Below are 41,419 nucleotides of genomic sequence, written 5' to 3'. Positions count from 1 at the left end.
CCGCGATTCTCATCCTGATTGACGCTGGACTCTCACCTTGATTGTCGCGCGGCACGCAGCGCTGGTTCTCCCCGCCTGCAACACCTATGCGATGAATCTGCTCCTCGTCGAAATCAGCAAAGCTGTCGCGCCAGGCGCTCACGCCGCTCTCGTCATCGACCGCGCCGGCTGGCACATGACCGACAAGCTGGTCGTGCCGTCCAACATCACGCTTGTTCCGTTGCCGGCGAAATGTCCGGAGCTGAATCCGGCCGAAAACGTCTGGCAATTTCTGCGCGAGAACTGGCTGTCCAACCGCGTTTTCAAATCCTATGACGATATCGTCGATCATTGTTGCGCCGCCTGGAACAGGCTCATCGAGCAGCCTTGGCGCATCATGTCCATCGGGCTACGCGGCTGGGCGCATGGGTTTTGATCAGTGAGGATTGGTATAAGTGCTTGGGATTACCTGCGACGCGTGGACGGTGAGCGCGCTCGCTCGCTAATCGGATGCGCTCGCTTACTGCTAGATCCCACCTTTCAGTGACCTGATGTCGTGGATGGGCCGCATCCCGCCGGCCGAGGCCGAACAACGTTGGTGGGACCAACAGGAGCAGACGGCGATCACCGCCTGACTCAAAGCGCCGAGCCTCCGACGAACCCGGCTCGGTTCAGTTTGGCGCGCGGCACTCCGCAGACTTGTCTTTGGGCGTTAGCTATTCCCAATTCATTTACAAAACGCTGGCTGTCAATCCGGCGTTGCCCGTACGAAGCATGAGAAGGTTTCGGCGCGCGCGATGGAATAGCAGTGGAAAAGCGTTCAAGTCATGTGGTCCCCACATCGAGGCGCCTCAGACGCAGCTATCATCTCGAACGCGCGCGATGTCCGTGCGGATCGCAAATTTCAATCTCACATTCACGAAAAGTCCTTGCCGGAGAAAATGCATGTCCCCCGACCAATCTTCCACCTTCCGGCGTTTTGTTTCTCTTGTCCTCGCAATCTGCTTGGCCGGCGCCGGCCTGTCGGGCTGCTACGTGCCGGAAGCCGTGCCCCTCCTGGGACACCAAAGCAAAAAGCGAATCTTATATGACGTGACCCGCGGCGTGCAGTGCGAAATCACCAGGGCTGTCAGAGACCAGATCGAACGCGATAAAGCGGGCGAATGGGGAATGCGTAAGCTAGAATGGCTAGAGACATGGAATGCTCTCATCGACCTTAGGCTGGAAATCCATGACACGGTTTCCTTCAACCCAGGCGTGACATTCGTGACCCCAAATTGGCTCGACGCGCATGTCTGGCTGGCGGACGGCACGAGACGCACTGTTCCGCAATCCTATAATTTCGGGGTTGGCGGCGGTGTGAGCTATAGCCCGTCCCGAGAGGACTTGGTTCAATTCGCCTATCCCTTCGACATGTTCCTAAACGAGCGGCGAGAGATCGTGGAAACGCCAAGCGGCGAACCTTGCTATTCGATCGGCGGCATCACGATCCAGGGTGATCTCAAACTATCGGATTGGCTGGACGACGTGCTCGAACCGGTAAAAAAGTGCGCGTTTTTGGGGACGCCTGTCGACGCGCAGCAGAATAGCCTTCTGTCGACATTCAGCGGACCGGAAGAACAGAGCGAGCGATGTCGCCGGACGGATTTCAGGAAAGTCCTTTTGGGAAATCCGATCTCGACCATCACGCATCAAGTGCAATTCACCATTACATTTGACGCCAACGCCACTCCCGCGTGGAGCCTCGTGCGCGTAGCCGCCATCAAGAGCCCAAAAGCGCAGTCTTTGTTTGATGTCGCGAGGACGGATACGAGTCAGCTGTTGATGACGATCGGACCGCCGTCCGAAGGCAAAGGACATGTCACGAAGGTTGCGTGGCCGAAAGGAAGCAACGCCGTGAACAAGCTGTCGCCGGTGTCGACCACCACTTTCCCAAGCCTTTCGGCGCAGATGATCCTCACGCATCAAGCGTTGGAGATCAGAGCTTTTGGCGGAACTGCGCCGTAGATTCCTATAAGAGCTGCGTGTTCCGTCGAAGTGGGTCATGCATTCCGATATGACGAGACGGAGGTGGATCGCGCACGCAGATTGCGCTTGAAAAAGGTCATAAGAAACTTGCACGCCGAATAACAGTTATTTTTGGCCTCGTCGGCGGTAAGGTGGCGCAATCGGCTTTTGGGGCATCTTTGGAAGCGGATGCGTCTTTGGCGCAGTCGCATCGCGTTTAGGCGCAGTAATGTGAGGCGGCTGAACTTTCTTCATCAGATCTTGCGCCTTCTTTTGCAGATTGTCGCGAACGCTCTCCAGCCCAGAGCCCGGATTCCTGATCATGAATGCCTCCAGGCCAGCCGCGCCCTTTTTATACATTTCACGAGCTTCTTGCATGTCGTCTTTAGACTTCTGTGATTCACCGCGAGCCTTTAATGCGTCTCCCACCTGTTCATAAGCGCTCGCAACATCGCGCTGACAATCTCGGTTATCAGAGAACGTTTGTGCGAGCTCAATCCGGATATTCAAGGCGGGATTGAGCTCCTTGAGCGCCTCGTCGAACCGACGTTCCGTCGCAAGCACATTTCCGAGCTCCTCGCGAACACCGGCAAGCGTCGTTTGCCGTTCGGTGTTGCCGGGATCCTTGTGGGCTAGGCGATCGTCGATCTCTATTGCCTTCTCGTATTGCTGTCGCGCATCCTCATATTTGCCCTCGCCCTCATATGCGTTGCCCATGCGACCGTACAAGGTTGAGAGGTTGCTCTGGTAAACGTCGTCATCGGGGGATTGTTCGGCCAGGCGTTTCCGGATTGAGAGCGCGATTTGATATTGCTCGTGGGCGTCTTTCCAACGTTCTTGATCAGCAAAAAGCTCGCCTAAACGCGTTCGGGCGTCACCGACCGTCTTCTCGTTTTTCGGATCCGCCGGGTCCTTGGCCACGAGCTGTTTCCCAACTCCAAGCGCCGCCTCATAGTGGTCCTGCGCTTCCCGCCAGTTTGGGGGGGTGAGCAGCTTAAAAATGTCTCCAATTTTATTCTTGATGAATGCAATATTTCGCTGCCATTCGCTCGTCCGATCATTTGGCGCCAATTGCTTTGCCAACTGAAGCGCGAGACGATACTCCTCCAGGGCTCTATCCCGGTCGTGCTCTACTTTTTCTATGGAGTCTCCTAGTCGAAACGCGCTCTCGTACAGATTTTTTTGCCAGGCGTCATTGCCGCGGTTTTCATTGAGGTTCTGCTCGGATATCTCCTTGGCTTGCTTGGCCATTTCAAGCGCTTTTGGATAGTTTCCCGCGTCAAAATAAACGTCCACCAAATTGATCAGGGCCAGTACTCTAGCCGCGGCGAGCCCGGGGCGTTGCTCAACGGAGGCGAAGATTTCCTTAGATGGCTTAAGGAGGCCTTTCGCGGCAGTTGTCGTAATGGCGCCGTGTAAGCGCTGATCGTGAATGCTCTTAAGCATTTGAGAAAGTGTATCAAGTGATGCTTTGGCCTCGGCATCGGCAATTTTATGCTGCTCTTCGGCTTTGTTCCACCGCCAAACGACGACCAGCAGCAACAGCAACAAAGCAGCTAGCAAACACTTCAAGTTCCGAGAATTGCGTCGCCGATCCTCGGCTTCCCTGCTCGCGGCAATAAGTTCCGCCAATTCCGGCGCGGCTTCTCGATAAGCCTCTGCTTCTTTGAGCGCATCGCCGGAAAGAAGGTATCCCTTTTCGTAGGCCGATTTCTGCCAGAGCCGCGCCGTCTCGACGAGCCTGTGTTCCGTCTCGGAGTGTTCCCGCCATTTTTGCAGCCAGTCAGCCAACCGCGGCCAGTAATTGATCAGCGCTTCATGTGGCACATCGAAGTAGTCATCATCCCAATTGGCGCCCGGCCTGCGTCGGATCAATCCGGCTTCCACGTATTTCTCCAGAACGGGCGCCATGGCGCCCGTCGAGTCTAGCTGTGACAGAGCGTCCCGCCGCGCATTGCGGCGAATGAAATAACCTGCGACTGTCGGATCCACGAGCCGCAGGAACAATTTCCTGGCGGCGTCCTGCTCTTCGGGAGACAGGTTCTCGAAAACGGCTTCGGCGGTCCGCTGCAGAGCTTCGCGCGGCGTGCCGACCTTGTGGTAGGCCTCCCAGGTGATGCGATTGCGCTCGCGTTCGTTCCAAAGTTTGCCCAGGGTGAACTGCAGCGCGGGCAGCGCGCCGGCTTGGCCCTCCACATCTTTGGCGAGGTCTTCGACAATTCCTTCGTCGAACTTGAGCCCGACGGTCACTGCCGGGCTCTCGATGATGCTGAGCGCTTCGGCATAGGTGAGAGGAGGAACCATGAAACGCGCCGCTAGGTTCTTGTCGAGCGGCTTGAGCGCGGCAAGGTTGAGCGCCTGCTTTTGGTAGCTCTCACCGATGATCAGAATCGCACGGTTTGGCGTCTGAGCGCTGGGACAAACGCTGTTCAGCGCCTCGGCGAACTTCTCTCTTATCTGTGGGTCGGAGCAAAGGGTAAAGACTTCCTCGAAGCGGTCGATGACGATGAACACCGGCCGGCCGGGAAAGGTGTTATTGAGTAAGGTCCGAAGATATTGCGGAGAGCGCTCAAGTTTCTTTTTTTGCTCGGAAATCCAGGCGCCGCGTTCAGGCAATCCAGAGCCTGCGGTAGCCTCATGGAGATGCCGGAGCAGCGCGTCGAAGGGGTCGGTTCCGGGAAGAAGAACTATAAATACCGGGTTCTCGTCTTTGCCCGTCATGCGCAATTTGAGGGTGGGAATGACTCCCGCTGTAACGAGCGATGTCTTGCCGCTGCCCATTGGGCCGATGACAAGCACGACCGGCTGTTCGCGCAGCCTGTCGAGAAGCGTCTTGACCGCATCCCCGCGCCCGAAAAAGCCTCCGGCATCCTCTTCACCGAAGGCGCTTAGCGCCTTATAGGGGCACGCTGCCTTGTCCAGATCGGGAGCGTTCGCCGGATCGAAGGGATCGAGAACCGGGAGAGCTGCCGAGAGAGCCTCGCGGTCGCCGGCGGTGAACAGATAGGAAGCCCAGTACGTAATGATGTTTTGCGCGGCATCGCGATCCGCTGACGAATCGAGCCGCGTCCCTATCGCTTTTGCTCGATCGATGAATTGGCGAATTCGGTCGACCACATCCTCATCGCAACCATTACGATGAATCGTTCGCGTCATTTCCAGATGCTGGGCTCGTAACTCGAGTAGCGACTCAAATGGCCCAGATTCTTCGGCGGCGGTTCGCTGTTCAGTCGGCATAGGGCACACCTTTTAACAGAGCTCCCAATGGATCGCGGAGTTTGAGAATTTGTTGGAACAGATTTTTGAGGTCTCGGTTAACCTGAAAGAAATGGTACAGCGCCGTCTCGCGGAAAGCCTCGAAATATTGGCCTACGTCTTCGACATTTTGTGACTCTGCCATTGGCGAATCAAGCCGCCCAGCCAAAGCCCTCTCGATCAAGGCGGCTTGCACCTCGGTAGCCTTTACCCACTTTGCATTCGGGTCCACGCGCGCAAGCGACAGGACGCGTGACTTGATATTGGGCCACCACAATCCAGTGAATTCTTCGATGGATTCGGGGGACTTCCGCTCGAGGCAATCTTTGGCCGCCCAGAAGTCGGGCTCTATTTCTTGCCACTCCTTGTGCTCGGCTACGCGCCCCTTTAGTCGAGGGCCGATAGCCTGCAACGAATTTAGAGCATCACTAGTAATGACTTTCTTGAGCTCCTTGAGCGGAAGCTTATTGGCGATATCGGTAAGATACCCGTTGATGCGAGCCGGTTCATCACGGATCACACGCTCGAATAACCGAACTGCATGAACCGCATGGTATTTATCCAAATCATTGGCGGCTTTTTCCAATTCGGTGGTGGCAGATTCTAGCCTCGCAACCCACCGTGTCTCTTGCGCTTGCAGCGCTGCCATTTCAGGTAACGATTCCGCTGCCTTGCGGGCGTCACTGCACACATCTGTAACCTCGAGGATGATCTCTCCTGCAAGCTCCGCCGCTGCGAGAGGGTCACTACGGAACTGTTTCACCTTTTCGGCGATAATCGGATAATGTCTCAGCTGAATCTTATGCAGACAGTCGTGCAGCACTTTATAATTGAAGAGATCATCAATATCGCTTTTAAGTTTATCAAGCTTTTCGCGAGAGGCGATGACCACGCTGCGAGCGGCGGGGTCTGGTCGAGCTGCCGTCTTCTCGATGCTAGCCGCTACGACCCGAACATCGTCTGCGGATGACGGCGTTTCTTCGAGCGCTTGTGGCCAGTATTTGCGAATCGTGTCGCAAACGGGAGCCCCCGACCTCTTCTCCAGTATGGAGCGCAAGAGCTTAGTTGTGAGGCCGCGACTTTCAACGAACTCGAGCAGCTGGTAGATCTGGTAATCCAACTTCTCCCTGTCATTGGTTACCTCCTTGTAAAGCTTTATGCCCATGGCAATTTTGACATGCATTTCGAGATCGTGCGGCATGCCGAAGGCTTGGCCAATAGCGTCTCGCAATTTGCCGAAAGCTTCACCGCTGAGTTTTTGGGCGCTGATGATATCCGCAGTTGGCATAGCGGTGACCCATCCTTGTCGGCGCAGACGAGATAGAAGTCGTTACGGCGCCTGGAATTCAACTTTATTTGCAAGACGCTTGCGAATGAGGCCAATCGGAATGCCTTGATTGTATTTCGGCTCTCCCCAAGCCGGATCGCCCACGTGATGCAGAGCAACCAACACCCAATCCATATTGAAGCAAGGGGATCCAGAAGAGCCATGATCGGTGTTCGTTGCATAGCGAACCCGGGTACCGTTCTCGTTAACCCCGATAATACCTCGAGTGTCGAGCGCTAGTTTCAGCGGAGTGCCTTCCGGATGCTGGGCAATCAGCAGCGGCATGTCCTTCTCGAGCGGCGGCTGGGTTTCTGGAAGTTCAATCCAGCCCCGCCGCGGCGCTCCTGAGCCGGCACTTTTATCGATTGGCTCGCTGCCAACCGGCCGAGCGAGGCGCGCAAGCGCGTAATCGAGTTCGTCAGCCGAGGGCGGTTTCAAATCTGGCTGGTCGCGGCCGTCGGCTTGGCTGTACCGGCTCGAGTCGACACACCAATCGGAGTCGAGCAAATGCGCCTCCACGCCTTTTGACTGGGTACCGTCGGCGAGGATCTTGTAGTCGAAGCGGCAGACGATTTGCGTTGCGGATCGTTTTCCCTCGATTGTCTCCTCCAACACATGATAGTTCGTCAAAATGAGATCCGGCCCGACAAGGAAGCCGGTCCCCCTCGCATTTCCGTCGAATTCGATGCGGCACACTTGCCCTTCGACCCGGGCCAGTCTGTCCCGCCACACGCCCATGTCCACAGCCCTCAGACGGGGAGACACGATCGCTTCGAGCCCGCTTGCGGTTGCGTGCCTGGGAGCCCCCGCGACGGACGCGCCAGCTTCCTGAACCAAAACCGCCGGCGCCATCCCGAATTTCTCGTAGATGCGCTGGATATCGGGACTCCGCGGCCGTTCGAGATACGCAGCCCGGGCGAGGTCAACCACGACGGGCGCGCCTCTTTCGTCGGCCCATTGGAGAAGCTGAAATATGACCCAGTTAGTCGGCCCAGGGCCAACGATCGCGTGCAAATTTTCATTCAAACGAACCTTGACCATCATTTCCAGTTCATATTCTTTAAATGCACCGGCAAGGGCCTGCTGAAACTCGCCAAAATCTATGCCCGGCATCATCACACCAACTCCTCCACCGTTGCGTAGGCACGGCCGAAACCTAGCCTCTCGTTGATCCAACGATCGTCCCTCTGGCGACGTCAAGGACCTCGTGCGTCTCGAGAACACGGCGATGCGTTCGCTTGTTCGTTCCGTGTGTGGCGTCGGCTGTCGCCGACGCCCCTCGCCAACTGATGGCCGGGTCGCCCATATGATGGAGCGCGACCAAGGTCCAATCCATGTCGAAGCAGGGAGACCCCGACGAACCGTGTTCCGTATTGGTGGCGTATCGGACACGCGTTCCATTCGCATTCACGCCGATGATCGCGCGCGTGTCGAGGGCGAGCTTCAGCGGGCCGCCGTCGGGATGCTGGACGATCATCAACGGCATGTCCTTTTCGAGTGGAGACGGCGTCTCCGACACTGTGATCCACCCGCGCTGCGGAGCTCCTGAGCCTGCGCTTCGATCGACGGGTTCGTCGCCGATAGGTCGAGAAAGCCGCGCCAGAGCGAAATCGAGCTCGTCCGCAGTCGGTAACCGAATATCTGGTCGGTCGTCGGCTTCGGCCTGGCTGTAGCGGCTCGCATCCACGCACCAGGCGTCGTCGTGCAAGCGAACGACAACGCCCTCGGATCTGGAGCCGTCGGCGAGCGTCTTGTAATCGAAGCGGTAAGCGAATCGCGCCGCTGGCGAATGTCCCGTGATCGCGGCCTCCAATACGTGATAATTCGTCAATACGAGAGCCGGTCCGACCAGGAAGCCGGTGTCGACCGGATTGCCGTCGAGCTCGACACGGCACACCTGGGCCTCGATCTTCGCGATTTTCTCCCGCCATATGTCGATGTCGACGGAGCGCAGACGCGGGGACATGATTGCCTCTAGCCCGTTCGCGGTGACATGCCGCGGTCCGTCCGGAATTGCGATGCCCGATTCCTGCAGCGTCATCGGCGGCGCCATTCCGAACTTTTCGTAGATGCGGCGGATTTTTTCGTTGAGCGGGCGTTCGAGATAGGCGGCGCGCGCGAGATCGGCGGCGATGATCTCGCCTCTGCAGTCGGCCCATTCCAACAATTGGAAGACGATGTATCGGAGCGGACCGGGCTTGACGATCGCGTCCAAGCGCTGGTTCAGGCGGACTCTCAGCATCATCGCCAGATCGGCCTCGTCGAAGGCATCGACGAGCGCGTTCTGAAATTCGCCGAATTGAACGCCGGGCATCATGCGGTGAACTCCCGAATGCTTTGAGCGCAGCGGTCAAGACCACGGCTCGATCGTCCTTGGCGCCCGGCCGGGCCCATTCGTTCCAGCGTCGGTTTCGTTGCCCACTCGGAAGCGGAACGAAGCGAGCTCATTGCAAAATGCCAGCGCCTATAATCGTCGTCACCGCGGGATGCGTGAACGCGTCGCCGTCCTATCTGTGTCGTGAAATTCGAAACGCCAGCCTTTGGAGCGTCTGCCAGGGGCGGCCGAGGCGATCGGGTGATTATAGCAGTGCCGCCGCAACGCTTGGCGCGCCGAACGGCGCCGGTCTCGGGAGAATGGTCGCATGAGCGCTTACGTTCGCGCCGCGAGGCGAAGCGAGGCGTCGCGGGTCACGAAGCGACGGGAGAATCGGACGGCAGGCGCCGCTGTGCTGAAGCGATCTGGCTTCGATCTCGATACGGCTGTGTTTCTCGCCGAGGCGTCGGCCGCGGCCTATTCGGAGGCGGGGGCGCGAGCTTTTGCGAAAGAAAATGGTTTTTCGCAAATCGAGCTGTTCGATCGCGGGAATGTGCAAGGCTATTGGTGTGGCGCGAACGACTCCGCGCTGCTGGTTTTTCGTGGAACCAACAACATCGGTCAATGGTTGCGTGATTTTCAGGCCTTGCCGGCGCCGCATGAATGGGGATGGGTTCATCTCGGCTTTTCCAGGGGCGTGGACGCCGTGGCGCGCGACCTGCGCCCCTTTGACGAGAGCGCCGGGAAAGCCGGAAGACATATATGGATAGCCGGCCACAGTCTCGGTGGAGCTCTCGCTGTTCTCGCCGCGGCTCGTCTGCGAGTGAAGAATATTTGCGCGCCGTTGGTTCTTACTTATGGTCAGCCCGCCGTCGGCCTCGCCGATTTCGCCTCCCGGTTTGACGCTGAATTGTCGAGAAGTTTATGGCATGTCGTCAATCAGAACGACGTCGTTCCGCGCGTTCCGCCGCTCTACAGCCACTGCGGCGTCGTCAAGCGCATAATCCGTCCGGGAGCGTTGGAGGCTGTGGCGGAAGACGATGGAGCGGCGCAACTCGAACGACCTGTGGTCCCTCCGAGTACATTCGGCAGGAGCGAGACGTTGCAGGAAATCATCGGCGTGACCATGCCGGCGACGCTCGAAACCGCGACTCCCGAGCGCGTCGAAATTTCGGACGTCGGACCTTCGTCGCTGAGCAATTTCGAATTTGCGCGGCTTCAAGTCGCCCTCGGCGCCGGCGAGTCGGCGGGAATGGAAGGGGTCTTCCTTGAAGGCGCGATGCCTTTCTTCAAAGATCACCACATCGGCGCGTACATTCAGCTGCTGAAGGATATTCGGGACTCTCGAGCATGAGGCCGCAGCTTCAGTCATGAACCGGCGACGGGAGGAAAGATTATGAGCTATGAGCAAAGCGCGGCTCGTCTCGAGGCGATTCGGTCGCGTTCCCCCAAAATGGTCGAAGCGGCGATCGAGGCGATTTCGCGAGGGCGCGTGGATGTCGCAAAGTTCGGGATAAACCGCGAGGGGGCGGTCGAGCGTCTTTCCGGCAGGCGAAAGGGGCTCGAAAGCGCCAGTGCGACGCTCGGTTCGATGATGGGGCTGGAAGCGATCGTGCGGCGCGTCGGGCGTCCTCCATTGCTCGTCCTGCACAATGAGGTGAGACAGGAGCCGCTCGACGACTTTCCGCCGGATATCGGCGAGAAAATCGCTGCCACGCAAGTATTTACAGCAGCGGTGGGGCGCGTCGAATTCGTCAATGCGACGCAAGCCTGGGGCGGCACGGGCTGGGTAGTGGACGAAAGGCCGGACGGCCATCTCGTCCTCACCAATCGTCATGTGGCGCAGATCGTCGCGCGCCGGCTCGCGGACGGCCGGTCGGTGTTTATGCGTTCGCCCATCACCGGGGTGCGCTATGGCGTGCGTGTCGACTTCAATCGCGAGAGCGGAGCGTCGCCACAGGAGGCGCGGCCGGCCCTGGCGACGGACATCGCATATCTCGCCGAGGACGCCGCCGCGGATATGGCGCTGCTGAAAGTCAAAAAAGCAGGAGCGGGGGAGTGGTCGATGCCGGAGCCAGTGCCGCTCGCCGGCCGCGAAGCGAGCGGCGGGGAGATTGTGGCGCTGATCGGCTTCCCGGCCTTTGATTCGCGCAACGATCGCACAGCCATGGACGAATATTTCCATGATCTCTACGAAGTGAAGCGCTTTGCGCCCGGAAAGGTCGAGGAGCGGGTGGAGGGAGCGATTCTTTCGCACGATTGCACATCGCTCGGCGGCAATTCCGGTTCGCCGTTGATCAGCCTCGATCAGAATGCCGCTGTCGGCTTGCATTTTGCCGGCGTCTACGGGATCGAAAACAGCGCGGTGAGCGTGGCCACCATCAAGGCTCTGTTGAAGGGAACATTGATGTGCGTCTCGTCCGGTCTGCGCGAAGCGAAGTTGGAAGCGCCGGACGGGCGCCATCGGCCGGAGGATTTACAGAGCCGGCCTGGATTCGATCCCAACTTCCTCGGCTCCGGCTTCGAAACGCCGTGGCCGAAATTGCCGCAGGAGCTGGCGGCGGGGCTCGCGAGCCCCTCGGACGCGACGCAGGAGCGTCCACACGAATTGCGCTACATGCATTTCGGCGTGTTATTCTCGAAAAAGCTGCGACTCCCGGTGATGACTGCCACGAATATAGATGGCGAGCGCGCCGTTCGCATCAAGTGCGGCGGCAATCGATGGTTTTTCGACGGACGCATCGATATCGACGCGCAGTACGGCCAAAGCGCTTATCAGGACGACAGTATCGATCGCGGGCATATGGTGCGGCGCGAAGATCCGAATTGGGGGGATCTGGCGCGCGTCGCCGATGGCGACACTTTCCATTATACGAATGCGGCGCCGCAACACTCGGCTCTCAATCAGGGAAAAGCGCTCTGGCAGGGGCTCGAAAACTATATTCTCGACAATGCCCGCACGCACGGCTTCAAGGCGAATGTGTTCACCGCGCCGGTCCATCGTGATGACGACCCTCTTCTCGAAAAAGAGAACGCCCGCATTCCAATGGAGTTCTTCAAGGTCGTCGTCATGGTCGACGCCGATCGGGACGAACTGCACGCTACGGCCTATCTATTGAGCCAGGGCCAGCTCATCGGCGATCTTCTGGTGAAGCGCAATCGTTCGGAATCGCTCGAGGGCTTTACTCTCGGCGCTTATCGCACGTTCCAGATTGCCATCAGGGATCTCGAGGCCGCGACGGGGTTCGATTTCGGCAGTCTGCGCAACTACGACCCGCTTCGCAAACATATGTCCAGCCGGGAGGCTGTCGGCAACGACCTTCCTGTGGCGCTGCCGCTCGATAGCCTCGCCGACATCGTGGTCGGATGATCGCAGGCGGCGAGTGCGGTTCCGTTGACGGTATTCTGTTCGATTTTGGACATCGCTGTTTTCTTGGGTCACGCATGAAGTTCGAGGCCCGCCGAGGGCGCGGAGCTATCACTCCGGCCTTGTATATATTACGCTGCAAGTTTGGGGATCGCGCCTTCAACTAATCGCAAGAATCGGGTGTTGCGGGTCCCCGCAACCACTTCATTCATAAATCAATCACCGCCCCGATCTGATCCTCGGGGCGGTGATTGCGTTGTAGCGGAGCACGCTTCACAGTTGAGCAGCGCATTTCAGTATCCCTACGCCGTGGGCCGCCTTTTCAAAATCGATGGAATAGAGCGAAGCTGCGCAGCTAAGTCGGCTTTATGAGCGAGGCAAGCTGCACAGCGTGGGTCGGATGACATTGATCACGGGCGGCGAACGGCGGCGCCGATGGAGAAACGAAGACCGGACGCGGATATTGGCGGCGATCGCCGAGCCGGGCGCGGTGGTCGCCGATGTGGCGCGGCGCGAGGATGTTTGCACGAGCCTCGTCTACAAATGGCGGCGCGCGGCGCAGCGGGAGGCGAGCGCCGCTGTGTGCGGATTTTCGCCGGTGATCATCGAGCCCGCTCCGCGAGTGGCGACGTCACAGGAACAGCCGCTGCAAGAATCCGCGGCCGGCGTCGTCGAAGTCGAGCTGAACGACGTGCGTGTGAAGATCAGCGCCACGGCGCCGTCTTCCGTGATCGCTGCGACCTTGAAGGCGCTGCGCTCATGATTCCCTTGCCTGCGGGTTGCCGGGTCTGGATCGCCACCGGCCATACGGATATGCGACGCGGCATGCAGGGCCTGGCGCTTCAGGTTCAAGAGCAGTTGCAACGCGATCCTCACGCCGGTGACCTCTACATTTTCCGCGGGCGCCGCGGCGATCTCGCAAAAATCCTCTGGCACGACGGGCTCGGCCTGTCGCTATACGCCAAGCGGCTCGACCGTGGAAAGTTCATCTGGCCCTCGGCGAGCGCGGGCGCGGTGTCGATTTCGGCCGCCCAGATGGCCTATATGCTCGAGGGAATTGATTGGCGAAATCCGCAATCGACATGGCGTCCAGCAAGCGCGGGATGAGCGAAAAAGCTGGGGTCGGACGCATTTTGGGGCGCCACAAATCGAAAGATTTGTGATTCACTCGCTATATGGACGCCGTCGGCAAAGCCCTGTTGGACGAAAACGCCGCGCTGAGAGCCGAGCTCGCCGTCGCGCGCGCGAAGGCGTCGGAAGACATGGCGCTGATCGCCGCGCAAAAGCTTCAGATCGCCAAGCTGGAGCGCCAGATATACGGGCAGAAATCGGAGCGGTCGGCGCGTCTTCTCGAGCAATTGGCGCTCATGTTCGAAGAGCTGGAAGCGAGCGCGACGGAAGACGAGATCGCCGCGGAACAGGCAGTCGCGAAGACGACGGCGGTCGCCGGCTTCGCGCGCAAACGGCCGGAGCGCAATACATTCCCGGAACATCTGCCGCGCGAGCGCGTCGTGATCAAGGCGCCGACGAGCTGCGCCTGCTGTGGCGGCCAGCGCCTGCGCAAGCTCGGCGAGGATGTGACGCAGACATTGGAAACGACGCCGCGTCAGTGGAAAGTAATCGAGACCGCCGGACGCTTCAGAAGATCGAACAGGGGATAGCCGGCATCATGACGGCGATCGAGGACGGCTTGTACCAGCCATTCATGAAGGCGCGGATGGAAGACCTCGAACGGCAGAAGGCGGACATCGTCGCGCGCTTGTCGCAGGCTCCGACCGATATTCCAGACGTGCATCCCAACATCGCCAACGTCTATCGGCTTCGCATCGACCGCTTCACGGAAGCGCTCGACGATACGGACGACGGCAGGCAAGCGGCGGAAGCGTTACGCTCGCTCATCGGCGAAATCGTGCTGACGCCCGGAAAGAAGCGCGGCGAGGTTCACGCCGAGCTACGCGGCGAAGGCCATGCGCTTGAATAGTCCAGCGATATCTTCCTGGTCGCGGCTCAGGCGATCCATCGCCTCTGCCAGCACGACGACGAATTTTCCGCGCAGAGCGTCGTGGATCAGTTCCTGGATGCCGGGGCGCAACAAGGAGGCGCCGGAGATGGCGCGATCGGTGTAGCTGTCGACGATCATCCAGCCTTGCTTGTCTGCGTAATGACGGCAAAGCCGCAACTGGTCCTCGATCGAGGCTTCGCGCTGATTGTCGGAGGAGTAGCGGGCGTAGAGCGCGGCTTTCATTCGGCGGCCTCCTTATTCGGGAAGACGGCCTCGTTTTCGATTGTCCTGTTCGGATCGAACGAAATCCCGCGCGGCCGCGCGTGCGAGCAGACGAACCAAATCGACGAGCCGTGGATCGAGTTTCGATTGTGCTTCGATCGGGCGATTGCCATTCGTCGCGACGATGCGAAGCTTTTCGACGGTTGTTCTTCTCGATCGCGGCATGACGGCGTCCACGTTTGTTCGAATGAGGACGATGATGTCAGGCGCGCGCGCAATGACAAGCCGAAACAGCTTTCTGGAACAGCGTCTTTCGTCGATTTGGAGAGCGCCTCGGCGCGCGCCGGCGTAGTCGCATGGTCGAAACCCGCGCCTGTCGCAGGAAGAGCTCGGCCATCGAGCGGAGCTGGACCGCACCTATATCAGCTCGATCGAACGCAGCGTCTATTCGGCGACGGTCGATGTCGTCGGTCGCCTCGCCGACGCTCTCGGAAGTCCGGCGCTCGAGCTTCTGAGGCCTGCGAGCGAAACTGCGGAGGCGAAGTTGTCGTCTACGGCATCGACTGAAGGCGCTCGCTCGAAGGCGCAGGCCGAGAAATGCGCCCCTGCTTGTCGCGCCCATCCACCGAAGCCTGGATGAGAATGTTCCGTTGATGAAAGGGGTCGAGAACGCAGGCCTCGCAGATGGCGATGATGGGCTCAAGCGCCATAGCGAACGCGCAAGTCCTCCCCATCATCGGCAAGCGCTTGCATCGCGCTACCTTGGACGTCGAGCTTCGTCTTCAGCGCCAGCACGTCTTTGAGCGCGGCACGGCGATGTTTGCCGACATAGCGGAAGGGGAGATCGCCGCGATCCATCCGCAGCACGACGAGCGGCCGCGAGATGCCGAGAATGGCCGAAGCCTCGGTGGGGCTGACTTCTTGCTGCTCCGCAATTACCGCCACGCGCTCGCCACTGAGCAGGCGGGTCTACCGCCATCTGCACGACAATTTGGAAGCCCTCGCGGAAAAAACTATCGGCCTTCAAAGCTATCTTTGGTTAGGACTCTCCACAAAGGTCACGACATGCGCGCTCCGTCGCGAAACCCGATACGATATTTCTCATGAGTTGGCGATCTCTCGCCGACGCAAAAAGTAAGCGAGCGCCGCGCCGGGCGTCATCGGCTTCCCCGAAGACGGATTCGATTTTCGGGGCGGCGCGAATTTTTTGGCATGTTTCGCCGATCCCATACGTCTAAGGGTAAGAACGGATTTGAACGCGATTGCGTCGGACGAAGTGAGGTCGCCATCGACTTCACCGTGAGAGGACTTTGCCTGATGTCGCAAGAATCGCTGCATTCCGAGAGAAATTTCATAGACGCGGGCGCGATCGCGGCGCAGAGCAAGATCAATGTCGTGCAGTCGTCGGAGCCGTTGAACGCGAGTGACGTCGGTTCTGGCCCCGAACCGGCGTGGCGTCCATTCTATCCGACTTTCGGGAACGCCTATCTCGATCGTCAGGAGGCGATCGAATCGAATGCGCGGACCTATCCGCGCCGGCTTCCCTTGGCGCTCAAATCTGGTCGCGGCGTGAGGGTTCGAGACGTCGAGGGAAGGGAGTATATCGACTGTCTGGCGGGAGCCGGCGCTCTCGCGCTCGGTCATAATCACGCGGTCGTCGTCGACGCGATTCAGAGCGCATTGAGCGAAGAGATCCCGTTTCAGACGCTCGATCTGCCGACGCCTCTCAAGGATCGCTTCATCGGCGACCTCTTCGAAAGTCTGCCGCCGGAGTTCGCGAAGAACTTCAAGATACAATTTTGCGGACCGTCGGGGGCCGACGCCATCGAGGCGGCGTTGAAGCTCGTCAAGACGGCGACGGGCCGCAGAGGCATCGTCGCGTTCCATGGCGCCTATCATGGCATGACCCATGGCGCTTTGAGCGTCAGCGGCGAAAGCGTTCCAAAGATCGCGCTCAGTGGACTGTCGGCGGAGGTTCAGTTTCTTCCATATCCTTTGGACTACCGCTGCCCTTTTGGTTTGGGCGGGGACGCCGGCGCGGATATGGGAGCGCGATATATCGAGACGATGCTCGACGATCCCAACAGCGGCGTCTTGCTTCCGGCCGGGATGATCGTCGAGGCGGTGCAGGGCGAGGGCGGCGTCAATCCGGCTCCGGACGAGTGGCTGCGTAAAATACGCAGCATGACCAAGCGTCGCGGCATTCCGCTCATCATGGATGAGGTGCAGACGGGTCTCGGACGCACAGGGCGCCTCTATGCATTCGAACATGCGGCCATAACGCCCGACGTGCTGGTATTGTCCAAGGCTATCGGCGGCGGACTTCCCTTGTCCGCCATCGTGTATCATCGCGATCTCGACGATTGGAAGCCCGGCGCGCACGCCGGGACGTTTCGCGGCAACCAGCTCGCCTTTGCCGCCGGCGCGGCGACGATCCGCCATATTCGCGATCGCGCCTTGGATCGCCATGCCGCGGAAATGGGTCGAAATATGCTGGCGGCGCTCCGCTCCGTCGCGACGCAGGCGCGCTGCGTCGGAGACGTCCGCGGGCGTGGCCTCATGATCGGCGTGGAAATCGTCGACAGGGATGCGGTCGGCTCTCTCGGCCACGCGCCGCCGCCGTTTCCGAACCTCGCGCGTCAAATTCAGCATGAATGTCTGCGCCGCGGATTGATCGTGGAATTGGGCGGAAGGCAGGGCGCGGTCGTGCGGTTTCTGCCGCCTCTGATCGCGTCCGAGGCGGACGTCGACGCGATCGTCGATCGCTTTCAGGAAGCCGTCCGAGCCGCGGAGACGGTATGCTAGGGAGGCCTTTCATCATGGCTTGGGAAGAAGACGAAAACGCCATCTACACGGTCGTCGTGAATCACGAAGAACAATATTCGATCTGGCCGGACTACAAGGACATTCCAAAAGGCTGGCGCGCCGTCGGCAAGACGGGACGCAAAGCCGAATGTCTCGCTTACATCAAGGAGGTCTGGACCGACATGCGTCCTCTCAGCCTGCGTAAGCAGATGGCGGAGGCCGAAACCGAAAGAGCCTGAGCGGGGTGCGGACGTGCCGCGGGCTTTGACAGGGTTACTCGCCGCCCGCCTGCGAATGCGACTTCGCCGCAAGCAGAATTCTTTGTCCTCGAACGGCTCATGATCTGGCCGATCGCATAATCGTACCTCGATTACGGGTTGGAAAGATGTCGATCGCATTTTGCGTTGATCGTGTGGACCAGTTGTTTCCCGACGAGTTCGTCGAAAACTACGTTCGTTTGCGACGGCCGGTGGTCGTCTCGGGCGGACTGAAAAACTGCGCCGCGTTCTCGTTCTGGAATCTGGAGTATCTTCGACGACGCGCCGGTGAGCGGAACGTCGTCCTCAAGGAGTGGGGGGCTTCGGGCATCCGGCTCAACCATGCGCTGCTGCGCGATTATGTCGACGCTCTGGAGGCCCACGAGTCGCGAGGGGACACGGCGACGGCACAAAAACCCGCCTATCTGCACGACGTGCCGCTGACGAGCATATTGCCGGACGCGGGCGCTGACCTCGAAGGGTTTCCCGCAAATTTCTTTCCGTCATGGTACGGCGAGGAGTGGCCGACATTCGCCCAGCTCTTTCTCGGACCCTCGGGAAGCGTGACGCCGCTGCATTTCGACTGCCTGCTGACGCATAATCTGTTCTTCCAAGTGATGGGCAGAAAGAAGTTCACGCTGCTTCCTCACGAGCAGATCGAATATTGCTATCCCTATAATTGGCGATGGTGCGAGGTCGACGTCGAAAAGCCAGATTATGATCGGCATCCGTTCTATCGACGGGCGAATCCGACGGAAGTCGTCGTCGAACCCGGCGACGTCCTATACATGCCGCCGGGCGCGCTCCATCACGTGCGCAGCCTCGATTGCGCTCTCTCGTTCAATGTGGACTGGCATACGAAAGACAGCGCTCTGCACGGGGCGCTGTCTTTCCTGCGCGGCATGCCGGCAAAGAACATCTACTACAACATGATCGTCGCATTCGGATTGTGGAGCGGCGTCTCCACGAAGCGACTGCTCCCGTATTATCGATCCTATCTGAATTACGTCTCTTGAACAAAGCTGTTCATAAGCGCTTTGGCGAAAAGGGCATGGAGATGCGAAGATCATGACCTCGATATTCGAGCACGTTCATGCGGACGAGTGGTCGCTGGAAAACGTAACCAATCTGGTTGCGCTGCTGCGTATGCGCGCGGGCTTGCAGCCCGACGACACGGCTTATATTTTTCTCGGCGACGGAGAGAAAGAAAGCGCTCGCCTGAGCTTCTCCGAACTCGATCGCCGCGCGAGGTCCATCGCGGAAAATCTTCAGGACATCGGCGCGCAAGGTCAGCGGGCGCTGCTCCTGTACCCGCCGGGACTGGACTATATCGAGGCGTTCTTCGGATGTCTCTATGCCGGCGTCGCCGCCGTTCCCGCCTATCCGCCGTCGGGACGCCATCTCCAGCGGCTGCAAGCGATATTTGCCGATGCGGCGCCGGCGGCGATCATGACGACCTTAGCGCTACACGAGCGGTTCGGCGCCGAAGCCGAAGAAAAATTGGGAGCCGGCAAATATCGCTGGAGCGTGACCGATCGCATCGAATCGGACGGGGCGGACTGGCGCCCGATCGCGATCGATCCTGATCGTCTCGCATTTCTGCAATATACCTCCGGTTCGACGGGCGATCCGCGCGGCGTGATGGTCAGTCACGGCAATCTGCTCGCCAATCAAGCACTGATCAAGGAGAGCTTTCGGCACAGCGAGCGCTCGACGCTCGTCGGATGGTTGCCGCTCTATCACGATATGGGCTTGATCGGAAACATCCTGCAGCCGCTCTATGTCGGCGCGACGGCGGTCTTGATGTCGCCGATGGCGTTTCTCGAAAAGCCGATACGATGGCTGCGGGCGATTTCCGCCTATCGCGCTCGGACGAGCGGGGGGCCGAATTTCGCTTACGATCTCTGCGCCCGCAAGATCACGGCGGAAGAGAAGCGCGATCTCGATCTGAGCTGCTGGACGATCGCCTTCAGCGGCGCCGAGCCGGTCCGGGCCGCGACGCTCGATCGCTTCGCCTCCGCCTTCGCCGAATGCGGCTTCCAACGCGACAGCTTTTTTCCTTGTTACGGCCTGGCGGAAGCGACGTTGGTGGTGACGGCGCCGACGCGCCGAACGGCCGCTGCTCTACGCCGCGTGGATCGGACAGAGCTCGAGGCGAACCGGATAAAGGACGCGACCGCCGAGAATGCCGTCTCCGTGGTCGGCTGCGGGCGTGTTTGGCCGGGACACGAGGTCATGATCGTCGATCCGCATACGACTAGTCCTTGCGATGATGGGACGGTCGGCGAGATCTGGGTGGCGGGGCCGAGCGTGGCGCAAGGCTATTGGAATCGTCCCTCGGCGACCGAAAGCACATTTCGCGCCCAACTCTCGGGCGAGCAGACGCGACGCTTCATGCGCACCGGCGATCTCGGCTTCCTGGATAAGGGCGAGCTGTTCATCACGGGGCGGCTGAAGGATCTCATCATCGTCGGCGGACGAAACTATTATCCGCAAGATTTCGAGAATGTGATCGACGACGAAGTGGAGGAGGCGCGCCCCGGGTGCAGCGCCGCCTTCTCCGTGACGATGGAGGAGCAAGAAGCGCTCGTCGTCGTCGTCGAGCCGCAGCGCTCGCAATTGCCGGCGCTGCGCGAAAACGGAGCGCAGCCGCTGTTCCGGAAAATTCGCGAATGTCTGGCGATCGGATGCGATATCGCGGCCGCGGAGATCGTTCTGGTTCAGCCGGGTTCGGTCCCGAAGACGTCGAGCGGCAAGATCCGCCGCGCCGAATGCCGGCGCAATTATCTCGATGGCGAGCTGCAGATTTTGGCGCGGACGCGCGAGGGGCAAGCGGTCCAAGGCGCGCGGCGTGAGAATGCCGCCGCGCCTGTCGCGCCAGGAAGCGACGCGTTGTTGCGCGACGCCTTGTCTCTGCTCGCGCCTGCGCAGAGAGTCGCGTTGGTCGCGCGCTTTCTGATCTCCACCGCAGCGAGGCTCTTGCGCGTTCCAGAAAGCGATTTGAGCGCGGATGCGCAGATCATGCGCAGCGGTCTCGACTCCTTGCGAGCCGTCGAGCTCAAACATGCGCTCGACGCTCTGCTAGGCATGGACGCTCCGCTGTCGCTCTTATTGTCGGACATGACCTTCGGGCAGGCGGCCGAAGCGCTCTGCGACTTGCAGTCTCGAAAGGGGGCAGAGTCGCCTCAGACCGGCGACTCCGTCGGCGACGATGGTCTGTCTCATACGCAACGGGCGATGTGGGCGGTCCATCAATTGGAGCCATCCAGCGTCGCCTATAATTTGCACCTCGCTCTACGGATCGAGGGGGCGGTGGATAGCGAGGCGCTGGAAGCGTCCCTTACCGATCTGCTCGAACGGCATCCGGTTCTGCGGAGCGTCTATGCGCTGGAAGGCGATGACGTCGTCCAGTCGACGCTGCCGGTCGAAGCGACCCGAGGCTATTTTTCGGTTGTCGACGCGGCGCGCTGGACGAGCGACGAATTGCAGCAGGACATGGGCCTGCAGGCCGTAAAGCCTTTCGATCTCGGATCGGGTCCGGTTCTGAGGTCGACTTTATATCGCCACGGCGACGATGGCGCGACATTGCTGCTTTGCGCACATCACATCGCGTTGGACCTATGGTCGCTGCTGATCGTTTTGAACGAACTGCAGATCATCTATGCGTCCCGCCGCGCGGGACGACGGCCAGATCTGCCGGCTCTCGCTGCCGGCTACGGGGATTTCGCGTCTTGGCAGCGGCGATATATGCGGAGCGAGGCGAGTGAGTGCGCCTGGGCCTATTGGCGCGATCGGCTGAGAGGTGAGCTTCCCGTATTGGCGTTTCCCGTCGACCATCCCCGATCCTCCGAGCCTCGTCACCTCGGATCGAGTTTCAACATGCGGCTCGACGCGAGATTGGCGTTGGCTCTCGAGGGGCTGGCGCAGGCGAACGGCGTCACATTATTTTCCCTATTGCTCGCGGCCTATAAGGTTCTTCTCTATCGCCATACTCACCAGCCAGACATCATCGTCGGCACGGCAAGCAGCGGACGCAGCCAGGGGCGCTTCAAGGGTGTCGTCGGCAATTTCGTCAATCCGCTCGCCTTGCGAACCCGGCTCGCGCCGCAAAAGCCGTTTTCGGACTATCTGCGCGACGTTCACGCAAATGTGGTCGAAGCCCTGGCGCATCAGGACTTTCCATTCTCGGAGCTGGTCGAGCGCCTGCAGCCCGAGCGTGTCGCTGGGCAGTGGCCGGTCTTTCAGACTTGGTTCGCGTTGCAACAGGCGCAGTCGGATGTCGAGAGCGGCTATGCGCAACTGGCGCTCGGCGAAGAGAGCGATCCGTTGCCGTGGGGCGAACTGACGATCGCGGGCTTGGCGCTCGAGGCGCGCATCGAGCGCTTCGATCTCAAACTGATGGCGGCGAAGACTCGCGACGGCCTAGCCTTGTCATTTCAATATCGGCGCGACCTGTTCGAAGACGCGACGATCGCCAATCTCTCCGGACGCTTCCGGGCGTTGCTCGATGCGATCGTGGCGGCTCCGCGTACGAGAATCGCGGCGCTGCCCTTGCTCACGCCGAGGGACATACGGCGAGAGGGCGAGCAATCTCCCGCGGCCGAACCGGCTGTGTGGCCGGAGGCTTCGTTCCTACATCGGCTCGTCTCGTCATGGGCGGAGAAGACGCCCGACGCCGTCGCGGTCGCCGGTGCGGACACGCGCCTCACCTATGCGGAGTTGGACGCAAGGGCCAATCGACTGGCGCATTTTCTGCGCGGCAAAGGCGTGGATCGCAATGTCGCGGTCGGCCTCTGCGTCACCCGTTCGGCGGAGACGATCGTCGCGCTCCTCGGAATTTTAAAGGCTGGCGGCGCATATATACCGATCGATCCGGATTTGCCGCCGACGCGGATCGCCGCCATGCTCAAGGATGCGGGCGCGGGAGCGCTGCTGTGCCGGCAGGAATGGTTCGAGCGATCGAACATCGATTTCAACGCGCCGGTCTTTCTCGACGGGGCCGAAGCGGAGCTCGCGGCGCAGCCGAGCGTCGCCCCGGCCGTCGTCAGCGATCCGCTGGACCTCGCTTATGTCATCTTCACCTCGGGGTCATCCGGCCTGCCCAAGGGCGTGGCGGTCGCTCATGGGAGCCTGGTCAATTACACACGGGCCATTCTCGAGCGGCTCGGAAACGAGAACGGCCTGCATTTCGCGCTCGTTTCGACGCTCGCGGCCGATCTCGGCCATACGGTCGTCTTTCCGGCTCTCGCGAGCGGCGGCTGTCTGCACGTCCTGAGCTATGACGAGGCGACCGACCCGCGTTCCTTCGCGACCTATCTGGCGAATAACCCGATCGACGTGCTCAAGATCGTGCCGTCGCATTACAGCGCCCTGCTGCCGCCGGTCGGCGGCAAGAGCCCGTTGCCTCGCAAGGCGTTGATCTTCGGCGGCGAGGCGCTGCCGACGCGATTGGCGAAACAGCTCGCCGCCGCCGGGCCGGCCTGCCGTCTGTTCAACCATTATGGACCGACCGAAACGACGGTCGGCGCGCTCATGCTTCCCTTGAGCGAAGAGGAGCATCGTGTCGATCGTGGCGCGATCGTGCCGATCGGCCGGCCGATCGAAAATATGCGGGCCTATATTCTGGGTCCGGATTTGGCGCCGGCTCCGCAAGGAGCGAGTGGCGAGATTTGTCTGAGCGGGGCAGGGCTGGCGCGCGGCTATATCGGACGGCCGGATTTGACGGCGGAGCGCTTCGTCCCCGATCCGTTCGGGGCGAGCGGCGAGCGCCTGTATCGAACCGGCGATCTCGGCCGGCTCGACGACGACGGCGTCGTGACCTTCCTCGGCCGCATCGACCAGCAGATCAAAATCCGCGGTTACCGCGTCGAGCTCGGCGAAATCGAAGCGCGGCTGCGCGAGCACACGGACGTGGAACAAGCCGTCGTCGCGACCCTCGAGGAGGTGCAGGGCTCGGTCCGGCTCGTCGCCTATGTGGTCGGCCGGACAGGCGCCGAACCCTCGGGCGAGGCGATGCGCGCCCATCTCGATCGGTCTTTGCCGGCCTATATGATCCCTGCCGCCTTCGTGTCGCTCGATGCGCTTCCCGTGACCTCGAACGGCAAAGTGGATCGCAAGCGTCTCCCCGCGCCCATGGAGGGGCCGGCATCCGAGCGCGCCTATCGGGCGCCGCGCGGCGACATCGAAGAGCGTCTCGCCGGCATCTATGCCGATCTCCTCGGAGTAGATCGAGTCGGGATCGATGATAATTTCTTCTCGCTGGGCGGCGACTCGATTTTGAGCATTCAGGCCGCGAGCCGCGCCTATGCCGCGGGTCTCGCCGTCAGCCCCAGTCAAATCTTCCGCCATCAGAGCATCGCGGAGCTGGCGCGGGCGATCACCCCGCATGACGGCCGTTCCGACGGCGAGAGGCCTTCCGATTTCGGCGTCGCTGGCAAGCGCTTTCCGCTGTCGACCCTCGGCCGGCGCGAGCTCGACGGACTGGGCGCCGCCCTGTCCGAGATCGAAGACGTCTATCCGCTGACGCCGCTGCAGGAAGGCTTGCTGTTTCATACGCTGTCGCAACCCAATTCTGGCGTCTATGTGATGCAGCACCGGTATTGGATCGAGGGAGACATCGATGTCGATGTCTTTCGGCGCGCATGGCAGGCCGTCGCCGACGTCCATCCGATCTTCCGAACGTCGTTCGTCTGGGAGGATTTGTCGAGCTCCCAACAGATCGTCCATCGGCGGGTCGAACTGCCCTTCGACTATTCGGACTGGCGGGAGCTGAACGACGCCGAGCGGGAAAGCCGCTTGGATGTCCTGTTGGCGGAGGAGAGGTCGACGGGGTTCGATCTCGGCCGCGCTCCGCTCGCACGAATTCGGCTGTTCCGTTTGGAGGATCGTCGCTATCTGCTGATCCGCAGCCACCACCACATCCTCTTCGACGCCTGGTGCACGTCGCTGATCCTCCGGGAGCTTCAATCCAACTATGAGTCGTTGCTGAGGCGGCGCGCGGCGCCGGCGAGCGCCGGTCCCGGATTTCGCGATTATATCGCTTGGCTGCAACGCCAGGACGCCGGCGCCGCGGAGCCGTTCTGGCGCGATTATCTGCGAGGCTTCGACGAACCGACGCCATTTTTCGCGAGTCGCGCCAACAGCGATGGGGGCTCCGGCGCCGGGGCGATCGAGGACATCGTCCTGCATCTGTCAGAAGATGACACGGCGCGACTGAAACAGCTTTCCCAACGCTTTCGAGTCACGCCCAACACTTTCGCGCAGGCGGCCTTGGCGCTGCTGCTGGCGCATTATACGAGTCGCCGGGAGGTCGTGTTCGGCGTGACGGTTTCGGGACGTCCCGCCGATCTTCCTCAGGTCGAATCCATCCTCGGCCTGTTCATCAACGGTTTGCCGTTGCGCGTCGCCATCGACCCGAGTCGATCCTTGGCCTCGTTCCTCGAAATGGTGCTCGAACATAATTATGCGATCCGCGACTATGAATATGTCTCCCTCACGCAGATCCAGGATTGGAGCGAGATTCCACGCGGCGTCGAGCTGTTCCAATATCTTCTGACATTCGAAAATGCGCCGGTCGACCCCGCCCTGCTGGAATCGCGAGGACAGTGGCGTTTCACGGATTGCTGGCATCGCACGCATACGAATTACCCGATCACCTTCGTGGTCATTCCCGGACAACGCCTTCATTTGCAGCTCACCTACGCTCGCGATCGCGTCGACGCCGCCGCGGCGCAACGGCTTCTCTCCCATTATCGGGGACTCCTCGAGGAAATGGTCCGGCGTCCCGAGGCTCGGCTCGGCGAGCTCGCCGTGCTGAGGGACGAGGAGCGCCGTCTGCTTCTCGAGGGCTGGAACGAGACGGCTCACCACTATGCCGAGCCGCGCGACATTATCGGACGATTCGAGGCGCAGGCGCGGCGAAGGCCCGACGCGGTCGCGGTTCGTTGCGACGGAGCGACGCTGACCTATCGTGAACTCGGCCACCGGGCCGACCGCGTCGCTTCCGCCTTGATCGGCGAAGGGGTGAAGCCGGACGACATCGTCGCTCTGCTGGACGAGCGCGGCCTCGATTTTCTCGTGACGATGCTGGGCGTCTTCAAGGCCGGCGCCGGCTATCTTCCGCTCGATCCGGCCTATCCGGACGGCCGCATCGCTCAGGTCCTCGACGAGGCGAGAGTCGGCTGGCTGCTCGCCGGGCGGGCTCATCATGAGCGCGCCGGCGCCGTGCTCGCCGTTCTCGAAGCGACGAGGCCTCGCCTTCTGAGCCTCGCTGCGTTGGAGGCGCGCGGCGGCGAATGTGTTGGTCCGGCGCGCCGTTATGGTCCGAACAATCTCGCTTTCGTGATCTACACCTCCGGCTCCACCGGCAAGCCGAAAGGCGCCGTGGTGGAGCATCGTGGGATGTTCAACAATCTCATCACTAAGGAGAGAGCCCTCGGACTGACGGTCGATGACGTCATCGCGCAGACGGCGTCGCAATGCTTCGACATTTCCGTATGGCAATTCTTGACGGCGTTGGCGCTCGGAGCGCGCGTGGAAATTTTCCGCGACGATATCTCTCGCGACCCGCAGCGGCTGCTGAAGGAGATCGAAGCGGCAGGCGTCACCATTCTCGAAGCGGTGCCGTCAATGATACGCGCATTGCTCGACGCATCCGAAATGGGACGCGAGCTCGCGACATTACGATGGCTCTTGCCCTGCGGCGAGGCCTTTACGCCGGAGCTTTGCCGACGCTTCATGGAACGCTTTCCGCATGTGCGTCTGCTCAACGCCTATGGCCCGGCCGAATGTTCCGATGATGTTTCCTATTATCCGATCGAGACGCCTCCCGAGGGGAACGATCTGAGCGTCCCGATCGGCCGGCCGGTGGACAACACGCGTCTCTATATCCTCGACCGCTGGCTCGAGCCTGCGCCGATCGGCGCGGCCGGGGAAATATGCGTTGCGGGCATCCAGGTCGGGCGGGGCTATCTGAACCGTCCCGACCTCACCGCCGCGGCGTTCCTGCCCGATCCGTTCGGCCCCGCGGGCGGCCGGCTCTATCGCACTGGCGATCTTGGACGTTATCGCGCTGACGGAGTCATCGAATTTCTCGGGCGGGTCGACCATCAGGTGAAAATAAGGGGCAATCGCATCGAGCCCGGCGAGATCGAGGCCCGCCTCTCGACGCATCCCGAGGTCCAAGCCGTCTGCGTCTTGGCTCGGCAGGTCTCGAAAGGAGTCTATCGGTTGATCGCCTATGTCGTGAGCGCGGTCGAGGCGTTCGCGCCGGACGAATTGCGTCGACATCTGCGCGGAGCGCTTCCCGACTACATGATACCCGAGGCTTTCGTTCGTCTCGACGCGCTGCCGCTCTCCCCCAATGGGAAGATCGATCGCAAGGCGTTGCCGGCGCATGAGCTCGACATCGCCTCGATGCATCGCTATGTCGCCCCGAGAAGCCCGACCGAGGAGACGATCGCGCAAATTTGGATGGATATACTGGATGTTCCGCGGGTCGGCGCAGGCGACAATTTCTTCGAGCTCGGCGGCCATTCATTGGTCGCCGCCCGCATCGTCTCGCGCGTCCGTTCGATATTCGCGATCGAATTGCCGCTCCGTCTCCTGCTCGAAACGGCCGACTTGGCCGAGTTTGCGGCTCGCATCGACGAGGCCCGCGGCCGGCCCGGCAGGCAATCGCTGACGCCGTTGATCCCGGCGGCGCGCGACGAGGCCATAGCTCTCTCCAACGCGCAGAAGAGGCTATGGTTCATGCAGCGGATGGATCATTCCAACACGGCCTATCACTCCGCGGTAGCGGCCCGAGTTTTTGGACCGCTGGACGACGACCTGTTCGAGGCGAGCCTGAATGCGATTATTCGGCGCCATGAATCCCTTCGGACGGTGTTCGCGGAACAGAACGGGTTCGTCCGACAACAAATCTTGACCGAGGCGCCCATAGCGCTGCGCCGCGAGTCGCTGGAGATAGATCAGAACAATTCGGCCACGAGCGATCTCCGTCGCAGGATGAAGGAATTCATCGCGACGCCGTTCGATCTCGCTCACGGCCCGCTCGTCAGAGCCGCTTTGTTCGACTTGCCGGCCGGGGACGGGACGGCGTCCCCGACTCGAGCAATTGTCCTCTGCTTCCACCATATCATCTTCGATGGTTGGTCGTTCGGACTGTTCCTGAAAGAGTTTGCCGCGATCTATTCGGCCATCCGCGACGGTCGAGAATTGTCTTTGCCTCGGCTCCCGATTCAGTATGCGGATTACGCCGTCTGGCATGCGGAGCAGATGCGAGACGAGAGATTTTTAGGTCAGCTCGCTTATTGGGCGGAACATTTGAAAGGGGCGCCCGCGCATTTGGAGCTGCTGGCGGATCGGCCGAGGACTCCTGAGATTGGTGGAGTCGCCGGCTCACACGTAATCGATCTAAGCGAATTACGTCAGTCGTTCGATTCATTCAATCGGCAGCGCGCGGTTACGCCATTCATGACCTTTCTGTCGGCTTTCGCAGTGTTGCTACGCTACCTGAGCGGGTCTTCCGATCTCGTCATCGGGACCGACGTTGCGAACCGACCACGAAGCGAATTCGAAACGGTGATCGGATTTTTCGTCAATCTCGTCGCCCTCAGAATTAGATTGGACGGCGATCCGAGCTTCAGCCAAATTGTCGATCGCATACGCGACGTCACGCTTTCAACCTATGACCATCAGACTTTCCCCTTCGATAAGCTGGTCGAAGCGCTTAGACCCGAACGCAGTCCACTTCATTCTCCGATCTTCCAGGTCAAATTGGCGTTTCATAACTTCCCTCTGACGGAACTCGATATCGCCGATCTGCAATTCGAACAGATCGTTCTCGAGTCACAACACGCCGAGTTGGACCTCGTGCTTCATGTGCATGAATGGCGTCGAGCGATTCGAGTCGTATTCGAATACCGGGCGGGACTGTTCGAGGCCGCCACCATCGGCCGGAACGCCGAACTCTTTCGATCGCTGTTGCGTTGTGCTCTCACGGAGCCGGAGATCGGTCTGGGCGCCATGCTGGCGCTCGTAGCCGAGGAAGATCGAGCGATCCGCGATGCCGTTCGCTCGGAACAACTCACGGCTCGACACGGTCGATTGCGGTCCGTCAAGCGAAGAAGCTTGCCGGGTGCGTGACGGCTCATCGAAGTTTCTCATTTCTCGAAAATACTCTCGAAAGAGGCGAATGATGAACCCGTCCCGAAAATCTTCTCAGCTCGGCTCCATACGCCGACGAGCCGTCGCCCTTCAGTCGGAGGATTTGGTGGAATTCGGCTTTTTGCCCGGATATGACAACTGTCCTCTCGTCATCGAAGCTCGTGTCGAAAGGCTCCGGCTGTCGGATTGGACGGCGGGGCGCCGCAAGGAGCTCGAGGAGCTCGTGGCGCGGCACGGCTCTGTATTGTTACGCGGCTTTGCTGTGACGAATTTGGCGGATTTCGAGGACTGCGTCGAGAAAATGTGCGGCGGCGCGCTGGAGTATCGCTTTCGCGCCTCTCCGCGCACGGAGGTCGGACGCCATGTCTATACATCGACCAATTATCCCGCCGACCAGAGCATCTTCCCGCATAACGAACACTCCTATTCGCCGATTTGTCCGACCTATCTCGTCCTCTATTGCGAGACGCCGGCCAGCGAAGGAGGGGAGACGCCGATCGGCGACAATCGAGAAATCACTCGACGCATCGACATAGGCGTGAGGGAGCGGTTTCTGCGTCGAGGCGTGCTCTATGTGCGCAATTACGGGGCCGGATTCGGGCTGCCTTGGCAGACGGTCTTTCAGACCGACGACCGCGCCGAGGTCGAGCGCTATTGCGCCAGTCTCGGGATCGAGTGGCGATGGAAGTCGGACAACAAATTATGCACCCGCCAGGTCGGGCCGGCGATGATCCGCCATCCGCGCACCAGCGAGGAAATATGGTTCAATCATGCGACCTTCTTTCATGTGACGACCCTGCCTGTGACGGTGAGGGACGCGATGCTCGGCGAGTTCGACGAAGACGATCTCCCGACGCAGACCTATTACGGCGACGGAACGCCGATCGAGGCCGAGGTTCTCGAACATCTGCGCAGCGTCTATCGCGAAGCGCTTCGTTCCTTTGCCTGGCGTAGCAGCGATGTCCTCCTCGTCGACAATATTCTGACCGTGCATGGCCGAACACCGTATTCCGGCTTTCGTCGGGTACTTTTGGCGATGGCTCAGGCCTTCAGTCCGCTGGCTTGCGCGATCGGCTCGGGAGTAGAGATATGATGTTGAATCAGCAGACGATCGGATATCGCTTATCTCTGCAGCAGGAGCGGATTTGGCGATCATGGCGGCGGAGCGGCGGCGATTTGCCTTTGCTGCGCGGCCGCGTCCGCTTGGAGGGTCCACTCGACATTTTGCGGCTCCGGGACAGCTTCGATCGCATCTTGCGCCGCCACGAGGCTCTGCGTACTCGAATCGAGCTCTTGCCCGGTACGACGCAACCGATCCAGATCATTGGCGAAGCGGCGGCGCTCCGGGAGCTCCGCGACTTCGGCGATCGCGCGCCGGAGGAACGCGCTCCGACGCTCACCAATATCGAAAGCGAGGCGCAGTTCAAAAATTTGCGCGGCGCGGCGCTCTATGCGGAATTGGCGCGTTTCGGAGCCGGTCTCCATTATCTGCTGATCGCAGTGTCGCCGTTCTGCGGCGATGGCGTCAGCCTGCAAAATATCGTCCGCGAACTGGCCGCCGGCTATGGCGGGAAGGCCGAAGTCTCTTCTATCGACGAGCCGATCCAATATGCGGATTACTCGGCTTGGCAGGAGGATATTCTCTCTGCGGATACGAGCGACGGCTTGCGCTATTGGCGCCTGCACGAACCATCGGTCGCGTCTTCGGCGCCTTTGGCCCTGGAGAGTTCGTTAGGGGAAGAAGCGCAGTTCGATCCTGCTGTGATAAAGCAATCCTTGCCGCAGGAGCAGGTCCGCGCCGTTCTCTGCCTCGCGAGAGAATGCGGCGTCGCGCTCGAGACCGTCCTGTCGGCTTCGTGGGCGGCTCTGCTGCATCGGCATTCGGTCTCATCGGACATCGATCTGCGTGTTCTCGGCGATGGCCGGAGCGATCCCGTCGCCACGGCCGTCGGCGCTTATTCTCTTTCCTTACCGTTCCATTGCAGCTTCGAGCCTGGCGAAACTTTCGCCACATTCGCGAAAAGGCTTCAGGTCGCGCTCGACGAGCATAGGGATTGGCAGGATTATGCTCCGGCGGATACGGGAAACGTGGCCGGCGCGCCGGATCGTTGGTTGGGCTTCGGCTATAAGGCCATGCTCGCGCCTCTGCTCGCGGGCGCCGTCGCGATGACGCTCGAATCGACCACGTCGCTTCCGGGGCAGTTTCGGCTGCACTTGCAATGTTTGGAAGGCGCCGATCAAATCGTGGCCGAATTTCATCATGACCGCGCATTGTATTCGTCGGCCGCTATCGACTGCCTCGTCGAGCAATGGACGACGCTGCTGGCCGGCGCATCGCGGGCGCCGGACACCTCGATCGAGCGCCTCGCTCTGCTCGGCGACATCGAGCGGCGGCGCCTATCGGCCGAGTGGAGCGCTCCGCCGACCGAGCATTTCGATGACGGCTGCCTTCATGAGCTTTTCCAAGCACAGCTTGCGCGAACGCCGGATGCGACGGCTGTCGTGTTCGACAGCGGGCGCCTCACATACGCCGAATTGAGCGCCAGAGCCAACCAGCTCGCGCATCGTCTCTGCGAATTCGGCGTCGGACCCGAGACTATCGTCGGCGTCTATATGGAGCGGTCCTTGGAGATGGTGATCGCGCTCCTCGGCATTCTCGAAGCGGGAGGGGCCTATCTTCCGCTCGATCCGGACTATCCGAGCGAGCGGCTCGCTTACATGATCGACGACGCGCATCCGCTATTGGTGTTGACCCGGGAAGGCTTGCGCGACCGCGTGCCGAACGCTGTCCCTACGAGAACTCTCGACGCCGATTGGACGTGGAGCGAGGGCGGGCGCCGGGATCGGCCGCTCCTTCGCGTCGGCCCGCAAAATCTCGCTTATGTCATCTATACGTCGGGATCGACCGGAAGGCCGAAGGGCGTTGCCGTCAGTCACGGTGCGGCGTGGCGCTCGACGTCGGCGCGTCACCGCTACTACGCAGAGCCGGTGCGCGGCTTCCTGTTGTTGTCCTCGTTCAGCTTCGACAGCTCGGTCGCGGGACTGTTCTGGACCCTCAGTCAGGGGGGGCGCCTCTGTCTTCCGACAGACGAAGACCTCCAAGACGTCGGCCGCCTGGCGCAGTTGGTCGAACGACACGAGCTCTCCCATCTGCTCTGTCTGCCTTCTCTCTACGCGATGCTGCTCGAGCAGCATCGCGCAAGTCTGCATAGCCTGCGCGCGGCGATCGTCGCCGGAGAAAGCTGTCCATCGAGCGTGCCGATCCTGCATTGGGCGCGTCTCGCCGAGACGCGTCTCTACAACGAATATGGTCCGACCGAAGCGACGGTGTGGAGCACGGCGGCGGAACTCGCGGCGCAGTCGGCGCTTCGGCCGGCCTCTATCGGCCGGCCGATCGAAGGCGCGCGCGTCATTCTCCTCGACGAACGGCGAGAGCCGGTTCCGCTCGGGGTCGCGGGCGAGCTCTACATCGGCGGCGTCGGCCTGGCGCGGGGCTATCTCGGGCGTGCGGATTTGACGGCGGAGCGGTTCGTTCCCAACCCGTTCAGCAAGGATGGGGAGCGTCTGTATCGAACCGGCGATCTGGCGCGCTATCGCGAAGATGGCGAGATCGAGTTTCTCGGGCGGATCGATCACCAGGTGAAAATCCGCGGCTTCCGCATCGAGCTCGGCGAGATCGAGGCGGCGCTCACGCGGATTCCGGGCGTGCGGGCGGCCGTGGCGGTCGCGCGGGAGGATGTCGAAGGCGACAAGCGGCTCGTCGCTTATGTGGTCGGGCAGGAGGGAGCAAAGCCCGTGATCGCCGATCTTCGCGCGGCGCTCGCGCGGGCGCTGCCGGACTATATGGCTCCAGCCGCCTTCGTGTCGCTCGACGCCTTGCCGTTGACATCGAACGGCAAGGTCGACCGAAACAAGCTGCCGGCGCCGGATATCGAGGCGCAGGCGAAAGGCCGATATGTCGCGCCGAGGACGCCGACCGAAGAGACGCTGTGCCGGATTTGGGCGGAGGCGCTCGGGATCGAGCGCGTCGGCGTGGAGGACAATTTCTTCGAACTCGGCGGTCATTCGCTGCTGGCGATGACGCTGGTCGAGCGCATGCGACAGCAAGGACTCAAAACCGACGCGCGCCAATTGTTCGCCGATCCGACGCCTGCGAAGCTGGCGGCTGCGGTGGGAAGCAACGCAGAGGTCGCCGTTCCGCCCAATCTCATTCCAGCCGGCTGCGACGCCATCGTTCCCGAAATGCTGACTTTGACGAAATTGAATCAGGCCGACATCGACCGCATCGTCGGCGCAGTCCCGGGCGGGGCGTCCAATGTGCAAGACATCTATCCGCTGGCGCCGTTGCAGGAAGGAATATTGTTTCATCATCTCATGGCGACGAAAGGCGACCCTTATCTCGCAAACGCGCTCTTGGCTTTCGACACGCGCTCCCAACTCGAAGACTTCGTCGCCGCCTTGCGGGCCGTCGTCGCACGGCATGATATTCTGCGCACGGCGGTTGCGTGGGAGGGATTGGCCGAACCGATGCAAGTCGTGTGGCGCGAAGCCTCGATGGCGGTGGAAGAGGTCTCTCTAGACCCGGCGAAGGGCGACGTCGCCGAGCAATTGCGGATGCGTTTCGATCCGCGACAATATCGGCTCGACCTTTGCCGAGCTCCGCTGACGCGCGGCTTCATCGCTCGCGACGCCGGCCAGGATCGCTGGCTGTTGCTGATGTTGGCGCATCATCTCATATTGGATCACACGACGCTGGAAACATGTGTGCGGGAGGCGCGGGCGCATTTTCTCGGCCACGCCGATCGCCTTCCCGCGCCATTGCCGTTCCGCAATTTCGTGGCGCAAGCGCGGTTGGGAGTCGATCGTTCGGAACATGAAGCCTTTTTCAAGGCGATGCTCGGGGATGTGACCGAACCGACAACTCCGTTCGGCCTTTTGGATATCCAGGGCGACGGCTCCGACATCAGGGAAGCGCAGGTCGATCTCGATATGGCGTTGGTGCGACGCTTGCGGGATCAGGCGCGGGCGTTCGGGGTGAGCGCGGCGAGCCTTTGCCATCAGGCTTGGGCCTTGACGTTGGCGCACGCGTCGGGCCGCGACGACGTAGTGTTCGGCACGGTGCTGTTCGGGCGCATGCATGGCGGCGAGGGAGCCGAGCGGGCGCTGGGACTGTTCATCAATACCTTGCCGCTGCGTGTCCGGCTCGGCGCCGAAAGCGTGGCGGACGGGCTGCGGCGCGTCCATGGACTGCTGACGGACTTGCTGAGGCACGAACATGCTTCCTTGGCCTTGGCGCAGCGGTGCAGCGGCGTAGAGGCGCCGGCGCCGTTGTTCTCGGCGCTATTGAACTTCCGCCACGGCGCCGGCGTGAGCGCCTCCGGCGGTTTGATGTCGCCTTGGGAGGGCGTGACGACGCTCTACGCCGAAGAGCGCACGAATTATCCACTCACACTGTCGGTGGACGAGTTCGACGAGGGCTTTCGATTGACGGCGCAGACGCAGAGCTCTCTTGAGCCGGAGCGCATCTGCTGTTTCATGCGCGTCGCATTGGAGCGACTTGTCGAGGCTCTCGAAACGGCGCCGGATACGGCCATGCGATCGATCGACGTTCTGGCGGACGCCGAACGCCGGCGATTGCTGGTCGATTGGAATGCGACGGTCGCCGCCTATCCGAAGGATCGCTGCATTCATCATCTGTTCGAGGAACAGGCCGCGCGCACGCCGGAGGCGATCGCGGTCGTCTTCGAGAGCGAGCGCCTCACTTATGCCGAATTGAGCCGCAGGGCGGGCCGGCTGGCGCATCGCTTATGCGAATTGGGCGTCGGACCAGAGACCATCGTCGGAGTCTGCATGGAGCGATCCATGGAGATGGTGGTGAGCCTGCTCGGCATTCTCGAGGCCGGCGGCGCCTACCTGCCGCTCGACCCGGACTATCCTGGCGAGCGGCTCGCTTACATGGTCGAGGACGCGCGACCCCTGTTGATCCTGACGCAGAAGCATCTGCGCGCGCGCCTGCCGGACGCTGCTCCGACGCTGTCTCTCGATAGCGGTCGGGCGTCGATCGAGAAAGCGAGCGGCGATCGTCTCGCCGCGCGCGCGGCCCCGCGAAATCTCGCCTATGTCATCTACACCTCCGGCTCCACCGGATGGCCGAAAGGCGTCGCCCTCGAACATGGCGGAGTCGTGAACCGCTTGGAATGGATGCAGGCCCGCTATGGGCTGACGCCCGCAGACGCCGTGCTGCAGAAGACATCTTTCGGATTCGACGTATCGGTATGGGAATTTTTCTGGCCGTTGAGCGTCGGAGCGCGATTGGTCTTGGCCGGGCCGGCGGATCATCGCGATCCGGAGGCCTTACGAGAGGCGATCGAACGCGAAGGCGTGACGACGCTGCACTTCGTGCCCTCGATGCTGCAGGCGTTTTTGAATGCTACGGATGTTTCTGCGTTCGAGACCGTGCGTCGCGTGCTGTGCAGCGGAGAAGCGCTACCTGCGGGCCTCAGGGACCAATTTCATCTCGGGTGGACGGCGGAGCTGCACAATCTCTACGGTCCGACCGAAGCGTCGATCGACGTTACGGCCTACGCATGCGCGCGCAGTGACGCGGAGACGCGCGTGCCGATCGGCCGCCCGATCTGGAACACGCAGATATATCTTCTCGACAAGGAGTTGGAGCCTGCGCCGCTCGGGGTTGCGGGCGAGCTCTACATCGGCGGCGTCGGCCTAGCGCGGGGCTATCTCGGGCGTGCGGATTTGACGGCGGAGCGGTTCGTTCCCAACCCGTTCAGCAAGGATGGGGAGCGTCTGTATCGAACCGGCGATCTGGCGCGCTATCGCGAAGATGGCGAGATCGAGTTTCTCGGGCGGATCGATCACCAGGTGAAAATCCGCGGCTTCCGCATCGAGCTCGGCGAGATCGAGGCGGCGCTCACGCGGATTCCGGGCGTGCGGGCGGCCGTGGCGGTCGCGCGGGAGGATGTCGAAGGCGACAAGCGGCTCGTCGCTTATGTGGTCGGGCAGGAGGGAGCAAAGCCCGTGATCGCCGATCTTCGCGCGGCGCTCGCGCGGGCGCTGCCGGACTATATGGCTCCAGCCGCCTTCGTGTCGCTCGACGCCTTGCCGTTGACATCGAACGGCAAGGTCGACCGAAACAAGCTGCCGGCACCGGATATCGAGGCGCAGGCGAAAGGCCGATATGTCGCGCCCCGCACCGTCACCGAATGGATTGTCGCGCGGGAATTCAAAGAGGTTCTCCAAATCGACCCGATAGGCGTCGACGACAATTTCTTTCATCTCGGCGGGAATTCGCTGTCGGGCGTCAAGCTCGTCGAACGCATACGAAGGGCTGTATGCAGCAGCCTCCCTGTCATGGCGATCTTTCGAGCCCCGACCGTCGCGCAACTCGCGGACTGGATTTCCGGCGAAAAGGACGGGGAGCGATATCCGCTGGTCCTCATGCGCCGTGGCCCTGACGCCAGCCCGCTCTACTGCATTCATCCGAGCGGCGGCTCGCTCCTTCGCTATCAGGCGCTAGTCGACGCTCTCGGGGGCTCACGGTCCGTTTATGGAATTCAGTCGCGAAGTCTGCTCGACTCCGCCTATCGGGACAATTCCATCGAGGAGATGGCGGCCGATTACGTCGAACTCATTCGCCGCCATCAACCGCGCGGCCCGTATTTCCTGCTGGGTTGGAGCATGGGGGGCTTCATAGCGGCGAGCATGACGGCGCTCCTCGAGGAGCAGGGAGAAGCGGTGGCGTTCCTGGGCCTCCTCGACACGCGTCCCGCGCCGGACGGCGCCCAACCGACCGCTTTGGATTACGTCGAGCAATTCGCCGCGATCGAAGGAAAGAATGCGGAGGACATGCTCTCCGCCTCCGACCGGGAGCATCTGATGCGGATGTCGGACCGTCTGGCGGGGCAGGAGCGCTACGTCTATGCCGCGCTATGGGGACAAGAGCGGGGATTCTGGCGCGACATCTCGTCCGATCTCGCCGATTTTCTCTACGCGGACGGGGAGAACTCCAAGAGAATGATGCGCGACATGCGGATGCGCAGCGTTCATTCGCCGATGCATGTCTGGTGGGCGAAGCAGACGCTCGATGGCGACAGCCGGCCGCCGTTCGATTGGGACTCTCGCGCCAAAGGATATGTCACGACTGAAATCGTGGACGGAAACCACCACGATATCGTCGAGAATGCGCATGTCCATGCACAAGTCCGACGCGCCTTGCAAGCCGTGTCTGGCCGCTCGGATGCCGGCCAAGTCCCGATATAGGAAGGATCGCGTCGACAAGCGGCCAAGCGTCTCTCTTCGAACAGACCGAGGCGACCGGAGATCTCGATGGGAAAGAACGGCATGTCGACCAATGCGATCGGCGCTTCGTCCATGCGTCTTTGGCATGTGTTCGCCTCTTCGCGGCTGGTGTTCGCTCTCTCGCTCATGTGCGGGTTGATCGCCGGCGGCGGCAATGCCGCGCTGGTGACCCTGATCAACCGATCTCTCGAGGCGGGGCAGGCCGGCAAAGCAACGTTCGCTCCGGCCTTCTTCGTCCTCTGCCTTCTTGTTCTCGCGTCCAGCGCGCTGTCGATGACTTTGCTGTCACGCTTGGCTCAGGCGAATCTCTACAATCTCCGTTTGTGGCTCAGTCGTCGCATCCTCGCCGCGCCTTTTCAAAGGCTGCAATCTCTCGGGCCGCACAGGCTCATGGCCGCCTTGACCGATGATATCGGCAGCGCCGTCGACGCCCTGGATACGCTCCCGACTCTTTTCATCGCGGGCTCGACGCTCCTCGCTATTTTCATTTATCTCGGGTTTCTGTCGCCGGACTTATTGCTTCTCGTCCTGCTGTTTCTCGTGTTCGGGATCGTCACCTTTCGATTGCCGCAGAGCTGGGCCTTGCACTGGCTACAATTGGCGCGAGAGGCCGACAATGTTCTGTTCGGTCATTTCCGTGCGATCGTCGAAGGCTGTAAAGAGCTGAAGATGGACGTGCGCCGGAGACGCGCCTTTCTCGATGAGGAGATGAGCGGCGCGGCGGATACGTTCAGACGGAGGCGAAACAGGGCGTGGCTGATCTATGTGCTCGCAAATCGCTGGGCGCAATCGCTCTATTTCATTCTGATCGGCTTGATTTTGTTCGCGTCTCCATCGTCGGCCGAGATATCGCGTGAGACCCTGACAGGTTTCACGCTCGCAATCCTTTTTCTCGGCGGCCCAATTTCGGCGGTCGTTCAAGCCGTTCCCATGATCGGGACGGGGATCGCGGCCCTGAAGAACATCGAGGCGCTCGGTCTGGGCTTAGGGGGCGAGCTGGAAACCGACAGCGCGGCCGGTTTCGAAAGACAATCGGCAAGTCCGATGATCCTCGAGCTGTGCGGCGTTCGACACCATTATCCGGCGCCGAAAGGCGAGATCGGCTATCAGCTCGGACCTTTGAATCTGCGACTGCAGCCGGGCGAACTCGTTTTCGTGACCGGCGGCAACGGCAGCGGCAAGACGACCTTGGCCCTGCTCATCCTCGGGCTTTTTTTGCCGGAGGCCGGCGAAATCAAGCTCGGGGGCCAGCCGGTCACCAAGGAAAATCTCGATTCGTACCGGCAGAATTTTTCTGCGGTTTTCGCGGACGCCTATGTCTTCGATTCTCTCCTGGGATATTCGAGTGACGATCTGCTCGCCAAGGCCGATGAATTGCTTCTGCTTCTTCAGCTCGATCGCAAGTTGCGGATCGAAGACGGGCGCTATTCGACGGTCGACCTGTCGCGCGGCCAGCGCAAGAGACTGGCGCTGCTCGGCGCCTATCTCGCGGATCGGCCCTTCTATCTGTTCGACGAATGGGCGGCCGAACAGGATCCGGTTTTTCGCGAGTTTTTCTACCAGGAGATGCTGCCGAAGCTGAAAGCGCGCGGCAAGACGGTCATCGTGATCACCCACGACGATCGCTATTTTCATCTGTCCGATCGATTACTGCAGCTCACGATGGGACAATTAGAGGAAATGCGTCCCGCTCTCGCGGCGTCCGCATGACGTTGAGGAAAGTGCGATGTCCAGAATAACGAAACGCGATATTGTGCGCGCTTGCCTGAGCATATTCGTCCTGTCTCTGGCCTATGCCGGCGCCGCGTCGTTCATTCGCGCCAGAGAGAGCGTTTCGGACGCGACCGTCGAAATTCGCTGGACGTCGCATGGCATTCCGCACATCAGAGCTGTCGACGAGCGCGGCCTCGGCTATGGCGTCGGCTACGCCTATGCGCAAGACAACATCTGCCTGTTGGCGGAGGAGATTCTCACTGTCGCAGGCGAACGGTCGAAATATCTCGGAGCGGACGCCATGGCCGCCGCCGCGATCACCAATCTCGAAAGCGATTTCTTTTTCCGGTGGTTGAATAATGACGAGGCGATCGCTGAGATATCGCGCTCTCAACCGCGAGACGTTCGTGAGCTGCTCTCCGGATATGCGGCGGGATATAATCGCTATCTGCGCGACGCCGGGATCGGCGGATTGCCTTCGGCATGCCGCGACAAGCGGTGGGTGCGGCCGATTTCCGATATCGATCTCTTGAAGAACATGCGCCGTCTGCTCGTGCAGAGCGGGCTCGGACGCTTCATGAAAGCCGTCGTCGCCGCGGCGCCGCCGAGCCGCGGCGCCGCCAGATCCCGTTCCGGGGAGCTGACGAGCGAGGCCGTACGGTTCGCGTTTCAGCCGCGGGACGCTTTCGAAAGCAGCCATGGAAGCAACGCCATCGCTGTCGGAAAGGAGCTCAGCCGCAACGGCAAGGGGCTGCTGCTCGCCAATCCGCACTATCCGTGGACGGGACCTCTCCGTTTCTATCAAATGCACCTGACTATTCCCGGCAAGCTCGACGTCATGGGCGCCTCTCTGCCTGGGCTGCCGATGATCAACATCGGGTTCACGCAGAATTTGGCGTGGACGCATACGGTCGACACGTCGAGTCATTTCGTGTCCTACCGCCTACGGCTCGATCCCGCCGATCCCACCAGATATCTGGTCGAGGGTGAGTCTCTGCCGATGCGAAAGACGTCGGTCGTCGTCGACGTGCTCGAAAAAGACGGATCGCTCACGCAGCGATCACATGACTTCTATCAGTCTGGATTCGGACCTGTGTTCGACCTGCCCGACCAATTCCGATGGGACGAGAGCCGCGCATTCGTCATCGAGGACGCCAATCTCGGAAACGGCAGAGCATTGCAGCAATGGTATGCGATGAATCGAGCGACGTCCCTCGACCAGTTTCAATCGAGCATCACCCGAATTGTGGGAATTCCATGGGTCAATACAATAGCGGTCGACGCGGATGGAACGACGCTGTTCATGAATGTCTCGGCGATTCCGAACGTCGACGCCGCAAAGCTCTCGTCTTGTCGTCCGTCTGATCCAGAAAGACCATCATCTGTCGAATTTCCCGTTCTCGATGGAACGCGGAAGGCCTGTGAGTGGGATAGAACGCCTGCTGCGACGCAGGAAGGGCTCTTTCCCGGAGACAGCTTGCCGATTCTGAGGCGTGAGGATTTCGTCCTGAACTCCAACGACAGCGCGTGGCTGGCCAATCCGGCGCGGCCCTTGACCGGCTTCTCGCCGCTCGTGAGCCGCGAGAAGGTCGAGCTCGGAGGCAGAGCCCGCTACGCTCTCGAATGGCTGCGACATCGTCTCGAGGAAGCCGCGTCGCGCGGCGCTCGTTTGGACGCCGAGGACTTGCAGGACCTCCTCATGCGCGATCACGTCTATGTCGCGTCCTTGATCATGGACGATCTTCTGACGCTGTGTCCGGAAGCGATAGGAGAGGAGGCAGAAGGCGCCGACAAATTATATCTCGCGACCGCCTGCGAAAAATTACGCGTTTGGAATCGAACGGCGGATCTCGACGCCAATATGGGCTATGTCTATCTTGAAGGGTTCATGGAGCGCGCACGTAAGATCGCCAATGCTTGGCGGGTCCCATTCGATTCGTCGCGGCCTCTCGACACTCCTCATGGGCTGAACATCGATGATCCCGAAGTGGCGAAGCAATTGATGGCCGCTTTGAGCTCGTCGGTGCGGGAGGCCGCCAGTGCGGGCTTCGCGCCCGACGCGACCTGGGGACAAATTCAAGTCGCGTCGAGAGGCGGGCGAGCTATTCCGATTCATGGAGGCAGCGGGGCGTTGGGCGTCTATAATGTCATCCGCAGCACGCCTTCCGGAAAGGGGAGACGGGAGGTGGTTTCTGGGTCGAGTTACATTCAAATCGTCTCGTTCGAGCCGAGCGGCCCGCGAGCGGAGACCTTGCTCACATTTTCAGAATCTCTGAACCCAGACTCGCGATATTTCGCCGATCAAACGGAGCTGTTCTCGAGGAAGGAATGGGTGCGTCTTCCCTTTTCGGAGACAGAGATAGAGGCCGATCTGTCTTATCGTCGCCAGACGATTCCATATTGACGACGGTTCTCGTAGACCTTCGGAGGCGATTGCCGCGCGCGAGCCAGTCACACTTCGACGCCCGACAATCCAGACCTTCTATCTTATACGGCTTCCAGTTGATTGTTTCGGCAGCGAGCCTTCAGGCTCGCTTTCGGCCGCACGCAAACCGATCAGACGGATTTGGCATTAGAGTCGAAATCACCGCGCCCCTCGTGCTCGACGGGCCGATCAATGGCGAGAGTTTCCTCCGGTCTTATGTAGCAGCCGCCACTGGCTTCCTCTACTGGCGCGGATTTTGAAGCG

Annotated in this window: 19 protein-coding genes and 5 pseudogenes; 18 read left to right on the top strand and 6 right to left on the bottom strand. The window is 61.0% G+C overall.

Annotated elements, in window-relative coordinates; genetic code table 11:
* Window positions 1-55: 55 nt before the first annotated feature.
* Window positions 56-415 (top strand): annotated as a pseudogene (locus tag KP010_RS18610) (transposase); the annotation flags it as partial.
* Between the two features lie 509 nt (window positions 416-924).
* The gene (locus tag KP010_RS18605; RefSeq protein ID WP_216281311.1) at window positions 925-1,986 is read left to right on the top strand and encodes a hypothetical protein; all 1,062 of its coding nucleotides are present in this window, start codon (window positions 925-927) and stop codon (window positions 1,984-1,986) included.
* Between the two features lie 126 nt (window positions 1,987-2,112).
* Here the strand turns inward: KP010_RS18605 and KP010_RS18600 are convergent, their stop codons facing one another.
* From KP010_RS18600 to KP010_RS18585, 4 genes are read right to left on the bottom strand one after another with little or no spacing between them, the layout of a single operon-like run.
* Window positions 2,113-5,223 (bottom strand): ATP-binding protein, encoded by a 3,111-nt coding sequence (locus tag KP010_RS18600; protein WP_216281303.1) that lies wholly within the window; start codon window positions 5,221-5,223, stop codon window positions 2,113-2,115.
* Entirely contained in the window at window positions 5,213-6,529 is a 1,317-nt protein-coding gene (locus tag KP010_RS18595; RefSeq protein ID WP_216281301.1) for a hypothetical protein, read from the bottom strand. Before KP010_RS18595 ends, KP010_RS18600 begins: the two co-directional genes overlap by 11 nt.
* 42 nt (window positions 6,530-6,571) lie before the next feature.
* The gene (locus KP010_RS18590) at window positions 6,572-7,684 is read right to left on the bottom strand and encodes a trypsin-like peptidase domain-containing protein (protein ID WP_216281299.1); all 1,113 of its coding nucleotides are present in this window, start codon (window positions 7,682-7,684) and stop codon (window positions 6,572-6,574) included.
* Window positions 7,685-7,724: 40 nt separating this feature from the next.
* A complete protein-coding gene (locus KP010_RS18585) occupies window positions 7,725-8,885 on the bottom strand; it encodes a trypsin-like peptidase domain-containing protein (RefSeq protein WP_216281297.1) in 1,161 nt (386 codons plus the stop codon).
* Window positions 8,886-9,210: 325 nt separating this feature from the next.
* On the opposite strand from KP010_RS18585, the pseudogene KP010_RS23415 reads away from it, so the two are divergent.
* The 7 genes and pseudogenes from KP010_RS23415 to KP010_RS18555 form a co-directional block, all read left to right on the top strand.
* A pseudogene (locus tag KP010_RS23415) lies at window positions 9,211-9,843 on the top strand (hypothetical protein); the annotation flags it as partial.
* Between the two features lie 141 nt (window positions 9,844-9,984).
* Window positions 9,985-10,236 carry a hypothetical protein gene (locus KP010_RS22880; protein WP_253203662.1) on the top strand — a complete coding sequence of 84 codons (252 nt, stop codon included), beginning with the start codon at window positions 9,985-9,987 and terminating at the stop codon, window positions 10,234-10,236.
* Between the two features lie 42 nt (window positions 10,237-10,278).
* Complete coding sequence (locus tag KP010_RS18575) at window positions 10,279-12,252, top strand: DNA/RNA non-specific endonuclease (RefSeq protein WP_216281293.1); 1,974 nt, start codon at window positions 10,279-10,281, stop codon at window positions 12,250-12,252.
* Window positions 12,253-12,649: 397 nt separating this feature from the next.
* Entirely contained in the window at window positions 12,650-13,012 is a 363-nt protein-coding gene (locus KP010_RS18570; RefSeq protein ID WP_051418692.1) for a transposase, read from the top strand.
* Window positions 13,009-13,356, top strand: a complete 348-nt coding sequence (gene tnpB, locus KP010_RS18565; protein ID WP_024749862.1) for an IS66 family insertion sequence element accessory protein TnpB — start codon at window positions 13,009-13,011, stop codon at window positions 13,354-13,356. Before KP010_RS18570 ends, tnpB begins: the two co-directional genes overlap by 4 nt.
* Before the next feature lie 68 nt (window positions 13,357-13,424).
* Window positions 13,425-13,877: pseudogene (locus tag KP010_RS18560) on the top strand (IS66 family transposase zinc-finger binding domain-containing protein); the annotation flags it as partial.
* 41 nt (window positions 13,878-13,918) lie between these two features.
* Window positions 13,919-14,230, top strand: a complete 312-nt coding sequence (locus tag KP010_RS18555) for a hypothetical protein (protein WP_210244369.1) — start codon at window positions 13,919-13,921, stop codon at window positions 14,228-14,230.
* Here KP010_RS18555 and KP010_RS18550 read toward each other — a convergent pair.
* Window positions 14,207-14,494: pseudogene (locus tag KP010_RS18550) on the bottom strand (recombinase family protein); the annotation flags it as partial. The gene KP010_RS18555 and the pseudogene KP010_RS18550 sit on opposite strands and share 24 nt — an antisense overlap.
* Before the next feature lie 352 nt (window positions 14,495-14,846).
* Here KP010_RS18550 and KP010_RS23410 point away from each other — a divergent pair.
* The gene (locus KP010_RS23410; RefSeq protein WP_142864722.1) at window positions 14,847-15,113 is read left to right on the top strand and encodes a helix-turn-helix domain-containing protein; all 267 of its coding nucleotides are present in this window, start codon (window positions 14,847-14,849) and stop codon (window positions 15,111-15,113) included.
* A gap of 59 nt (window positions 15,114-15,172) precedes the next feature.
* Here the strand turns inward: KP010_RS23410 and KP010_RS18540 are convergent.
* Window positions 15,173-15,436, bottom strand: a pseudogene (locus KP010_RS18540) (DNA-binding protein); the annotation flags it as partial.
* Window positions 15,437-15,790: 354 nt separating this feature from the next.
* Between KP010_RS18540 and KP010_RS18535 the strand changes: the two are divergent.
* The 8 genes from KP010_RS18535 to KP010_RS18500 all read left to right on the top strand — a co-directional run bounded on the left by KP010_RS18535 (window position 15,791) and on the right by KP010_RS18500 (window position 41,134).
* Entirely contained in the window at window positions 15,791-17,278 is a 1,488-nt protein-coding gene (locus KP010_RS18535; protein ID WP_142862351.1) for a diaminobutyrate--2-oxoglutarate transaminase, read from the top strand.
* 14 nt (window positions 17,279-17,292) lie between these two features.
* Entirely contained in the window at window positions 17,293-17,517 is a 225-nt protein-coding gene (locus KP010_RS18530; RefSeq protein ID WP_185966450.1) for an MbtH family protein, read from the top strand.
* Between the two features lie 146 nt (window positions 17,518-17,663).
* Entirely contained in the window at window positions 17,664-18,551 is an 888-nt protein-coding gene (locus KP010_RS18525) for a cupin-like domain-containing protein (RefSeq protein ID WP_142862350.1), read from the top strand.
* Between the two features lie 52 nt (window positions 18,552-18,603).
* Window positions 18,604-28,680, top strand: a complete 10,077-nt coding sequence (locus KP010_RS18520) for a non-ribosomal peptide synthetase (RefSeq protein WP_216281291.1) — start codon at window positions 18,604-18,606, stop codon at window positions 28,678-28,680.
* Between the two features lie 127 nt (window positions 28,681-28,807).
* Window positions 28,808-29,794, top strand: a complete 987-nt coding sequence (locus KP010_RS18515; protein WP_210244283.1) for a TauD/TfdA family dioxygenase — start codon at window positions 28,808-28,810, stop codon at window positions 29,792-29,794.
* Complete coding sequence (locus KP010_RS18510) at window positions 29,791-36,978, top strand: non-ribosomal peptide synthetase (protein WP_216281289.1); 7,188 nt, start codon at window positions 29,791-29,793, stop codon at window positions 36,976-36,978. Before KP010_RS18515 ends, KP010_RS18510 begins: the two co-directional genes overlap by 4 nt.
* 66 nt (window positions 36,979-37,044) lie before the next feature.
* Window positions 37,045-38,727 carry a cyclic peptide export ABC transporter gene (locus KP010_RS18505; RefSeq protein ID WP_246659784.1) on the top strand — a complete coding sequence of 561 codons (1,683 nt, stop codon included), beginning with the start codon at window positions 37,045-37,047 and terminating at the stop codon, window positions 38,725-38,727.
* 16 nt (window positions 38,728-38,743) lie between these two features.
* Entirely contained in the window at window positions 38,744-41,134 is a 2,391-nt protein-coding gene (locus tag KP010_RS18500; protein ID WP_142862346.1) for an acylase, read from the top strand.
* Window positions 41,135-41,419: the final 285 nt, after the last annotated feature.

This window comes from Methylosinus sp. KRF6 (assembly GCF_018887255.1).
Taxonomy (GTDB): Bacteria; Pseudomonadota; Alphaproteobacteria; order Rhizobiales; family Beijerinckiaceae; genus Methylosinus; species Methylosinus sporium.
Note: the sequence above shows the minus strand (reverse complement) of the source record. Positions and strands in the feature narration are given on the sequence as shown.

Coding starts and splice junctions, on each gene's coding strand:
- KP010_RS18605 (WP_216281311.1), top strand. CDS start 925: ATGTCCCCCGACCAATCTTCCACCTTCCGGCGTTTTGTTTCTCTTGTC.
- KP010_RS18600 (WP_216281303.1), bottom strand. CDS start 5,223: ATGCCGACTGAACAGCGAACCGCCGCCGAAGAATCTGGGCCATTTGAG.
- KP010_RS18595 (WP_216281301.1), bottom strand. CDS start 6,529: ATGCCAACTGCGGATATCATCAGCGCCCAAAAACTCAGCGGTGAAGCT.
- KP010_RS18590 (WP_216281299.1), bottom strand. CDS start 7,684: ATGATGCCGGGCATAGATTTTGGCGAGTTTCAGCAGGCCCTTGCCGGT.
- KP010_RS18585 (WP_216281297.1), bottom strand. CDS start 8,885: ATGATGCCCGGCGTTCAATTCGGCGAATTTCAGAACGCGCTCGTCGAT.
- KP010_RS18575 (WP_216281293.1), top strand. CDS start 10,279: ATGAGCTATGAGCAAAGCGCGGCTCGTCTCGAGGCGATTCGGTCGCGT.
- KP010_RS18570 (WP_051418692.1), top strand. CDS start 12,650: ATGACATTGATCACGGGCGGCGAACGGCGGCGCCGATGGAGAAACGAA.
- tnpB (WP_024749862.1), top strand. CDS start 13,009: ATGATTCCCTTGCCTGCGGGTTGCCGGGTCTGGATCGCCACCGGCCAT.
- KP010_RS18555 (WP_210244369.1), top strand. CDS start 13,919: ATGACGGCGATCGAGGACGGCTTGTACCAGCCATTCATGAAGGCGCGG.
- KP010_RS18535 (WP_142862351.1), top strand. CDS start 15,791: ATGTCGCAAGAATCGCTGCATTCCGAGAGAAATTTCATAGACGCGGGC.
- KP010_RS18530 (WP_185966450.1), top strand. CDS start 17,293: ATGGCTTGGGAAGAAGACGAAAACGCCATCTACACGGTCGTCGTGAAT.
- KP010_RS18525 (WP_142862350.1), top strand. CDS start 17,664: ATGTCGATCGCATTTTGCGTTGATCGTGTGGACCAGTTGTTTCCCGAC.
- KP010_RS18520 (WP_216281291.1), top strand. CDS start 18,604: ATGACCTCGATATTCGAGCACGTTCATGCGGACGAGTGGTCGCTGGAA.
- KP010_RS18510 (WP_216281289.1), top strand. CDS start 29,791: ATGATGTTGAATCAGCAGACGATCGGATATCGCTTATCTCTGCAGCAG.
- KP010_RS18505 (WP_246659784.1), top strand. CDS start 37,045: ATGGGAAAGAACGGCATGTCGACCAATGCGATCGGCGCTTCGTCCATG.
- KP010_RS18500 (WP_142862346.1), top strand. CDS start 38,744: ATGTCCAGAATAACGAAACGCGATATTGTGCGCGCTTGCCTGAGCATA.